A 57671-nucleotide genomic window follows, 5' to 3' on the forward strand; every position below is an offset into this window, starting at 1 on the left:
ACCACCGTGCTCGACAATTCCGCCTTCAAGAGCTGGGAACTCTACGACTATCCCGGCGACTACGACACCAAGGACAAGGGCACCCCCCTCTCGCGCCTGCGCATGGAGGCGGAAGAGGTGGACTATGCCGTCTCGCCGGGCGCCTCCACCTATGCCGGCTTCCTGCCGGGCGCGAAATTCACCATGTCGAAGCATGAGGTGGTCAGCGAGCAGGGCCGCAGCTATGCGCTGCGCACGGTCGAGCACAGCGCGCAGGACCTCTCCCATCTCGGCAACCAGAGCGGAAGCGTCTTCTATCGCAACCGCTTCACCGCCCTGCCCGCCGCGACCGCCTTCCGGCCACCGCGCATCACCCGCCGCCCCCTCATCCCCGGCCCGCAGACCGCTCTCGTGGTCGGGCCTTCGGGCGAGGAGATCTATTGCGACAAGTACGGCCGCATCCGTCTGCAGTTCTACTGGGACCGTCTCGGCAAGAAGGACGAGAACAGCTCCTGCTGGGTGCGCGTCGCCCAGTCCCTCGCCGGCTCGAGCTGGGGCACGCAGTTCACCCCCCGCATCGGCATGGAAGTGGTGGTCATCTTCCTGGAGGGCGATCCCGACCGGCCGCTGGTGGTGAGCGCCGTCTACAACGGCCAGAACATGCCGCCCTATACCCTGCCCGACAACAAGACGCAGAGCGGCATCAAGACCCGCTCCTCCCCGCAGGGCAGCGCCAGCACGTTCAACGAGCTGCGCTTCGAGGACAAGAAGGACAGCGAACTCGTCTACATGCACGCGCAGAAGGACTTCACGCGCGAGGTCACCAATGACGACACGCTGACCGTCTCCCACGACCAGACCATCACCATCAAGAACAACCGCACCGAGACGGTCCAGGAAGGCAACGAGAGCGTCACCATCTCCAAGGGCAATCGCACGCTCACGGTGTCCGAGGGCAACGACAGCCTGACCGTGACCAAGGGCAACCGGAGCGCCACCATCTCCGAGGGCAATGACACGCTGACGCTTGCGAAGGGAAACGTCACGACGACGCTGAACGGCGGCAATCACACGCTGAAGCTGGATTCCGGCAATGCGACGATGCAGTGCGACGGCGGCAGCATCACCCTGCAGGCGGCGCAGACGATCACGCTCAAGGTCGGCGGGAATTCCATCACCATCAGCCAGAGCGGCATCTCGCTGAGTGGCACGCAGATAACCATTTCCGGCAGTGCCAAGGTTCAGGTGAGCGGCTCCATGGTAAACGTCAGCGGCGATGGAACCGTCCAGGTGAAGGGCGGTCTTGTCACCATCAACTGAGAGGGGATCGATGGAGCTTGGCTTCCTTCCCAAGCTGCGTTTCTCGCTGGCGGAGCAGCTGTGCACCGTTCTGGAGCCGGGCGAAGAGGCGCGTGCGCTGCTGAAGCCGGGCATGAGCGCCGGGCAGTTCCTGTCGGCGCTCGCCGGTGCCGGGCTGTTCGTGGATGCCATCCGCTATCTTGCCGTCGCCCTGCCCCGTCGCGAGGCGGTGTGGTGGGCCTGCGCTTGCCGGCGCACCTTCCTGCCTGCCGAACTGCCCGTGGCCGAAGCGACTGCCTGGCAGGCGGCGGAAGCGTGGGTCTATGAGCCGTCGGAGCCGCTGCGCCGCGCCTGCTTCGCGCCCGGCGAGGCGCTGAAGTTCGAGACCGCGGGCGCCTATGCCGCCCTTGGCACCTTCTGGTCCGGCGGCAGCCTTGCGCCGCCCGAGGTCGCGCTCGTCATCCCGCCGGGCGACGGACTGACGGGGTCGGCCATCGCGGCCTCCGTCATTCTGTGCTGCGTGCCCGGCCCGGCGAAGCACACGGGCCAGCGCCAGCAGGCCGCCTTCGCCATCGGCATCGACATCGCCAACGGCGGCGTCGGCCTCACCGAAGCCCAGGGCCAGCCGGCATGAGCGCGGTGCTGCATCTCAAGCTCATGGTGCCCGGCGCCGTGCCGCCGGACCAGCGAGCCCGCAGCCTGTCGGACGGAACGCTCCGCATCGGGCGCGACGCGGACAATGACTGGGTGCTGGAGGACCAGTCGCGCCTGATCTCCCGCCATCACTGCACCATCACCGCACAGGCGGGCCTGTTCACCATCATCGACACATCGGGGAACGGCGTCTTCATCAACAATGCCGAGCGTGCCCTCGGGCGCGGCAATTCGGCGATCCTGAGCGAAGGCGACCTGCTGCACATCGGCGACCTGACGCTGGAAGTCTCGGTGGTGGCGCGCACGGACGAGGCGGATGCCTTCCGCGCCATCCTGCCGCCCCTCGGCATGCCGGCGGATCTCGGCATCGGCGCGCCCGAGACGCCGCAGCCGCCGCCTGTCCCGGTCTATCCGCCGGCCGTGTCCTCGGCGCCGCTTCTGGCACCGGCCCGCCGGACGGTCGGCTTCTCGCCCGAGGTGCCGCCGCCCCCCGTGCCGGACTTCAACACACCGCTCAACACCGGCTGGGCTCCAGCCCACACGCCGTTCGGCGACCTGCCTCAGCCGGAGATCAAGCCCCACGGCACGCCGCCGGATCACCTGCCGGTGGAGGAAGAAGCCCTGCCGGTCATCCGCATGGCGCCGCCCCAGATCCCCGACGACTGGTATCTGGACGGAACGACGAGCGAGCCCGCCGCCCCGCCACCCTCCCGGCAGCCGGTGGTGCCGCCCCTGGCGCCGCCGGCGTCGCCACCTGCCCTTCCCTCCGCCCCACCGCCGTTCCCGGATCTCTCGGCACCCGCCGCCCGCCCGGCGCCGACACCGACGGCCGGCGAGCGCCTCACGCTCTCCCTCATCGAGGCCCTGAGCGTGATCGAGAATGCCGCCTTGCCGCCGGGCCAAACCCGCATGCTGGCCGGACCGCCGGAGGGGGTGCTGGAGCGCCTGTTGCGGGAAGATCCCGAATGGGTGGGCCTGTCTCTCGTCAGCCTGTCCGCGGGCATCGCAGACAGGCTCGGCCCCGCCCAGCCGCCCGCTGCCCCTGCCGTGCCCCCGGGGACGCGCAACGCGATCATTCCCGAATTCCCCGACCTTGACCTGCCCGAGCGCGTCCCGAACCCGTTCCGCGCTCCCGGAGACGATCAGCCATGAGTTCCAACAGCAAAGTCGTCTGGTCGGAGGGCATGTTCCTCAGGGCACAGCACTTCCAGCAGCAGGACCGCTACACGGAACGGCTCGTGCGCCAGCGCGTGGACGGCATCGCGCCCTACGCCTGGGGGTTCCGCTCGCTGGAGATCGACCGCGGCCTGCTCGGCCTCGGCAAGTTCGCCCTCGCCTCGGCCGACGGCGTATTTCCCGACGGCACGCCCTTCCGCATTCCCGATGACGATGCCCATCCTCCGGCCATCGACCTGCCAGTGGGCCTGTCCGAAAGCACCGTCTATCTGTGCCTGCCCGTCACGCTGCGCGGCGCGCCCGAGTTCGACGTCTCCGAACAGTTCAATTCGACCGCCCGCTTCGCCTCGGAGGAGAGCGACGTGGTGGATGCCATCAGCGGCGCGCAGGGCGTCTCGCGCATCCGCACGGCCCGGCTGCGGCTGTCGCTCATGCTCGAGCATGAGGATCGCTCCGGCTACCAGTGCCTCGGCGTCGTGCGGATCCAGGAGGTGGTGGCCGACCGGAAGATCAATCTCGATACGGGCTACATCCCCCCGAGCCTGAGCTGCGCCGCCTCGCCCGTCCTCGGCGGGTTCCTCAACGAGGTCTCCGCCATGCTGCATCATCGCGGTTCGGCGCTCGCCCCAAGGCTCACCGGCTCGACGGCGCACGGCGTGGCGGAGGTGGCGGACTTCCTGATGCTCCAGCTCACCAACCGCATGGAGCCGCTGCTCGGGCATCTCGCCGGGCTGCCCCATCTCCATCCCGAGCGGCTCTACGCCACCTTCCTGGAACTGGCCGGCGAATTGTCCACCTTCACCGCGCCGGACAAGCGTCCGCGCGAGCTCCCCGCCTACCGCCACGACGATCTGGCCCTGACCTTCCTCGCCCTGATGTCGGAACTGCGCGCCCAGCTCAGCGCCGTGCTGGAGCAGGCGGCGGTGCAGATCCCGCTGCAGGACCGCAAGTATGGCATCCGCGTCGGCGTGATCGCCGACCGCACGCTCCTCACGGGCGCGGTGTTCGTGCTCATCTTCAAGGCGAGCCTGCCGGACGAGGCCGTGCGCCGGACGCTTCCGGCACTCATCAAGATCGGTCCGGTGGAGCAAATTCGAGAACTGGTTAACGTGCAGCTGCCGGGCATCCGCATTCAGCCCCTCGCAGTGGCGCCGCGCCAGATTCCGTACCGCTCGGGGGCAGTCTATTTCCAGCTGGAGTCGGACAATACCATGTGGTCGCAAATGGCCTCTTCGGGCGGCATTGCCGTACATCTGGCGGGTGATTTCCCGGATGCGGCGATGGAACTCTGGGCCATTCGGCGGTAGGTTACTCCCGTCTTAAAATGACGTCCGGATTGGTGAAAAAATGCCGATGCCGAGCGGAGGGTTGCAGTCGATCGCGTGCAAACGTCGGCACGCGCAATTGATCGAAGGGCAGCGCTCCGAAACGCGCATTCGGCATCGGTCACGCTAATCTGGAAGTCGGATCCGGCCGTCGAAACACATGACACGCTCGTGCAACTCAGGCGGATGATGCTTCCGTCCTGATCACTGGAAGGGAGCCATGGCCAGAGACACTGATCCACAATCGGACGCGGAGACGACCATCGTCGCTCCCGCCGCGCGGTGGCGTGCTCCGGCCAATGAGCAACCTGTGTCGCAGGTCGCTCCGGGCCGTGCGGCGCCAGTCGGCACCTTCCCCTTTCCCCGGCCGCCGGGCAGCGACGGCCGCCTGAAGCCCGTCGAGCGGGAGGCCCCGCGCAAGGGACCGGCCGCGCCGACCGTCCCGCCCCTGCCGACCGCGCGCACCGATGACCGCGCCCTCAAGGCGGCGCTTGAGGTCTATCAGGACAATCCGGGCCTTGCGCTCGCCGTTCCGATCTTCGAGTTGCTGGTGCGGGCGCAGTTGCAGCCCACCGGCGACGCGGACGAGTTCCACGACCACCTGCTCGATGAGCTCCAGACCTTCGAGACGCAGGCCATCTCGCGCGGCCTGTCGCAGCAGCACACGCGCCTGATCCTCTACGCGATCGCGGCCACGGCCGACGACTGCATCCTGAACACGCGCTGGGGCAACGAGAGCGACTGGGCGGCGAAGACGCTTGTCTCGGCGCTCTTCCAGGAAACCTGGGGCGGCGAGCGCTTCTTCGGCCTGCTCAACCAGATGATGGCGGCGCCGCACTCGGTCGTGCGCGAGATCGAATTCTACTATTTCTGCCTTCAGTTCGGCTTCGAGGGCAAATACCGCCTCGCTGCCAACGGCAGCGGGGAACTGACGCGGCTCAAGGACGACGTCTTCCAGTTCCTGCGCAGCGTGCGCGGCGGCGTGAAGCCGGAACTCTCGCCCAACTGGCGCGGCCTTTCCGCCGAGAACCAGGGCCCCGGCGATCTGCTGCCGCTGGTGTTCTACGGCGCCGGCATCGCGCTCTTCCTGCTGCTGCTGTTCATCGGCTATTCGCTGGTGCTGCGGCGCGAGGCGAACCTCGCCGTTCAGCAGGTGCAGAACCTCATGGCCGAGCCGGTGGTCATCCGCACGCCGCCGGTGGCGACGGCGGCCGCCGCCCCGGCACCTGCTCCCACGCCCGCCGCTCCGCCCGCGCCCAAGCCGCCGGCCGAGACGCCCCTTCAGGTCATCTCCGGCTTCCTGGAGCCCGAGCAGCAGGCCAAGCTCATCACCGTGTTCGGCCGTGGCAATTCAGTGGTCATCCAGACCCAGCAGGAGCTGTTCGCCTCCGCCAGCACGACCCTGCGCCCACCCTATCCTGAGGTGATCGCCAAGGTCGCGGCGGCGCTCGCCAAGTTCAAGGGGCCGGTCAACGTGCTGGGCTACACCGACAACGTGCCCATCCGCACCGCCACCTTCCCGGACAATCTCGCCCTCTCCACGGCCCGCGCCCGCGCGGTGGGACAGGCCCTCGCGGCGGGCCTCGGCGGCAACGCCCGCATCACGACGGTCGGCAAAGGCGACGCCGACCCCGTCGCGTCCAACGACACGCCGGACGGGCGGCAGAAAAACCGCCGCGTCGAAATCGTTCTCACGCCGCAATAGGCCCCGAGCCAAGCCCTGACGATGCAAATGACCCTCACCACATGGACATTCTGGCGCTGGGTGCTGCTGTTCGCCGCGGCGGCCGTCTTCGCGCTGCTGGTGTGGCTCCTCGGGCCGCGCCTGTCCTTTGACGGTGTCTCTCCCTTCGCGGGCGTCACGCCGCGCGTGATGACCACGCTCATCATCGTGCTGCTGGCCGGCCTCGTCGCGCTCTACTGGGCCCTCAATCAGCGCCATCCCGCCCCCGCCGGCGAGACGACAAAGCCCAGCGCCCCGAAAAAGGCCCTGCCGGCCCTCGAAGCGCCGACCGCCTCGCGGGCGCAGCGGGAGGCGATGGAACGTGGATTCCAGCTGGCGCTCGGCGTGCTGAAGCGCATCCGCACACCGGGCTTCTTCAACCGCAGCTACAAATATGAACTGCCCTGGTACGCCATCATCGGCGCCGAGCAGGCCGGCAAGAGTGCCCTCATCCGCGCGTCAGGCCTGCGCTTTCCGCTGAACGAGGCGCGCAACGGCCAGATCAACGGCGGCACCATCAGCCTGTCCTTCACGGATCAGGCGGTACTCATCGAGACCCGCGGGCCCATGGTCCCGCCCTCGGAGGAGAACACCTGGGGCCTGTTCGGCCTGCTGCTGAAGCGCTACCGCCGCCGCCAGCCCATCAACGGCATCGTGCTCGTGCTCTCGCTCAGCGACATGATGCGGGCGACCGACGCCGAGCGCTTTTCCCTCCATGCCGATCTGCGCGACCAGCTGGAGCGCTTCCAGGCCACCGTGAAGGCCCGCGTGCCGATCTACGTGGTCTTCACCAAGGCCGACATCATCCCCGGCTTCGACGAATTCTGCGCCGACCTCACCTCCGTCGAGCGGCAGGGCGTGTTCGGCGTGACGCTGCCGCTCTACGACGAGCGCGGCATCACCACGCGCGGCAAGCCGCTGCCCGCCACCTTCTCCGCCGAATTCGACAATTTCCTGCGCTGGCAGATGCCGCGCATGGCGAGCCAGGTCAGCCAGGGCTTCGGCGTCGGTCCGCGCTTCGACTGCTTCATGATGCTGCCGCATCTGGCCACGGTGAAGCCGCTGATCGCCGACCTCATCGAGGACGTGTTCAAGCCCACAACCTACGACCGCCCCCTGCTGCTGCGCGGCTTCTATTTCACCAGCACGCAGGCGACCTCGCCGCGCGACGCCAATGCGCTGCCGCCCGCCGGCACGCCGGACCCTGCCGCCACCCGCAAGACCGGCCTGTTCATCCACGATTTGTTCGACAAGGTGATCTTCAAGGAGGCGGGGCTCGTCGAGCATGACCCGACCGTGCGCCGCAACGAGAACGTGCTGCGCTGGGGCATCGCCACGGCGGGCATCACGCTCAGCCTCGCCCTCCTGTCCTGGATGACCATCAGCTTCGTGGCCAACCGTTACCTGATCGGGGAAGTTGAGCGGGCGACCGACCGCACCAAGACGGCCATCGCCGCCCTCGACGCCAATCCCACCGTCCAACCGAGCGCGGAGACGGACTTTGCATCGGTCCTGCCGGTGCTGAACAGCCTTGCGGGGCTGCCCACGGGGTGGGATGCCCGCCATCAGCATGTCGCCTGGCAGCTCGAAGGCGCACTCGGGCAAAAGCGCTACCTCGCCGAGGCCACGCGCCAGGAATATGTGGAAGGGCTCGAAGCCCTGCTCACGCCGCGCGTCATCATCGCCCTGCAGCGGGAAATTGCCGCCAACATGCGCAATCCCGATGCGCTCTATCAGGCGCTGAAGGTCTATCTCATGCTGGGCCACGCCGGCCCCATGGACCGCACCGTGGTCGTGACCTGGATGCACAACCTGCTCGCCAATATCTATCCGGGTCCCACGCAGGCGCCGCTGCGCAACGCGCTGCTCGAGCATGTGGAAAACATGCTTGAAGTCGGCGTGCCGCCCATCGAGCTGGAACAGGAGCTCATCAGCCAGGCCCGCGCCGTCCTCAACGCCTATCCGGCGGCCAATCAGGGCATGGCGATCCTGCAGAACCGCAGCGAGATCCGCGCCCTGCCCGTCTGGCGCGTCACCGACGTGGCCGGCCCCCTCGCCCCCTATGCGCTGGCGCGCCGCTCCGGGCGCCCGCTCAACGAGCCGATCGACGGCATGTACACATCGGCGGCCTTCTTTCCGGTGGTCATACCGGCCATCTCGGAGGTCGCCAGTTCCATCATCTCCGACGACTGGGTGCGCTTTCCCTCGACGCCCTCCGCTCCGGAGGCGGCCCGCATCTCGCAGCTCACGCGCGACATGACGGACCTCTATGTCAACGACTACATCTCCGTCTGGCAGAACATGGTGAGCGACGTGACGCTCGCCGGCTTCGACAACCTGCAGGCGGAACTCGCCGTGCTCCAGGCCGCCCTCGGCCCACCCTCGCCGCTGTCGAGCTATCTCCAGGCCGTGACCAAGGAAACGACCATCGAGCTGCCGGAAGCGGCTGGTGGCGCGGCCAAGGCCGTCGGCACTGCGGCAGCCGCCGTCGCCGGGCCGGCCGCGGGCGCCGTGAATGCGGTCCTGCAGTCGGGCAATGCGCGCATGAAGACCCTGGCCCAGTCCGTCACGTCCCGCTTCTCGGATCTCCACACCTTCGCCAGCGGAACCCCGAGCCCGCTCGACGAGGTGCTGCGCTCCATGAGCCAGTTGCGCGCCCTGCTCGGCCCCGCCGCCAGCATGGGCGGCGCGGACCCCGCGCAGATTACCGAGATGACCTCGGGCCCGCAGTTCGCGCAGATCCTCTCGCAACTGAAGCTGAACACGCTCACGGCGCCACCGGCATTGACGGATTCCATCGTCTCGCTGGTCCGCCAGACCTCGACCATCGCCAATGCCGGCGTGAAGGCGGATCTCGACAGCGCCTGGAAGACGCAGGTCCTGCCCTTCTGCCAGGCGGCCATCAACGGCAAGTTCCCGTTCTCCAACTCGCCGAACGACGTGACCCTGGCCGACTTCGCCCGCATGTTCGCCCCCGACGGGCTCATGGACCAGTTCTTCAACAAGCAGTTGAAGAACTTCGTGGACACGCTGAGTTCGCCGTGGCGCCCGCTGACCAATGTCGCGACCCACCCGGACATTTCGCCGGCCGGCCTCGCCGTGTTCGAGCAGGCGGCGAAGATCCGCGCCGTCTTCTTCCCCAACGGCGGCACGACCCCGGAAGTCAGCTTCTCCATCACGCCGACCGATCTCGACCCCGGTGCCATGCGGGTGAAGGTGGAGATCGACGGCCAGTCCTTCATCTACCAGTACGGCCCGACGGTGCCGACGGCGATGAAGTGGCCGGGCAATGTCGGTTCCGTGCGCGTGGAATTCGGCGTCGGCGGCGACAGCGGACCGGCGGCTGTGAGCTACACGGGCCCGTTCGCGCTGTTCCGCTTCCTGGCCGGACGGGGCGTGAACCGCATCAGCCCGACCCGCATCAATTTCGGCGTCACGCTCGGCCCCCGCTCCGCGAGCTTCGCGCTCGACGCGGCAAGCGTGAACAATCCCTTCCAGCGGCCGCCCTACGTGGGCTTCCGCTGCCCGACATCCCTTGTTCAGTAGGGGTTCCTTCCATGCTCCCGCACGACGCCGGACCGCCGGAGAGGTCGGGTCAAACATCGCCTTGGACAGGGACATCGGGTCCACTTAGGCTACCTCCGCGGTTTCCTCCTTTGGCTGCCCAGCGAAGGACAGCGAGAACAGCATGACGGTCGAACCGACTTTTGACGTTTCTGAAGTTCTTGCGCCGATCGGAGACCCGCCGGGTTGCGGAACCGATCCGCGCGCGGACATGTCCGGCAACTCGCCCTTCCTGCAGATGAAGGACGCGCGCGCCGACGCGCGCCGTAAGGAACGGGCGCTCGACGTGGACCCCGACGCACCGGGCGCGGAGGACGACTGGGGCTCGGCCGGCGAACTCGGCATGCAGATCTTGTCCGGCGTCGGCAAGGATCTGGAGGTGGCCGCCTGGGTCATCGAGGCGCTCGTGCGGCTCGACGGCTATCGCGGCCTTTATACCGGCTGCCTGCTGGCCGAAGGCCTCGTCCGCACCTTCTGGGACGGCATCTTTCCGCTGCCCGATGAGGACGGCAATGACGGGCGCCTCTCGCCCTTCGTGGCGCTCAACGGCGAGGATGGCGAGGGCCTTCTCATCCAGCCGCTGCGCAAGATCCCGCTGACGGCGGGCAGCGAGCATTTCTCCTACTGGCAGTACGAGCAGGCCCGCGAGATCGCGCAGATCGGCGATGCCGACCGGCGGGAGGCGCGCATCGCCGCCGGTGGGCTGAGCATGGACGCCTTCGACGAGGCCGTCGGCTCGACACCGCCGTCCTTCTTTGCGGATCTCATCGCCCAGATCGAGGCGGCGCTGGCCGCGCTGAACGCTCTGTCAGATGCCTTTTCCGAGCGCGTGGGCGTGGATGCCCCGCCGGCCGGGGCCATCCGCAACCTGCTCAACACCGTGCTCGACGACGTGCGCATCTTCGCGGCGTCCAAGCTCGAGCAGGCGAGCGCCAGCCAGCTCTCCGAGCAGGCCGGATCTGACGAGGCGGCCGGCGGCGGCGAGACGGCTGGCGACGGGGAAGGCGAAACGGGCGGAACGCCTGGCGCCCCCCGCGGGCCCGTGGCCAATCGCGAGCAGGCCCTGCGGCTGATCCTCGAGGCGGCCCGCTTCTTCCGGACCAACGAGCCGCATTCGCCGATCTCCTACACGCTGGAGGAGATCGTCCGGCGGGCGCGCCTGCCCATGGGCGCGCTCATCGAGGAACTCATCGTCGATCCGGAAGCCCGTCGTTACTTCTACCTTGCCGCAGGCTTGAGGCCGCCGGCAAATCCGGAGCCGCAAGAATAAGATAACCGACATGAATGTGTCGCAGGCCTGAAATACTTGATGATCCAGTCAACGGGGAAGTCTCATGCCCAGCATCCATGAAAAACTCAATCGCGTGCGCAAGCCGCGCGTCCACATCACCTATGATGTCGAGACCGAAGGCGCGGTCGTCGAGAAGGAGCTGCCCTTCGTCGTCGGCGTCATGGGCGATTTCTCCGGCGATCCGAGCGAGCCCCTGAAACCGCTCAACGAGCGCAAGTTCATCCAGATCGACCGGGACAATTTCGATCAGGTGCTGGCGCGCATGACGCCCGGGCTGAAGATGAAGGTGGACAACACCCTCGCGGACGACGGCAGCCAGCTCAGCGTCGATCTGAGCTTCAAGTCGCTGGAGGATTTCTCCCCGGCCGCCGTGGTCGATCGGGTCGAGCCCCTGCGCAAGCTGATGGACGTGCGCAGCCAGCTGCGCGACCTGCTCTCAAAGGCCGACCGGTCGGAGAACCTGGAAAGCCTCCTGGAGAAGATCCTGTCGAACGAGGAACAGCTGAAGGCCCTGAGCGAACAGCTCGGCGTCGGCGCCGAAAAGAAGGAGGGCTGAGATCATGGCCGAGACTCAGGAACAAGCCGCCGCCGGCGCAACGGAAACGCAGGAAGCCTCCTTCCTCGACCAGGCCATCGCGGCCACCAAGCAGACCGACCCGGACCGTACGGCTGAGCTTCTGCGCACGCTGACGCAGGAAGCGCTCGCCGGAACCGTCACTTATTCGAAGAACCTCACGCAGACGATCAACAACGCCATCGTTGCGATCGACGCGAAGATCTCGACGCAACTCAATGCAATCATGCACCATCCCGACTTCCAGAAGCTGGAAGGCACGTGGCGGGGCCTGAACTATCTGGTGATGAATTCGGAGACCGGCAGCAGCCTGAAGATCCGGGTCATCAACTGCACCAAGCGCGAGCTCTACAAGTCGCTCACCAAGGCGTCCGAGTTCGACCAGTCCACCATCTTCAAGAAGATCTACGAGAGCGAGTTCGGCAGCCCCGGCGGCGAGCCCTATGGCGCGCTCATCGGCGACTACGAGTTCGGCAACCATCCCGAGGACACCGAGCTGCTCTCGCTCATGTCCAACGTGGCGGCGGCGGCGTTCGCCCCCTTCGTCACGGCGGCGAGCCCGAAGATGTTCGGCTTCGACGATTTCACCGAGCTGTCCAAGCCGCGCGATCTCGAGAAGATCTTCGAGACGGTGGAATACGCCAAGTGGCGCTCGTTCCGGGAATCCGACGATTCCCGTTTCGTCACGCTCACCATGCCGCGCACCCTGGCCCGCCTGCCCTATGGCGCCAACACCAAGGTGGTGGAAGACTTCGACTATGAGGAAAGCCCCATCGTCGACGGCACCCCGCGCGGCATGAAGCACGAAGACTATTGCTGGATGAATTCGTCCTACGTGCTCGGCGCCCGCCTCACGGACGCCTTCGCCCAGCACGGCTGGTGCACCGCCATCCGCGGCGCCGAGGGCGGCGGCAAGGTGGAGAACCTGCCGAGCCACGTCTTCGTCTCCGACGACGGCGACAGCGACCAGCAGTGCCCGACCGAGATCGGCATCACCGACCGGCGCGAGGCGGAGCTCTCCAAGCTCGGCTTCCTGCCGCTGTGCCACTACAAGGGCACGGACTATGCGGTGTTCTTCGGCGCCCAGACGACGCAGAAGCCCAAGAAGTACGACCGCCCCGAGGCGACGGCGAATGCCGCCATCTCGGCGCGCCTGCCCTACATCATGGCCACCTCGCGCTTCGCGCACTACCTGAAGATCATGGGCCGCGACAAGGTCGGCTCCTTCATGGAAGCGAGCGACTGCGAGGCCTGGCTGAACCGCTGGATCATCAATTACGTCAACGGCAACCCGGATGCCGGCCAGGACATGAAGGCCAAGTATCCGCTCGCCGAGGCGAAGGTGGAGGTCCGCGAGATCCCCGGCAAACCGGGCTCGTACAACGCGGTCGCGTGGCTCCGCCCCTGGCTGCAGATGGAAGAGCTGACCACCTCGCTGCGCATGGTGGCCCGCATTCCGGCCACCTCGTAATCCGACTTCGCCGGCGCGGGGCCGCTCGCCCCGCGTCGGCACCGGTCACAAGGACGGGATGGACGGCCGACGTCCGCCCGTCCTTTTGCCTGTGGAGGGGCACCGGCCGCGCATGGTGCGGCCGACGTCCACCGACTGGCCTCGTTTGAACCGCACGGGATGACGCCTTGTCCTTGACGCCCGAAACCTCCGGCCTGCCGACACCACCGGTGACGCCGGCTGAGGCGTCGGCCCCAAGCGATGCCCCGCCCTCGCTCCGGCCGCTGCGCCGGCTCGCGGCGGACATGGCCTGCAAGCGCCTGCCTTCGGGCCGTCTCGACGCCTTCCTGAAGCCCGGACTGGATCTCGTGGCCGCCCTGCGCGAGTGGTTCGGCACGGACATCGCCCATTTCACCGATCCGCAGTCCCTGATCGGAGCGCTGGAACGCGACATCGCGTTCCTCGATGACATGCTCACCCGGCAACTCAACGCCATCCTCCATCATCGCGCGTTCCAGCGCCTGGAGTCCGGCTGGCGGGGGATCGCCTATCTCACCCAGTGCGCCGCCCACTCGGAAAAGGTCATCATCCGGGTGCTGAACGTTTCCTGGTCGGAGCTTGCCAGCGATTTCGAACGGGCGCCGGATTTCGACCAGAGCCATCTATTCGAGAAGATCTACAGCCAGGAATTCGGCATGCCGGGCGGCACACCCTACGGCGTGCTGCTCTGCGACTATGAGGTGCGCCATCGCCCCACCACCGAAAGCCCGGTGGATGACGTGGCGACCCTGTCCGGCCTCGCCAGCGTCGCCGCCGCGGCCTTCGCCCCGGCCATCCTCGCAGCCTCGCCCCGCCTGCTGGGGCTCGAGCACTTTCGCGCACTGGACCATGTCTCGACGCTGTCGGGCCTCTATCGCGGCGCCGAATACACCCGCTTCAATCGCCTGCGCAGCATCGACGACGCCCGCTTCCTCGGGCTCGTCCTGCCGCGCATCCTGATGCGCGAACCCCACACCTTCGACGGCGTCGCCGGCATCGGCTTCCGCTATCGCGAGGACCGGCACGGCCTGCGCCACGACGAAATGTGCTGGGGCAGCGCCATCTATGCCTTCGGCGAAGTGGTCATCCGCGCCTTCGAGCAGCACGGCTGGTTCGCCGACATCTGCGGCGGTCGCCGCGACGCGCTCGACCACGGGATCGTCGAGCATCTGAGCGCCCCGAGTGTAGAGACGGATTCTCCCGGCACGGTGGAGCGCTTCGCCTCGGAACTGGTGATCCCGACCCAGATCGAGCAGGACCTCTGGGAATTGGGCCTCATCAGCCTCAACGTCTGCAAGGACACTTCACGGCTCGTTTTCTACACGAGTTCCTCGCTCCAGAACGTGCCGGACTATCGCGCCTCGGCCGCCGCCGCCAACGCGCGCATCTCCGCCATGCTGCGCTACATTCTCTGCGTCTCGCGCTTCGCCCATTACGTCAAGGTGCGCGTCCGCGACCGTATCGGCAGCTATGAGACCGCCGAAGCCTGCGAGCGCGATCTCCAGACCTGGCTGCTCAGCTATTGCCTGGGCAATGACGACGCGAGCCCCGAGATGAAGGCGCGCTACCCCTTGCGGGAGGCGAGCGCCGAGGTGCGCGCCGTGCCCGGCCGGCCGGGCGCCTTTGCCTGCGTCCTGCAACTGCGTCCGCATTTCCAGCTCGACCAGATCTTCACCACCTTCAAGCTCGTCACCGACCTCGCCCTTCACGTGCAGCGGCCCGTCAACTGACCTTTCCGGGGGAAACCACCATGCAGGACACGCCACTTCATCTGTTCCAGGAAGGCAAGCTGACGGACGCCATCGCCGCCATGAACCAGCAGGTGAAGGAAAAGCCGCTGGACATCGCGCTGCGCAGCCAGCTGGCGGAGCTTCTGTGTGTGGCGGGCGACCTCGACCGGGCCGAGCGCCAGTTCGAGGCCATCGCCCAGCAGGACCCGAAGACCGCCCTGCAGGTGGGGAGCCTGCGCCAACTCCTGCGGTCGAGCCAGGCCCGCCGCCAGGTGTTCCTGGAAGGCCGGGCGCCGGACGTCCTCGAGGAGCCGCCGGCCCATGTGGCGCTGCGCCTCGAGGCCCTCATGCACCTGCGGGAAGGGCGTACGGCGGAGGCCGGGGCGAGCCTTGCCAAGGCGGAAGAGCTGCGTCCCCCGCTCGCCGGCCGCCACAACGACATCGGGTTCGTGGATTTCCGCGATCTCGACGATCTTCTCGGCGGCATCCTCGAAGTGATGACCACCACGGGCAAATATTTCTGGGTGCCCATGGAAAGGGTGGAGACACTGGAATTCGAGGCGCCACGCCGGATGCTGGACAGTGCCTGGCGCATGGCGCAGATCAGCGTGCGCGGCGGGCCTCAGGGCGAGGTGGCGATCCCCTCCACCTATCCCGCCACGGGGGAGGCTCCCTCCGATGCGGTCCGTCTCGGCCGTGAGACCGACTGGACCGAGGTGGCGCCCGACTGCGTCCGCGGCTCGGGCCTGCGCACCTTCCTCGTGGGCGAGGAGAGCCTTACCATTCTCCAGTTGGGACGACTGGAGTTCGACGTCCAATGAGCCCTCCGGCCAGTGTGACGCTGTCTGTTCTGGATCGCCTGCGCGGGGGCGAGGGTCCCCGCGTCGCGCGCATCCGCGACGGCATCCGGCAGGACCTGCAGGATCTGCTTAACACGCCGAACCGTGTGATCGGCTGGTCGCAGGCGCTGGATCAGCTCGACACGTCCATCCTGAACTACGGGATCATGGATCTGTGCACCGCCAATCTCTCCACCGAACAGCAGCGGGCCGCCGTGGTGGAGGAGATCGGCCGCATGATCCGGCTCTACGAGCCGCGCCTCTCGGACATGCGCATCCATGCGCTGGCCAATGCCGATCCCTCCGACCGCTCGCTCCGCCTGCGGATCGAGGCCCGCATCTATGTGGAGAACGAGGTTGAGCCCATCATCTTCAACACGGTCGTCGATCCGGTGCTGAACGCCATTTCGCTATCGAGCGCCACATCGTGAGCGATCATCTCCTTCCGTACTACAATCGCGAGCTTCTCTATCTGCGCCGCATGGCGCAGGAATTTGCCGCCCGTCACCCCAAGATCGCCGGCAACCTGCGCATGAGCGGGGACGGCATCGACGATCCCCACGTCGCCCGTCTCGCCGAAGGCGTCGCCTTCCTCAATGCCCGCATCGCCCACAAGCTGGACGACGAGTTCCCCGAACTCGTCAACACGATGCTGGACATCCTCTATCCGAACTATCTGGCGCCCATTCCTTCCATGGCGACGGTGCAGTTCAAGCCCAAGCCCGAGGTGACCACCCCGCAGACCATCCCCGTGGACACGGAACTGGATTCCGAGCCCGTGGATTCGGAAACCTGCCGCTTCCGCACCCGCTATCCGGTCACCCTCTGGCCGGTCACGGTCGCCGATGCCAGCCTCAAGGGGCGTCCCATCTTGGCCCCCAGCGGCCCACGCACGGCCGGCGCCTTCTCTTGCCTGCGGCTCACCCTGCGCTGCTCGGCGCCCGATACGACCTTCTCGGACCTGCAGCCGGATCACCTGCGCTTCTTCCTGCGCGGACAGCCCTCGCACGTCTATGCGCTGCACGAGATGCTGTTCAACAACGCCGTCGCCGTGGCTCTGGCGGATTCGGCGAGCGATCCCAATCCCGTGCTGCTGCCGCCGACTGCCATTCGCCCGGTGGGCTTCGGGCCCGACGAGGTGATCCTGCCCTATCCGGCGCAGTCGCAGCCCGCATACCGGACCCTCACCGAATTCTTCGTCTTCCCGGACAAGTTCCTGTATTTCGACGTCGATCTCAGCACCAAGGTGCTGGGGAACGCCGGGGCGGAGCTTTCCGTCTTCATCTATTTCAACAAGAGCGATCTGGCGCTGGAGCGCAGCATTTCCAAGGAGTTCTTCGCCCTTGGCTGCACCCCCATCGTCAATCTGTTCCGCCAGCGCAGCGAGCCGGTGATCGTCGGGCACAATCGCCTCGAATACCGTGTCATCGCCGATGCCCGCCGCCCGGAGGCGCTGGAGATCCACTCCCTGAACTCCGTCGTCGCCACCGACGCGGAGGGGCGCCGCAAGACCATCTCGCCCTTCTACGCCCGCCGTCCCAAGGGCGACGAGACACACGCCGGCTACTGGGCCATGGCGCGTCGCAAGTCGGAGGGGCGGCTGTCTGGCACCGAGGTCTTCCTCTCCTTCTCCGAAATCGATCCGGCCTTCGCCAGCACCGACATCGTGGTCTCGGCCGAGACGCTCTGCCTCAACCGCGACCTGCCGGCCCGCCTGCCCTATGGCGGCGGGCATCCCAAGCTGACCCCCGTCCAGGCGGCCGCGGCCATCGGCGAGGTCAACTGCATCTCGCCCCTCACGCACACCATCCGCGTGCCGGAGGGCGAGTCCCGCAACTGGCGCCTCATCTCGCACCTGCTGCTGAACCACCTCTCGCTCGTCGGCGCGGGCGGGCTTGAGGCCCTGCAGGAAATCCTGATGCTCTACGACTTCCGTGGCTCGCCGGAGACACGGCTCATGATCGAAGGCATCACCGACCTGTCCGCGCGGCGCGGCACCGCGCGGGCACCCCGCCGGCCCGGCGATGCCGCCTGGGGCGATGCGATCTGCCAGGGCATCGACCTCACCGTCGAATTCAATCCGGCCAATTTCAGCGGCAGCAGCCTGTTCCTGTTCGCCATGGTGCTCGACCAGTTCTTCGGGCTGCACGCATCGATCAATTCATTCACCCGCCTCACGGCCACCGTGAAGGGACAACCGGGAATTCTCCGCACATGGCCGGCGCGCGCAGGCTTCCGTCCTCTCCTGTGATCGACGCGCTGCTGCGCGCGCCCCACAGCTTCGACCTCGCGCAGGCGGTGCGCGTGGTGGATGCGCTGTTCAATCTGCCCCATGCCGAGGGCGAGGGCAGCGAGGAGACCGCGACCAGCGACGCATGGGAAGCGCCGGGCCTCTGGGATGGGGGCAGCATACGCTTCATCAGCGACACAAGCCTGCGCTATCCCGTAGCCGCCATCACCCGCGCATCCCAGCGGGAGCCGGGCGACCCGCTGGAACTCACCGTCTCCACCATCGGCCTGATCGGGCCCCTCGGCGTGCTGCCCTATGCCTATACGGCGCACGCCAACGAAGGCATGCGCGAACGCAATGAGGGCGTGCGCGCCTTCCTCGACATGTTCAACCACCGCGCGGTGTCCCTCTTCTGCCGCGCCAGCGCCAAGTACCGGATCGCGCTCGCCCACGAGGGCGCGAACCACGACCTGCGGGACGTGTTCACGCTGAGCCTGCGGGGCCTCACCGGGCTCGGCTCGCCGCAGCTTGAGAACCGCCTCGCCATTCCCGACGATCTCGTGCTGCACAATGCCGGCCTGTTCTCCGGCCAGACCCGGCCGCTGGCGGCGCTGGAAGCGCTGCTGAGCCGCGAACTCGGGCAGAGCGTGCGCGTGGAGCCTTTCACCGGCGGGTGGGTGGAGGTTCCGGCGGCCGAACAGACCCGTCTCGGCGGCGCCAGCGCACTCGAGGGGCAGCACGCCCATCTCGATTCCAGCGCCATGGTCGGCGCCCGCGCCTGGGTGGCCCAGCACCATTTCCGCATCCATGTGGGCCCCACGGACGAAGCCGAACTTGTCTCCCTGCTGCCGGGCACGCCGCGGGCGGCGCTGATCCGCGATCTCGTCCAGCTCTTCTGCGGCCTCGAATTCAGCTTCGACCTCAACGTCATGATCAAGGCCGCGAGCGTTCCGGCGGCGCGGCTGTGCCAGGGCGAGGACGATCCGGGCGGAGCCCGGCTGGGCCAGCTCGCCTGGGTGCTCAGCGCCCCGAGCCCCATCGACCGCAATGACGCCATCTTCCCCTTGAGCGCGCTGGACTGACGCCGCGCCTCGTTCCTCATCCGACCTGCAAGGAAACGTCATGACCGACTGGGCTTCCGGCTACGTGGCCGACATCGAATACCTGCCGGGTCTTTATGTGGAGCAGGCGCCGAACCATCTGATGCTCGGCGCGCTGGTGAATGGCTTCGAGCCCCCCTTCGTGTCCGGCCCCTTCACCTATTGCGAACTCGGCTGCGGCCAGGGCGTCACGGCGCTCGTCATCGCCGCCGCCAATCCGCAGGCCGAAATCATCGCCACCGACTTCAACCCGGCGCAGATCGCCCGCGCCCGCGCCATGGCGAAGGCCGCCGGCCTGTCCAACATCACCTTCCTCGAGCTCAGCTTCGCGGAAATGCTCGGCCGCTCGGACCTGCCCGAGTTCGACATGGTGACGCTGCACGGCGTCTGGTCCTGGATCGCACCGGAGGACCGGCACAACATCACCCGCTTCATGCGCGAGCGGGTCAAGCCGGGCGGCATGGTCTCGGTGACCTACAACGCCATGCCAGGCTGGACGGCGCTGCTGCCCATGCAGCGCCTCCTGCTGGAACATTCCCGCCTCGGCCGCGAGCGCAGCGATGTGCAGGTCATGAAGGGGCTTGAGTGGATCGAGCGCCTTCAGGCGGCGGGCTCCGGCGTACTCGGCAATGCCGCCCTGCTGGACCAGTTGCGCAAGGGCAGCGACAAGTCCGGCGCGCCCAACCGGGCCGTCTATCTCGCCCATGAATATCTCAATGCCAACTGGCACCCGCAGTATCACATGGACACGGCGGCGGAACTGGCCGAGGCCAAGCTCGGCTTCATCGGCTCGGCCTCGCTCATCGACAATTTCCCCGACCTCGCGCTCAAGCCGGAGCAGCGGCAGTTGTTGGAGGAGGTTCCGGCCGGGCCGCTGCGCGAGACGCTGAAGGACTATCTGGTGAGCCGGCCGTTCCGCCGCGATCTTTATGCCCGCGGCCCGCGCCGGATTGCGGACGGCCAGCGCGACGCCCATCTGCGCACCTTCGGCCTCGCCCTCACCATTCCGCCCCACGAGGCACGCACGGAGCTCGATGTTCCCGCTGGCAAGGCGCAGCTCCCTGACCGTTTCTACAAGCCGCTGTTTGCGGCGTTGGCGGAGCGGCCCCGCAGTCTCGACGATCTGGTGGCCCTGCCGGAACTGAAGGACCAGCCGGGCGCACCATCCATGGTGGAGATCGCCGGCGTGCTGGTCGGCTCCGGGCAGGCCATCGCCATTCCCCCGCAGCAGCTTCCGCGCAACGACGCGGCGGTGCGCCTCAACCGCCTGCTGGCGCAGGAAGTGGCCGAGCAGCGGGCAGCGACCGCCGCCATCGCCACGCCGCTCACGGGCTCCGGTCTCAACCTCACCACCATGGAGGGGGCGGTGTTCCACGCCCTCGCCACGGGCATCACGCCGGAGCATGGCGCGCTCACCGACACCATCGTGAACCGCCTCGCCGCCAGCGGTACGCCGCTCGCCCGTGACGGCAACGTGATCACCAGCCCCGAAGGTCAGAGGGAGATCGTGGGAGAAAGCGCGGACTGGTGCCTGCGCATCCGCGTGCCCCTGTGGGAGGCCCTTGGCGCCCTCTGAGCCCCGCCCAACCCGGTATCAACACAGGTCCGCACCAGTCCTCCGACGCCGTGCGCTTCCGAAATTGCAAGGGCTTGCGGTGTAACGCGTGTTGCACCGCAAGATTGACACCCGGCACGCGGCCTCCCAGACTGGTCTTATTCCAAGGGGGGCCCCGCGAGGGGGCTGAGATATCGTCTTCCGGTCCGGCCGTAATGGTCCCCGGCGCCACGATGACCCTTCGAACCTGATCCGGGTCATGCCGGCGAAGGGATCGGAATCAGCCTGGCGCCACGTGCGGTCCCGTTGGGACGTTTCTCAGGCAAACCTGCTCCTGAAGCTCATCCCGGGTCTCATTTGAAGCGCGAGCTTGAAGGAGATCCGTATGCTCGACGAAGCCTCCACCTCAGCCCTCAAGGTGACGACGGGGCCCCTTCCCCATTCCCGCAAGGTCTTCATTCCGGCCGAGAATCCGGCTGTGAAAGTCGCCATGCGCGAGATCGGCCTGTCCGATCCAAGCGAGCGGCCGGTGCGCGTCTATGACACCTCCGGCCCCTATACGGACCCCGACGCCATCATCGATCTCACCAAGGGCCTGCCCGAACTGCGCCGCCAGTGGGTGCTTGATCGCGGCGACGTCGAAGAGGTGGAAGGTCGTGCCCAGAAGCCGGAGGACGACGGCCTGAAGCCCGGCCAGGTGAGCCACCTGCCCGCCTTCGACCGCACCGGCCGCAAGCCGCTGCGCGCGAAGGCCGGCAGGCGCCCGACCCAGATGGCTTACGCCAAGGCCGGCATCGTGACGCCGGAAATGGAATATGTGGCGGCGCGTGAGAATCTCGCCCGCGCCAATGGCGGCGCCCACCCCAAGCACCAGGCCATGGGCCTTGGCGCGGCGATTCCCGCCGACATCACGGGCGAGTTCGTGCGGCAGGAAGTGGCGCGCGGGCGGGCCATCATCCCGTCCAACATCAACCATCTCGAGACCGAGCCCATGGCCATCGGTCGCAACTTCCTCGTGAAGATCAACGCCAACATCGGCAATTCGGCGGTGACCTCGGGCGTTGCGGAAGAGGTGGACAAGCTGGTGTGGGCCATCCGCTGGGGGGGCGACACGGTGATGGACCTCTCCACCGGCAAGAACATCCACACCATACGCGAATGGATCATCCGCAACGCGCCGGTGCCGATCGGCACGGTGCCGATCTATCAGGCGCTGGAGAAGGTCAACGGCGTGGTTGAGGACCTCAACTGGGAGATCTTCCGCGACACGGTGATCGAGCAGGCCGAGCAGGGCGTGGACTACATCACCGTCCACGCGGGCGTGCGCCTCCCCTATATCCCGCTCACCGCAAACCGCGTCACAGGCATCGTCTCGCGCGGCGGCTCGATCATGGCCAAGTGGTGCCTCGCCCACCACAAGGAGAGCTTCCTCTACGAGCATTTCGAGGAGCTGTGCGAGATCCTCGCCCAGTATGACGTCGCCTTCTCGCTGGGCGATGGCCTGCGCCCCGGCTCGATTGCCGACGCCAATGACACCGCCCAGTTCGCCGAGCTGGAGACGCTGGGTGAACTCACCGAGATCGCCTGGAAGCACGACGTGCAGGTGATGATCGAGGGGCCGGGCCACGTGCCCATGCACCTCATCCGCGAGAATGTGGAGAAGCAGCTCAAGCTCTGCCACGAGGCGCCCTTCTATACGCTTGGCCCGCTCGTGACCGACATCTCCCCCGGCTACGATCACATTTCCTCGGCCATCGGCGCGGCGATGATCGGCTGGTTCGGCACCGCCATGCTCTGCTACGTGACACCGAAGGAGCATCTCGGCCTTCCGGATCGCGACGACGTGAAGGCCGGCGTGATCTCCTACAAGATCGCCGCCCATGCGGCCGACCTTGCCAAGGGCCATCCCGCCGCGCGCATCCGGGACGATGCACTGTCTCGTGCGCGCTTCTCCTTCCGCTGGCGCGACCAGTTCGCGCTCTCCCTCGATCCGGAGACGGCGGAGGCCTATCACGACGAGACCCTGCCGGCGGAAGGCGCGAAGGTGGCGCACTTCTGCTCCATGTGCGGGCCGAAATTCTGCTCCATGAAGATCAGCCAGGAGCTGAAGATCGAGGCCGGCGACATCGCCCAGAGCGGCATGGCTGAGATGGCCGAGAAGTTCCGCGCAAGCGGCGGCGAGATCTACCAGCCCGCCCCGGAGGTGGCTGCGCCGCCCTCCGCCTGACGACATGCGCCGCGCCATGGCCCCCATGGCGCGGCGTTTCTTTTGGGGCGCACAAGGGTGTGGATGACCGGACCGAAGGTTCGCAGAAAGACCCCGGAGCCCCCTTGCAATGCGCAAAACCGCAAAGTAGGTTCCGCGCCTACTTCGACGCGACGCGCGAAGGGTCTTGCAGCTGTAGCTCAGTTGGTTAGAGCGCCGGTCTGTGGAACCGGAGGTCGGTGGTTCGAGCCCACCCAGCTGTACCATTCAATCCACGACAATCTGACTGCGCCGGACGACGGCGCGCCAAGGAATCGACCGCCCCGCGGACGAGGCGGCCGGTCGGCGATCAGAGCGCCTCGGGCTTCTTGATCTCGATCTCGACGAAGGCGATCGGGTGCGGCGAGCCGTTCATCACGTCGTGGGTGATGCCTTCCTTGCGACCATAGGACTGGCCAGCCTTCAACGGATTGTCGATGACGTCCGTGCCGTTGTGGACGCGCAGGATGCCGTCCGTGAGCATCACCACGAAATAGGGCCAGTCGTGCCGGTGCCAACCGGTGACGGCGCCAGGCGCGAAATCCCAGCGGGTGATGCGGATGGCATCGTCATCCTGCTGGACGGTGGGGACGGCGGGAATGGTGCAAGCAAAGGCCACGAAACGCACTCCGGAAGACAGAAGGTGGCGCCCGATTCTCTTTTGTGCGGGCGCGGTCTGTAGTTTCCGGCAAATGCGAGGGCCTGCCAATGGCTCAAGCGCGGCTTTGAACCCGGCGAGGGATCAGGCCCTCGCCGGGATACCGATCAGGACTAGCCGATCAGGACACGCCGATCAGGGCTTGGCCGCGACGACGATGATCTCGACCTTGAACTGCGGAGCGGCCAGCTTGCCTTCGCTGGTGGCGCGGGCCGGCGGATTGTCCTTGTCCACCCACTGGTCCCACACGCTGTTCATCTCGGCGAAGTCCTTGATGTCCGCGAGCCAGATGGTGGCGGAGAGGATGTTCGCCTTGCTGCTACCGGCGCGCTCCAGAAGAGCGTCGATGGAGGCCAGAACCTTCTTGGTCTGGGTGGCCACGTCCGGGCCCTCTTCCACCTGGCCGGCGAGATAGATGGTGTTGCCGTGGATCACGGCCTCGCTCATGCGCGGGCCCTTGTCGAGGCGGACGATGCTCATAATCGCTTTCCTGCTGATGGCCCGCGATCGGCGCGGGCGGACGGAGGCGCGGCCGAGGCCGCACGGCGCATATAGCATCCCCCGCCCCCGTGCGCGCCCCTGGCCGATTGAGGTCGGAGCTTTTCCATAGAGCGGTTCAGGCGGCGCGAGTGCCGAAGTCGAAGAGCTTCATATAGGCCGCGCTGTCCTCCGGACCGATGCCGGCGGCCACCATCATCCGGTGCAGGTCGGTGACGAGGCCGGTGAGCGGCATGGGCGTGCGCAGCGCCATGGCATAGCGCTGCACCGCCTCCAGATCCTTCAGCATATTGTCGATCCGGCCCGTGGGGGTCAGATCGAAGGCGGCCATCTTGCCCATGAACTCCTGGAGGATGCGCGAATCGGCGCGTCCGCCGGCCAGCGCCTGCGGAATGCGGGCGGCATCCACGCCGCCATCGAGCGCGAGACGGGTCGCCTCCGCCACCGCGAGGAAATTGCAGGCACACAGCACCTGATTGATGAGCTTGGTGGTCTGCCCAGCGCCGCAAGGCCCCATGTGGGTCATATTCGCCGCCACATCGGCCAGCACCGCCTTGGCCCGCTCCACGACCTCAGGGCTGCCGCCCATCATGAGCGTGAGCCGCCCCGCAAGGGCGGCCGGCGCGCCGCCCGACAAGGGCGCATCCACATAGGCCATGCCGGTCTCCCGCTCCAGCCGCGCGGCGAGCGTGGCGGTCGCCTTGGGGTCGATGCTCGACATGTCGATGAAGAGTTGGCCAGGCTTTGCCGCCGCGGCGATGCCATCGGCCCCGAACAGCACCGCCTCGACGATCTCCGCCGTGTTGAGGCTGGTGATGATGACGTCGCTCGCCTGCGTCAGCGCCGCGACGCTTTCCATGGCGATCGCCCCACGCGCCACCAGCGGCGCCAGCTTCTGCGGATCCATGTCGCGCAGATGCACGGTGCGGCCGCGCTCCAGGAAGCGCGTCGCGATGGCGCTGCCCATGACGCCGACGCCGATGATGCCGATGGTCTCGCTCAACTGGACTTCCTCCCATTCTTGCGGCGCTTGCGCGCCGGCGCGGTGGTCTCGCGCTCGATCAGCCGGAAGCCGACATCGATACGCTCGGGCACCGCCGCCGCGCCGCTGTCGTCGTGAAGGAGCCGCATCAGCAATTCGCCCGTCGCCGTGCCGATGGCCCGTGCGTCGATCCCCATAGTGCTCAGCATGGGCACGCACTGGCGGCCGAAGTCGAAATCGCCGAAGCCGAGCAGCGACAGGTCGTCGGGCACGCGGATGCCGCGCCGCTGGCACTCCATCAGCGCGCCCCAGGCGGAAATGTCGGAGACGGCAAACAGCGCCTCCACATCCGGCGCCCGCTCCAGCATGGCGGCGAACGACTGGCGGCCGTGATCGAAGGCGACCGGCACATCACCGAAGTGCAGCACCAGTTCGTCCGACAGGCCCGCCTCGCGTAGAGCGGCGGCAAAGCCCTTCATGCGGTCCTCACCGCGAAAATCCCGCGCCTCGCCGCCCCTGCCGGGGCCGAGGGCGCCGATGCGACGATGGCCGAGGGAGATGAGATGATGCGCCGCCGCCCGGCCCACCTCGTAATTTGAAAAGCCCACCGCATGATCGATGGGCTGACCGGGATTGTCCCATATCTCCACCACCGGCACGCCCGCCCGCAGCAGCATCTGGGAAGCGGTCTTCGTGTGCACGGAACTGGCCACCACAACCGCGTCCGGCCGGCGGGGAAGCATGGCCCGCAACAGACGCTCCTCCTCGTCCAGCCGGTACATTGTGTAGCCGATGAGCAATTGATAATCAGCCGGTCGCAGCACCTCCGTCAGAGCATGCGCGGTGTCGGCGAAATTGACGTTGGTCAGGGTCGGCAGGATCGCCGCCACCACGTTGGTGCGGCGGGAAGACAGGCTTCCCGCCACCCGGTCGGGCACATAGCCCAGTTGCTCCACCGCCGCCAGAACGCGCGAGCGCGTCTCCCGCGACACGGTCTCGGGGTCGGCCAGGACCCGCGAGACGGTCATCGTGGAGACGCCCGCGAGACGCGAGACGTCCCGCATGGTGGGCTTGCGCGTGAGCGGCGGCATGATCGCCTCAGGACCCCGCCTGACGCTTGTAGACGATGTGATAGAAGCGGCCGGTGAACATCTTCACGATGTCCTCGGTCACCGCGCGGGCCTGCGTGCGGATCGGCGAAGCGAGAGCCTCGTCGATGGCCTCCAGCGAGGGATAGTCGATCTCCTGCATCATCGCCACCGGCGGCGCGTCGGGATCATGGCGCACGGCGCGCAGCACGCGCACGGCCTCAGCGTGGGGCATCTGCTTCCAGAGCGGCAGCAGGCGCTCCTCCACCGCCTTGAAGAACTCGTCCTCGCGGCCGGGCGTGATCTGGCCCTCGAAGATGGCGCAGCGGGTATACATGAGCGTTTCCTTTGTTCGTTATGCGCGCGGTCAGAAGGTGAGATGGACCTTGATCGCCCGGTTGCGGTCGGCGGCCATGGCGAAGGCGGCGTCGGCATCGCTCATGGGCATCTGGGCCGAGAGGATGGGCGACACGTCGATAAGGCCGCGCGCCAGATAGTCCACGGCGGTCTTGAACTCGGTGTGGAAGCGGAAGGCGCCGACGAAGTCGATCTCGCGAGCCATCAGCATGTTGGCCGGCACGGGAATGGTGCCGGGCGGCATCATGCCCACCTGGATGACGCGACCGCCCGGCCGCACCACCTTGAACAGCGACGCGAGCGCCTGCGGCGAGCCAGTCGCCTCGAGCGCGATGTCGAAATAGCCCTTGTCCGCCTCATAGCGGGTGAGCTTCTCCGGATCGGTGCCGACGCAGATGGTCTCGTCCACCCCCGCTTCACGGGCGATGGCGAGCGGCGCCTCCACGAGGTCCGTGATGGCGATCTCGGCCGCGCCCATGCGGCGCATGACGAGGGCCGAGAGGATGCCGATGGGCCCTGCCCCGGCGATCAGGACCTTGCGCCCTGCGATCTCGCCGCCGCGCCGGCAGGCGTGGACGGAAACGGCCAGCGGCTCGGCGCAGGCGGCCACCCGCATGGACATGCTGTCCGGCACCTTCACGCACTGGTCAGCGCGCGCGATGAAGGTCTCGCTGAAGGCGCCCTGCACGTGCGGATAGATGGCTGCGCTGCCGAAGAAGCGCATGTTGCGGCAGAGGTTGGAGCGCCCCATGCGGCAATAGTCGCAGGTGAGGCATGGCCGGCTCGGGTCCACGGCCACGCGGTCGCCCGGCTTAAGCGTCTCGACGCACGGTCCGACCGCCGCCACCTCGCCGGACACCTCGTGGCCCAGCACGAGCGGCTGGCGCACGTCGAAATCCCCGACGCGGCCCTTGAAATAATAGGAGAGGTCCGAGCCGCAGATGCCGCCGGCGGCGAAGCGCAGGCGCACCTCGTCGTCAGCGAGCGGACGCTCATCAATCTCCTCGACCCTCAGATCCTTGGCGGCATGAAGCACGGCGGCGCGCATGATCACTCCCCGGTGCGAGGCCCGCATTCGAGGGGCCTCTTGTTTTGTTACCGATAACATGCTCTATCTGGAGCACAAGCAAAAAAGCAGGCCGCCGGATGCTCCAGGGCACGAGCGGGCAGCACCTAGGGAGACAAGATGTCGATCCAGTTGTTCGACCTCACCGGCCGTCTGGCGCTCGTCACCGGCTCCAGCCAAGGCATCGGCTACTCGCTGGCCCTTGGCCTCGGAAAGGCCGGCGCGCGCGTGGTGCTGAACGGCCGCGACGCCGAAAAGCTAGCCGACGCCCAGGCACGCCTCGCTGATCAGGGTGTCGCCGCCGAGGTGGCCGCCTTCGATGTTACCGATCACATTGCAGTGCAGCGTGGCGTCGATGAGATCGAGGCGAACACCGGCGCCATCGACATTCTGGTGAACAATGCCGGCATCCAGCGCCGCGCCCCGCTTGAGGACTATCCCGTCGAGACGTGGCACGAGCTGATGCGCACCAATCTCGACAGCGTATTCTACGTGGGACAGGCGGTCGCCCGGCACATGATCCGCCGCAAGCGCGGCAAGATCATCAACATTGCCAGCCTCCAGAGCGAGGCGGCGCGCTATTCCATCGCCCCCTACACCGCCTCCAAGGGCGCGGTGAAGAACCTCACCAAGGGCATGTGCACGGACTGGGCGCGCCACGGCCTCCAGATCAACGCCATCGGGCCGGGCTACTTCGCCACGCCGCTCAATCAGGCGCTGATCGAGAACCCCGAATTCGACGCGTGGCTCAAGAACCGCACGCCAGCCGGTCGCTGGGGCAATGTGGAGGAGCTGCAGGGCGCCTGCATCTTCCTCGCCTCCGAGGCGGCGAGCTTCGTCAACGGACAGGTCCTTTACGTGGACGGCGGCGTCCTCGCGACCCTCTGATCCCGGACAACGGGCCGCGCGCGAACGGCGGCGCCGCCCGGATCATCAACAATCACGCCGTTCCGCGGGCACGCCAATCCGCGTCTTCAAAGCCTCTGACGGGCGCAGCCGCATCCCGGCTGCCCGACACCCTCACAGGACTGCTCAAAGGGAGGAAACCATGAGCCTGAAATCCCTCACGCGGGGCCTTCTGGTCGCCGCCGGCATCGGCCTCGCCGGTCTTGCCAGCGCCGCCAGCGCGAGCGCCACGACGCTCAACGAAATCGTCCAGCGCGGCACAGTGCGCATCGGCGTGCTGATCGGCGGCCCGCCCATGGGCATGGTGGACGACAAGGGCAACCCCACCGGCTACGACTATGATGTCGCCGTGCTGATCGCCAAATATCTCGGCGTGAAGGCGGAATATGTGGCGCTGACGCCGCCAGCCCGTATTCCCGCGCTCCAGACCGGCCGCGTGGACTTCCTCATCGCCACGCTGAACCCGACGCCCGAGCGCGCCCGCTCGGTCATGTTCACGATGCCCTACAACGCCTTCAACATGGTGGTCGTGACCAAGGGCGCGAAGGTGGAAAGCCTCGATGCCCTGAAGGGCAAGAAGGTCGGCGCCACCCGCGGCACGCCGCAGGAGGCCGCGCTGCGCCGCGCCGGCGGCATCAACGTCACCATCTTCGAGGACGATTCCATCACCACCCAGGCCCTGCTCTCGGGCCAGGTTGAAGCTGCGGCCCTGCCGGAGACGCTGGTGCTCTCGGTGGCGAAGCAGAACCCGGATGCCAAGCTCGAGATCGGCTTCAGCATCTATGCGCAGGGCAATTCCATGGCCGTGCGCCCCGGCGACTTCGAGATCCTCCAGTGGCTCAACAACACCATCTACTTCATGAAGAAGAACGATGAGCTGGATACGCTCTACCGCAAGTGGACGGACACGCCCCTGCCCCCGCTGGAGACCTTCTGAGCGCCTGCGGCCGGGCGCGGCCTCCCCGCCCGGCCGCCTTTTTGATCGCTTGGGGCGCCATCCCGGCGGATTGAATCAATCCGGTCAGTGAATCGCCCTCCAGACTCAAGAAGAGAACGCGTGATCCGATCAGACTGCGATGCAATCTGATCGGCGCGGGCTCTGGCCATCGACCGCCCACAGGGCGCGGACTTCAGGGTCGCGCCTGATCCCTCAAAGGGGGTGATCGTGAATTATCAGTTCCAGTTCGGGGTCATCGCCAATTACCGCGATGAACTCCTCAGCGGGCTTTTGCTCACAATCCAGCTGTCCGTCAGCTCGATCGTGCTCGGCCTCGCCCTCGGCATCATGCTGGCCTCCGTCCGCGCCATGTACGGCGGGCTGATCGGACGCATCATCAAGCTCTATGTGGAAGTGGTGCGCAACACGCCCTTCCTGGTGCAGCTCTTCATCATCTTCTTCGGCCTGCCGGTGCTGGGCGTGCGGGTGGACGCCACCGCAGCGGCGCTCATCGGCATGACAATCAATCTCGGCGCCTACACCACCGAGATCATCCGCGCCGGCATCGATGCCGTCCACCGCTCGCAGGTGGAGGCGGGGCAGTCGCTGGGCATGACCACCTACCAGATCTACCGACACATCATCATCCCGCCGGCGATCGCCAAGGTGTATCCGGCGCTGTGCAGCCAGTTCATCCTGATGACGCTCGCCTCGAGCGTCTGCTCGGCCATCTCCGCCGAGGAACTGTCCTCGGTCACCGCGCAGATCGAGAGCCAGTCCTACCGGAGCTTCGAGGTCTATGTGATCGCGACGCTGATCTATCTGGCGCTATCCATGGTCCTGCGAGGCATCTTTGCCCTCGTCGGCTGGTACCTGTTCAAGCGCCGGCCGAAACTGAAGCTGGCTCCGGCCGTGGAAGGAGCCTGAGCCATGCTTGTCCGCTCCTTCGGTCTCAACGACTTCATCTTCCTGCTGGAGAGCCTGCGCTGGACGCTGGTGCTCACGGTCATCGCGCTGACGCTGGGCGGCATCGCCGGCCTGTTCATCGCGCTCGCCCGCGTGTCACCGCTGATGCCGCTACGCTTCGCCACGGCCACCTACATCCAGATCATCCAGGGCTCTCCGGTCCTGATGATCCTCTTCCTGTCCTATTACGGACTGAGCCTCATCGGATTCCAGCTGCCCGCCCTCGTTGCCGCCAGCATCTCCATGAGCATCTATGTGAGTGGCTATCTCGGCGACATCTGGCGCGGCTGCATAGAGGCGGTGCCGAAGCCCCAATGGGAAGCGTCCGAATGCCTCGGCATGACGCGCGTACAGCAGTTCCGGCACATCATCCTGCCGCAGGCCCTGCGCATCGCGCTGCCGCCCACCACCGGCTTTGCGGTGCAGGTGGTGAAGAACACCTCCATCACCTCCATCATCGGCTTCGTGGAACTCTCCCGCGCCGGCCAGCTCATCAACAACTCGACGTTCCAGCCCTTCCGCGTCTTCCTGACGGTTGCGGCCATCTATTTCGTCATCTGCTACCCCCTGTCCCGCCTGTCGGGCTGGCTCGAGAGGAAGTTAAATGTCGGAAGTTCTCATTGAGAACGTGCACAAGAGCTTCGGCGCGGTCGAGGTTCTGAAGGGCGTCTCTCTCACCGTCGAACGCGGCCAGGTGGTCGCCCTCATCGGCCGCTCGGGCTCCGGCAAGAGCACGCTCCTGCGCTGCATCAACGGGCTGGAAACCATCCAGTCCGGCCGCATCGAGATCGCCGGCGAAGAGGTGACGCAGGACAAGGAGAAGCTCCGCCACCTGCGCACGGAAGTCGGCATCGTGTTCCAGAGCTACAACCTCTTCCCGCATCTCTCCGTGGGCGAGAACATCATGCTCGCCCCGAAGATCGTGAAGAAGGTCGCCGCCAAGGAGGCCCACGACACCGCCCGCGAGGTGCTGCAACTGGTCGGCCTGTCGGAGAAGTTCGACGCCTATCCGGACCAGCTCTCCGGCGGACAGCAGCAGCGCGTCGCCATCGCCCGCTCACTCGCCATGCATCCCAAGCTGATGCTGTTCGACGAGGTGACCTCGGCGCTCGATCCCGAGCTCACCGAAGAGGTGCTGAACGTGATGGAGCGCCTCGCGCGCAACGGCATGACCATGATCCTCGTGACCCACGAGATGGGCTTTGCCAAGCGCGTCGCGAACACCACGGTGTTCATGCACAAGGGCCGCATCTGGGAGGAAGGCCCCTCCCAGGAGCTGTTCGCCAATCCCCAGACGCCAGAACTGCGCCAGTTCGTGAAGGCGGACGTGAAGTGAGCCGAGACCTCTCCATGAAGCCCGACCTGCTCCAGCTCTGCCCGCTGATGCCGTCCCTCGAGGCGGATCTGGCGGAGCGCTTCACGGTGCACCGCCTGCACGAGGCGGCGGATGCCGAGGCCTTTCTCGCCACCCACGGCGCGGCCATCAAGGCGGTCGCCACCGGCGGCCACATCGGCCTGCCGCCGGCGGTGAGCGCGCGGCTGCCGGCCCTTGAGATTGTCGCCATCAATGGGGTCGGCTTCGACAAGGTGGACCTCGCCGATGCCAGGCGCCGGGGCTATCGCGTCGCCAACACGCCCGACGTGCTCACGGAGGATGTGGCGGACCTTGCCATCGGCCTCACCATCTCCGCGCTGCGCCAGCTGGTGCGGGGCGATGGGCATGTGCGTGCCGGTGAGTGGCCGAAGGGCGACCTGCCGCTCGGCCGCAAGATGTCGCGCAAGAAGTTCGGCATCGTCGGCCTCGGCCGCATCGGCCGGGCCATCGCCAGGCGCCTTGAGGCTTTTGACGGCGAGATCGGCTATGCCTCCCGCAGCAGGCAGGATGTGCCCTATCGGGCGTTCGAGAGCCCGGCGGCGCTCGCCGCCTGGTGCGATGTGCTCATCATCGCCGCCGCCGCCTCGGCGGAGACGCGCCATCTCATCAACGGGCCGGTTCTGGAGGCCCTCGGGCCGAAGGGCGTGCTGGTGAACGTGGCGCGCGGCTCTCTGGTGGACGAGAAGGCCCTGCTCCACGCCGTCCAGCACGGCCAAATCGCCGGGGCCGCGCTCGACGTGTTCGAGAACGAGCCTCACGTTCCGGAAGGCTTCCACGGCCTGCCGAACGTGGTTCTGACGCCGCACATGGCGAGCGCCACCCACGAGACGCGGGCGGACATGGCCGCCCTCGTGATTGCCAATCTCGACGCCCATTTCGCCGGGCGCGAGTTGCCGACGCCAGTGGTGTGAAACAACGGGGCGCGCACGGCCGCGCCCCGTTTCCGTCTCAGGGCAGGGTGACGATCTCGACCCAGTTCGGGTTCTTGCCCAGTTCCTGCCGGCCGATGGCTTTCAGGGCCCCGGTCTCGGGATTAATGGCATAGATGGTGGCCGCGTTGGACTTCTGGCCCGCCGCGATCAGATAACGCCCCAGCGGATCAATGGCGAAGCCGCGCGGCTGGGCCTCGGTGGCGAAACTGCCCACTCGGGTCAGCGCACCGGTCTGGCCATTCACTGCATAGGCGGCGATGGTGTTGGACGTGCGCTCCGAGGCATAGAGCCAGGCGCCGTCGGGGGTGAGCTTGATTTCGGCCGTCGCCGGCGCGCCGCCCTTGAAATCCGGCGGCACGGCGCTCACCGTGCCGATGAGGGTCAAAGCCCCCTTCTCTGCATCATAGCGATAGCTGCTGACGGTGCCGTCCAGCTCGTTCGTGCCGAAGACGAATCTGCCATCGGGACTGAAGACGAAATGGCGCGGCCCGGCGCCCTTCGCCGTCTCCACCTTGTCCGGCGTGCCGGGGGTGACCCGCCCCGTCGCGGGATCGAAGGCGAACTGAAGAATCTGGTCGCTGCCGAGATTGCTCGCCAGCAAACGGGTGTTGGAGGGCGCCACCCGGATGGCGTGGGCATTCTTGCCGGTCAGCACCACCTCCACTGGCGGTTCCATCACGCTCCCGTCCGCCGCAATAGGATTGATGGCGATCTTGTTGCCCACATAGGACGCGCTCAGCAGATAGCGGCCCGTGAGATCGGTCGAGAGATAGGCCATGTTGTCCGGGAGCCGCACGGTCGCCTGCTCGGTCAGCTTGCCGGTTGCCCCATCCACCCGGAAGGTCGTGACGGAAAAGGGCTCGTTGCGCAGCGAGGCGTAAAGGTGCCGCCGGTCCGGCGAGAGCGTGAGTGGCATCACCGTGCCGGAGGTGGGCGTGGTGGCAACAGGCGTCAGGGCACCCGTGCGTTCATCCAGCGACAGGACGGAAATCTCGCGGCTGTCCGCGTTGGAAATATAGACGAACGTGCCGGCCATCGCTCCCTGCCCGGTTCCCAGAACCGTTGCCAGCATAAGTCCCGCCGCAAATGTCTTCGACGCCATATGTGTCCTCCCTGCTGTAATCGGGCAAGCGCCCGCGTTCTCCGCTCTGCGGCGGAGTGAACGTCCGGTCGAAAATGAAAACGGCGGCCGAGCGGCCGCCGTGACGTCAGGTGATGGGCGCCGGGTTGAACAGCGTCAGCGCATTGAAGAGCCCCCACTTGTCGGACCAGGGCTTCACCTTGCCGCTGGCCACGTCGAGCATGAGGCGGAAAAGATCCCAGCCCACTTCCTCGATGGTGGCTTCGCCCGTGGCGATGCGGCCGGCATCGAGGTCGATGAGGTCGTGCCAGCGGCGGGCAAGGTCCGTACGCGTCGCGACCTTGATCACCGGCGCGGCGGAAAGGCCATAGGGCGTGCCCCGGCCCGTGGAGAAGACCTGAAGCGTCATGCCGGAGGCCAGCTGAAGCGTGCCGCAGACGAAATCGCTGGCCGGCGTCGCGGCGAAGATGAGCCCCTTCTGCTTCACCTTCTCGCCGGGGGCCAGAACGCCCGCGATGGCGCTGGAGCCTGACTTGGCGACGGAGCCGAGCGCCTTCTCCACCACATTGGCGAGGCCGCCCTTCTTGTTGCCGGGAGAGGGGTTGGCGCTGCGGTCGGCGCCGCCCTTCTCCAGATAGTCGTCATACCAGGCCATCTCGCGGATCAGCGCGTCGGCCACCTCGGGCGTGGAAGCGCGCGGCGTGAGCAGATGGATGGCGTCGCGCACCTCGGTGACTTCCGAGAACATGACGGTCGCCCCGGCCCGCACCAGCAGGTCGGCGGCATAGCCGAGCGCGGGATTGGCGGTGACACCGGAGAAAGCGTCCGAGCCGCCGCACTGGAGGCCCACCACCAGTTCGGACGCGGGCACGGTCTCGCGCGTGCGGCGGTTCAGCACCTCAAGCCGCGCCTCGGCCATCTCCAATATGGCGCCGATCATGGCATCGAAGCCGTGGAAGGCCTCATCCTGCAGGCGGACGATGCCCTCCTTGCCCTCGGGCAGCAGGCGCTCCGGCTGGAGCTTCTCGCAGCCCAGCGAGACGATCATCACCTCGCCACCGAAGTTCGGATGTGTGGCGAGGCTCTGGAGGGTGCGGATGGGCACCACCGACTGCGGGGCACCGATGGCGACGCCGCAGCCATAGGCGTGCGTCACCGCCACCACGTCATCCACATTGGGATAGCGCGGCAGCAGATCCTCACGGATGCGCTTGATGGCGAAATCCAGCGTTCCGGCCACGCACTGCACGCTGGTGGAAATGGCGAGGATGTTCTTGGTGCCCACCGATCCGTCCGGATTGCGGTAGCCCTCGAACGTATAGCCTTCCAGCGGCGGCAGCGAGGCGGGAATGCGGGTGGCCTTTTCCAGCGCGGAAAGGTCCGGCGGAACGGGCATGGCAACGCGCGATTCCTCCACCCACGCCCCGCGCGGGATGTCGCCAACGGCACGCCCGATAACCTCGCCATAGCGAAGGATGGGCGCGCCATCGGCAATATCGGTCAGGGCCACCTTGTGGCCCTGAGGCACGAATTCCACGAGGCGCGTGCCATCGGGCAGATCGGTGCCGGGCTTGAGGCCGAAGCTGTTGACCACAATGGCGACATTGTCGCTCTCGTGGACCTTGATGGTGCGCGGGGTCTCGACCCCGGCCGGGCCCTGGTACGTCATCTGTGTCCTCCCGTCTGGCACGCGCCTGTTCTTGTTATTGGCGCGGCGCCGCTCAGCCCGCGTTGGTGTAGGCGGTCTTCACAGTTGTGTAGAATTCGGCCGCGTAGCGTCCCTGCTCACGGGCGCCATAGCTGGAGCCCTTCCGGCCACCGAACGGCACGTGATAATCCACGCCGGCCGTGGGGGTGTTCACCATCACCATGCCGGCCTCGCTGTTGCGCTTGAAGTGGCTGGCATATTTGAGGCTTGTGGTGACGATGCCGGACGACAGGCCGAACGGCGTGTCATTGGCCACCGCGAGCGCCTCGTCATAGTCCTTCACGCGGATGGTGCAGGCGACGGGGCCGAAGATCTCCTCGCGGGCAATGCGCATGGCATTGGTGGTCTCGGTGAAGAAGGCCGGCTGGAGATAGAAGCCCGGCGTCGCGCGATTGAGCCGCTCGCCGCCCCAATGGAGTTTGGCGCCCTCGGAGCGGCCGATCTCGATGTAATTCAGATCCTGCTCCAGCTGCTTCTCGTCCACCACCGGGCCGATATGCGTGCCGGCTTCCAGTGCGTTGTCCACCTTTAGAGCCTTCAGGCGCTCGGTCACCGCATCCACGAAGGCATCATGAATGCCCTCCTGCACGATGAAGCGGGACGAGGCCGTGCAACGCTGGCCAGTGGAGAAGAAGGCGCCGTTCACCGCGCATTCCGCCGCCACCGCAAGGTCGGCGTCGTCCAGCACCACGAGCGGGTTCTTGCCGCCCATCTCCAGTTGGAACTTCTTCATGGGGTCGTTGAGGACGCAGGCCTGCGCCACCTTGCGGCCCGTCTCCACCGAGCCGGTGAAGGTGATGGCGTTCACCTTCGGGCTTTCGAGGAAAGCCTGACCGACCACGGAGCCGCGCCCCATGACCAGATTGAACACACCCGCCGGCAGGCCGGCGCGGGAGATGATCTCGGACAGGGCATAGGCCGAGCCGGGCACGAGATCGGCCGGCTTGAACACCACCGCATTGCCATAGGCGAGCGCCGGCGCGATCTTCCAGGCCGGAATGGCGATCGGGAAGTTCCACGGCGCGATGATGCCGACGACGCCCACGGCCTCGCGGGTGATCTCCACATCAAGGCCCGGACGCACGGAGGCGAGCTTCTCGCCGGCAAGGCGCAGGGCCTCGGCGGCGAAGAACAGGAAGATCTGGCCCGCGCGAGCGGCCTCGCCGATGCCTTCCGGCAGGGTCTTGCCCTCCTCGCGGGAGAGCAGGCGGCCCAGTTCCTCACGGCGGGCGAGGATTTCGTCTCCCACCTTCTTCAGCACGTCGTGCCGCTCCTGCGGCGTGGAGCGCGCCCAGCGGGGCGCGGCGGCGGCGGCAGCGGCAATGGCCTGCTCCGCATCGGCCCGCGAGCCCTGCGTGTAATGGCCTACAACGTCATTGGTGTCGGAGGGGTTGATGTTCTTCGTCTCCGAAGCCCCCGACACCCACGCCCCGGCGATATAGTTCAACGCAATTTCACTCATGGTCGCATCCCGCCTGGATCATTTGAATACGAACGATTTACTCCGCGGCGGCGCGCGAGATAAGCCCCCCGTTGGGCAGGGCAGCCACAAGCGCGGCGAGTTCGTCGATCTCGGCGGGGGTGAGATCGGTCAGCGGCGGGCGCACCGGGCCGCTGTCGCGGCCGATCACCTTCATGCCGGCCTTGATGATGGAGACCGGATAGCCCTTCTTGCGATTGCGGATGGCGAGCAGCGGCAGGATGAAATCCTTCAGGCCGGCAGCCACCGCATCACGGTCGCGGCGGCGCACCGCGGCATAGAAGGCGGTGGAGAATTCCGGCACGAAATTGAACACCGCCGAGGAATAGGTGGTGACGCCCATTTCCAGATAGGGCAGCGCGAAGGTCTCGGCCGTGGGCAGGCCTCCCACGTAGGTGAAGCGGTCGCCGATCTTGGACTGGATGCGCACCATCAGTTCGATGTCGCCAATGCCGTCCTTGTAGCCGACGAGGTTGGGGCAGCGCTCGGCGAGGCGGGCAAGGCTGTCCTCGGTCAGTACCGCATTGTCACGATTGTAAACGATGACGCCGAGCTTGGTGGCGGCGCAGACCGCCTCCACATGGGCCATCAGGCCGTCCTGCTCGGAATTGACCAGATAGGGCGGCAGCAGCAGCAGGCCGTCGGCCCCCGCGCGCTCGGCGGCAACGGCGAGATCCTTGGCGATGGCCGTCCCATAGCCGGCACCGGCGAGCACGGGCACACGGCCGCGCGTCTCGTTCACCGCGACGGTGACGACCTTTTCCACCTCGGCCGGCGTCAGCGAGAAGAATTCGCCGGTGCCGCCCGCCGCGAACAGACCGGCGACCTTGTACCCGCACAGCCAGTCCATATTCTGCCGGTACTGCGCTTCGTTGAACGAATAGTCAGCGGCATGGAAAGGCGTCACCGGAAAGGACAGGAGGCCGGAGCCCAGGGTCTGCGCCATTTCGCGGGGGGTCATCTTGGTCATCTCATGTCCTCGCCTGGGAGAGCGGCGCTTGTCTCGGGCCGCTGAAACCAGCATCAGTGGTACTGCCGGATCGATGCCAAGTCAGACCAAATACGGCATGGATCGATGCGTTTTTGGGATCAGTTACGACCGCGCGCCACTCTCCGGCAGGCCGCGGGCGATGTCGCGCAGGATGGGCAGGAGCGGATTGGCATTGTCGCGCCGCCAGCCCAGGAAGAGCTCCACTGGTCGCGGGGCGCGCGCCGCAACGGGGCGCAGCATCACGCCCGTCGCATGGAGGTTCCGCGCCGCCTCCGGCACAAGCGCGAGACCCAGCCCGGAGCGGACGAGGGCGAGGATGGAATGCACCTGCGTCAGATGCTGCACGGGTCGCGGCAGGAAGCCGGCGCCGGAGAACAGCTCCGCCACCAGATCGTGGAAATAGCGGGCCTGATAGGGATCGTACATGATCAGCGGCACCTCGATGAAATCATCGAGCGTCAGGGTGTCCTTCGCGGCCAGCGGATGGGCCTCCGGCACCGCCGCCAGCAACTGCTCGGAGGCGACGCGGAAGAAGCCCATGCCCGCCGCCGGCACCGGCGGGCGCAGCAGCGCGGCGTCGATCTCGCCCGCCCCCAGCGCCTCAAGCTGTTCGCCGCTCACCATCTCCTTCAGCGCCAGATCGACATCCGGCAGTTGCGTGCGGCAGGCGGCGACGAGGTCGGGCAGGAAGGAATAGGCCGAGGCGGCTGTGAAGCCGATGCGGATGGAGCCCGCCTTGCCGGCAGCCACGCGCTTGGCAACCAGCGCCGCGTTGCCGGCGAGCTTCAGCAGATGGCGTGCCTCGGGCAGGAAGCTGCGGCCGGCGGGAGTGAGTTGCACGGAACGGCTGGTGCGCTCGAACAGCGCCACGTCGAGGATGCGCTCCAGGATCTGCACCTGACGGCTCAGCGGCGGCTGCGTCATGTTCAGGCGCTCGGCGGCGCGGCCGAAGTGAAGTTCCTCCGCCACCGCGACAAAGCAGCGGATCTGGTTGAGATCGAACATGACGCTCCTGTCCCGGCCGGTTCTCGCTGGCGGTCTGAGGACATGACGATGCCGCGCGGCTGGCTGGCCCAGCGACGCGGCATCTCAGGCCTGACCGGCCAGTCTTGGTCGCAGGACCGCCCGTGTGCAAGCAGCACCGCCAGCCTTGCGATCAGGCGTCTTTCAGTTCGACGCGCTTGATCTCGCCCACCATGACCAGATAGGCCGCCATGGCGATGAAGGCATTGATGCCCACGAACAGCAGCGCGCCGTTGAAGGAGCCGGTGCCCTGCACGATGTAGCCGATGACGATCGGCGTGGTGATGCCGGCCATGTTGCCGAAGGTGTTGAACAGGCCCCCTGAGAGGCCGCCGATCTGCTTCGGCGAGGTGTCCGAGACCACCGCCCAGCCCAGCGCGCCGATGCCCTTGCCGAAGAAGGCCAGCGCCATCAGGCCCACCACGAAGGCTTCCGTCTGCACGTAATTGCAGCCGATGATGGTCATGGACAGCAGCATGCCTCCGATGATCGGAATCTTGCGGGCCAGCGTCAGCGAGCCGGTACGCCGCAGGATGGCGTCCGAGATCACGCCGCCCAGCACGCCGCCGATGAAGCCGCAGAGCGCCGGAAGGGAGGCCACCATACCCGCCTTGAGGATGGTCATCCCCCGCTCCTTCACCAGATAGATGGGGAACCAGGTGAGGAAGAAGTAGGTGATGACGTTGATGCAGTACTGAGCGAGATAGATCCCGAGCAGCATCCGGTTGGAGAGGAGCTGCTTGATATAGCCCCAAGCCGGCGCGCCCTTGTCCTTGGGCGACGCGCCTATTTCCATCAGGGCGCCGCCCTCGCGGATGTGGTTCAGCTCGGCCTCGTTGATGCCGGGATGATCCTTCGGGCCGTGAATGACCTTCGCCCAGACGACCACGAAGGCGATACCGATCACGCCCATGAACATGAAGGCATAGCGCCAGCCGAATTCCTGCGTCACCCAGGCGGTGAGCGGGGCAAACAGCACGGGCGCGAAATACTGTGCCGAATTGAAGATGGCGGAGGCCTTGCCACGCTCGGCTGTGGGGAACCAGGCGGCGACGATCCGGGCGTTGCCGGGGAAGGACGGAGCCTCCGCAATGCCCACCATGAAGCGGAAGGCAAAGAGCGCGATGATCGCCCCGCCGGCGCCGAAGAAGCCGACCCAGCCCTGCATGAAGGTGAAGAGAGACCAGAAGAAGATACCCGCCGCATAGACCCATTTGGTGCCGTAGCGATCGAGCAGCCAGCCGCCGGGGATCTGTGCGGCGACATAGGACCAGCTGAAGGCGGAGAGGATGTAGCCCATGGCCACCGGGTCGATGGCATACTCCTTGGCGAGGGGCGCCCCGGCGATGGAAATGATGGCGCGGTCGGCATAATTGAGCACGGTAACCGCGAAAATGACGAAGACGATCCAGTAGCGCGCGCGGCTGCGGGCCTGCGCGGCATAAGCGGTCGAGATGGCCACGGCCTGTCTCCCTGGGCTGGCGTTTGCTCCCGCCCCGTAGACCGGGGCGCATTGTTGTTGGCGCGGACGCGAGCGCGCGCGGACGTGCCCCGTGAAGGCGTATCAAGCTGTGGGGAACCCGTTGGCGGGACGCCCCTTTCCGACGCTCGCGACCTGAAGCGGCGATCTGGCATTTCCTCCGGCCGTCGACGGCTGGGGCCGTTCTTGACCGTGCGGCACAGGGGCCGTGACGCCACACGATACGCACTCTCCCATACCGGTCAGCGCCGCATTCGGCATGGATCATTCCATTTTTTGGATTGATAAACGGCGTGGTCGCGGCAACACCGCCACGCGTGGACGGCTTCGCCCACCTTCGCCCCGAACGAGACGACACGCAGCGGCCCGCGGCGTTCCTAAGGGCCGCGGCACGTGACGGCGGCCCTCCATCCGTCTACATGCAGGGATGGCACCGCGTGCGTTTGGTGTGCGGCTGCGGACACCTGCACCGGCGCAGGACCAAAAGAGAGGGCCCCGTCCCAGATGTCGTCACCGAACGTCCAGCAGGGGAGCTTCCTGGCCCTCATCGTCCTCGTCTCGGTGGCCTTCGCCTGGCTGCTCCTGCCCTTCTATGGCGCGCTGCTCTGGGCGGTGATCCTCGCCATCCTCTTCAATCCCCTGAACCGCTGGCTGACCCGCCTGCTCGGCGGCCGCGCGAATCTCGCAGCGGCGCTGAGCGTGCTGGCCTGCATCTGCATCGTGGTGATACCCGGCTCGATGATCCTCGCCTCCCTCGCCCGCGAGGCGAGCGAACTGTACCAGCAGGTCTCCAGCCGCCAGTTCAATCCGACCGAGATCACCGCCCGGGCGCATGATCTGCTGCCGGACTTCGTGAAGGACCTTCTCCCGCCCTTCACCGGGGACACCTTCAAGGAGATCGAGAGCCGCCTCGCTTCCTTCCTCGGGCAGGCGTCGCAGGTGATCGCCTCCAGCGCCGTGAGCGTCGGGCAAGGCACGGCGCAGCTCTTCGTCAGCCTCGGCGTCATGGTCTATGTGCTGTTCTTCCTGTTCCGGGACGGCGCCTCTCTGGCCCTCGCGATCCGCCGCACCAGCCCGCTGAGCCCCCACCACACGGAGAGCCTGTTCGCCAAATTCTCCGACGTGCTGAAGGCGACGGTGAAGGGCAACGTCATCATCGCTCTGGTGCAGGGCCTGATCGGCGGCCTTGCCTTCTGGGGCCTCGGCATTGGCGCGCCTCTGCTCTGGGGCGTGTCCATGGCCGTGCTCTCGCTGGTGCCGGCGGTGGGCGCGGCGCTCGTGTGGGGTCCCACGGCGGCCTACCTCATGCTGTCCGGGCAGTATCTGAAGGGCGCGATCCTGCTGGGCATCGGCATCTTCGTCATCAGCATGATCGACAACCTGTTGCGCCCGCCGCTCGTCGGCAAAGGCACGCGCCTGCCGGACTACATGGTGCTGGTCTCGACGCTGGGTGGCATTTCGCTGTTTGGCGTCAACGGTTTCGTCATCGGGCCGCTGATCGCGGCGATGTTCGTCGCCATCTGGTCCCTGTTCAAGGATGACCGTGCCGCCGGCTGCTGAGCGTGTTCCGGCCCGGAGGCATCTCCGGACCGGAATGGGCTGCATCACGGCTTGAGCCGCAAGACCCCTCGGATCTGGCTCAGCGCCCCTTTTCCTTCCGCCAGGCAACGAAGTCCGTCTTCGTCTGTTCCTCTGTGGCCGGATAGAGGCCGAGGATGGTGCGCCCTTCGAGCACCTTCTCGGTCACGAAATCCTCGAATGCGGTCATTTCGGTGGCCTCGTCCGCCAGTTCGTCGGCCAGATGGGCCGGCAGGACGATCACGCCCTCCCCGTCCCCGACGATGATGTCGCCGGGAAAGACCGGCGCATCGCCGCAGCCGATGGGTACGTTGATGTCGATGGCCTGATGGACGGTCAGGTTGGTCGGCGCCGCCGGCCTCTGGTGATAGGACGGGATGTCGAGGGCCGCGATCTCCGGACTGTCGCGGAAGCCGCCGTCGGTGACGATCCCGGCAACGCCGCGCTTCATCAGCCGGGCCACGAGGATGGACCCTGCGGAGGCTGCGCGGGCATCCTTGCGGCTGTCCACCACGAACACCGCTCCCGGCGGGCATTCCTCCACCGCCTTGCGCTGGGGATGCGCCCGATCGAGGAACACGGTGATGGGGTTCAGATCCTCACGCGCCGGCATGTAGCGTAGCGTGAAGGCCGGCCCCACCATGTTCTCCCCCCTGAAGCCGAGTGGGTGCACGTTCTGGATGAACTGGTTGCGGAAACCGCGCTTGAACAGGGCCGTGGCGAGGGTCGCGGTGCTGACGTGCTTCAGCTTCTCGCGGGTGGCGTCGGACAGCATCGGGCAAACTCCGGATTGTCGGGAAGTCAGAAGATGGCGGGCTCGGGCACCGGCGCGCCGAAGTCGGTGCGCAGGAAATCGAAATCGCAGCCCTGGTCGGCCTGGCCGATGTGGCGGGAGAACATCCAGCCATAGCCGCGCTCGTAGCGCGGCGCGGGCGGCGGCGTCTCGACCCGGCGGCGCTCCAGCTCGGCGTCGGACACCTCCAGGCGAATGCTGCGGTTGGGCACGTCCACGGTAATGATGTCGCCGGTGCGGACGAGCCCCAGCGGGCCGCCGATGTAGGATTCGGGAGAGACGTGCAGGATGCAGGCGCCATAGGAGGTGCCGCTCATGCGCGCGTCCGAGATGCGGACCATGTCGCGCACGCCCTGCTTCACCAGCTTCTTCGGGATGGGCAGCATGCCCCATTCCGGCATGCCCGGCCCGCCCAAGGGACCGGCATTGCGCAGCACCAGAACCGTGTCCGGCGTCACGTCGAGATCGTCCCGGTCGATATTGGACCGCAGCGCCGGATAGTCGTCGAAAACGAGCGCGGGACCGGAATGGGTGAGGAGATGGGGAGCGGCGGCGGAGGGCTTCATCACGCAGCCGTTGGGCGCGAGATTGCCCTTCAGCAGCGCTAGCGCGCCTTCAGCATAGATGGGATTGTCCAGCGGGCGGATCACATCGTCATTGTAGACCTCTGCTCCCTCCAGCGACTGCGCCCAGGTCTGCCCGGAGACGTTGATGAGCGACAGGTCGAGATGGGGCGTGAGCCGGGTCAGCAGGCCGAGGAGGCCTCCGGCATAATAGAAATCCTCCATCAGATAGCGCTCGCCGCTCGGCCGGATGTTGGCGATCACCGGCACCTTGCGGCTCGCCGCGTCGAAGTCCTCAAGCCCGATGGCATGGCCGGCGCGACGGGCCATGGCGATGATGTGGATCACCGCATTGGTGGAGCATCCCATGGCCATGGCGACGTTGATGGCATTGCGGAACGCGCCCTCGGTCTGGATCTTGTCGGGGGTGAGATCCTCCCACACCATCTCGACGATCCGCCGGCCGGCGGCCGCGCACATGCGGATGTGGTTGGCATCCGCCGCCGGGATGGAGGAGGCGCCCGGCAGTGTCATGCCGATCACATCGGCGAGCGCCGTCATGGTAGCCGCCGTGCCCATGGTCATGCACACGCCATAGGAGCGGGCGATGCCCACTTCCATCTCGGCCCAGTCCCTGTCGGAGATGTTGCCGGCGCGGCGCTCGTCCCAATATTTGAAGGCATCCGAACCCGAGCCCAGCACCTTGCCGTGCCAGTTGCCCCGCAGCATGGGTCCGGCCGGCACATAGATGGCCGGAACGCCCGCGCTGGTGGCGCCCAGCAGCAGGCCGGGCGTGGTCTTGTCGCAACCGCCCATCAGCACCGCGCCGTCCACGGGATGGGAACGGATGAGTTCCTCCGTCTCCATGGCGAGGAAGTTGCGGTAGAGCATCGTGGTCGGCTTCACCTTGCTCTCGGAGAGCGAGATGGCCGGCAGTTCCACCGGAAAGCCGCCCGCCTGAAGAATGCCCCGCTTCACATCCTCCACGCGCTGCTTGAAATGGGCGTGGCACTGGTTGAGATCGGACCAGGTGTTGATGATCGCGATGACCGGCTTGCCGCGATACTCCTCCGCCGCATAACCCATCTGGCTCATGCGCGAGCGATGGCCGAAGGAGCGGAAGTCGTCGGGCTCGAAATAGCGGGCGCTGCGCAGTTGCTCGGGTGTCTTGGTCATGGAAGGGGCTCGGTCGTGGGAGGCGCGGGTCAGTGCTGGAGGCCCCATTTCAGGACCGTTCGGCGCTCGATGGTGCGGAAGATCACGTTCTCGACCACGAGACCTATCAGGATGACCGTGAGGAGGCCGGCGAAGACCGCCGGGATTTCAAGGAGATTGCGGTTCTCGAAGATGAACCACCCGAGCCCGCCCTGCCCCGATGAGACGCCGAACACCAGTTCCGCCGCCACGAGCGTGCGCCAGGCGAAGGCCCAGCCGATCTTCAGGCCCGTGAGGATGGAGGGGAACGCTGCCGGGATCAGGATCTTGCGGATATAGGCGAAGCCCTTCAGGCCGTAGTTGCGCCCCACCATGCGCAGCGTCTGCGACACCGCCCGGAAGCCCGAGTGGGTGTTGAGCGCCACCGGCCACAGCACCGAATGCACAAGGATGAAGACAAGACTGCCATTGCCGAGGCCGAACCAGATGAGCGCCAGCGGCAGCAGCGCGATGGCTGGCAGCGGGCTCAGCATGGCTGTGACGGTCTCGAGGAAGTCCGAGCCGATGCGCGTGTTGATAGCGACAATGGTGAGGATGCCCGCCAGCAAAACCCCGACCGCATAGCCCATCAGCAGCACCTGAAGCGACGCCCAGGCGCGGGCGGGCAGCACGCCGCTGCGGACATTCTCGGCGAGCGCCTGCAAGGTTTCCGTCAGGCTCGGAAACAGCAGCGGATTGTCGAGATAGACACCATAGGCCTGCCACACCGCCGCCAGCACGACGATGATCAGCGCCTTGCGCACGGCGCCGATGTCCCACGCCGCCTCAAGCACGCCGATGCGGCGTTCCACCTCCGCGCCGGCCGCACCGGCCGGCGGACGCAGGATGATGCGGGCGGAAGGCGATGACGGGCTCTGGATCGACATGTCGGCCTCCCGTTCAGTGATCCGCCGCGCCGGCATCGGCGAAGAGGAGATCGTGGATCTCGCGCTCCAGCCGGCCCGCGCTGCCGTCCGTGGGCGACACCGTGTCCACATCCACCACCTCAGCCTTCACCCGGCCGGGATGGGGCGAAAGCAGGAGGATGCGGTTGCCGATCTTGATCGCCTCGGCGATGGAATGGGTGACGAACATCACCGTGAAGCGCGTCTCCTCCCAGAGCTGGATCAGTTCGTCCTGGCAGGTGCGCCGGGTGAGGGCGTCGAGCGCGGCAAAGGGCTCGTCCATCAGGAGGATGTCCGGCTCCATGGCCATGCCGCGGGCGATGGCGACGCGCTGCTTCATGCCGCCGGACAGCATGTGCGGATAGCTGTCGATGGCGCGGGTGAGGTTCACCTTCTCGATGTAATGCCGCGCCTTCTCCTCGGCCTCCTTGCGGGACAGCCGGCGGGCATCGCGCAGCGGAAAGACCACATTCTCCAGCACCGTCTTCCATGGCAGGAGCTGATCGAACTCCTGGAACACCATCATGCGGTCCGGCCCCGGCTCGGTGACCTGCCGGCCCTTGATGGTGATGGTCCCCTCGCTCGGCCGGATATAGCCGCCCACCGCCTTGAGCAGGGTGGACTTGCCGCAGCCCGAGGGGCCGAGAAGCACGAAGCGGTCGGAGGTGTTCACCTCAAACGACACGCGCTCGGTGGCGGTGATGACCACGCCGGGCGTCTTGTAGCGCAGCGTCACGGAAGAGACGTTGAGCAAGGGCTCGGACATGGCACGATCCTGCGCTGTCACGGCCGCCACAGGAGAGGCGGCAGCCACCGCCGGGGCCATGACGGGCCCGCCGGCGGCGAACTCAATTGCCGGGGAGGTCATGGGCCACCGGCAGATAATAGTCCTTCCACGAGGCCGGCAGCGTCTTGATGGCGCCGGTCCGGTTCAGATGGGCGGCGAACTTCATCGTGCCCTGCGGGTAGATGTTCCATTCCATCATGCCCGGCTGCTTCAGCACTTCGAGCAGTTCCGCCGTCGACGTCTTGTCGCCCGTCACCTCGCGATAGATCTCCACCGCCTCGGCAGGGTTCTTCTCGATGAAGGTCTTGGCTTCTTCCGCCGCATTGCGCAGGGCCTGGATGATCTTTGGATTGGCCTCCGCAAAGGTCGTCATGGTCATGAACTGACCCTGGCTCAGGGGCGAGCCGATGATGTCGGCGGAGGTCGCCACCACGTGCGCTTCGGGGATCTGCTGCAGTTCGTAGGTCTGGAAGGGCGGCGCGGCGAAGTGGTTTTTCACTTCATGTCCGGCATTCTTCATGGCGACGAATGCATCGGGATGGCCGAGTTGGACGGTCATGGGATCGAAATGGTTCCACTTGTCCGGCCCATAGAGCTGGCTTGCCGCCATCTGGAGAAGGATGGCTTGCGTCGAGACGCGCACGGTGGGCACGGCGATCTTGTCGCCGGCCTGGAGATCCTTGAGGCTCTTGATGCGCGGATCGCGGCTGATGAGCTGGAGCGGCTGGGCGGAACTCGCCACGATGCCCTTCACCTTGCCGCGCGTCTTGTCCCACAGCACCAGAAGCGGCCCGGTGCCGGTGTTGATGATGTCCACCCCGCCGGAAAGCAGCGCATCCTGCTGCGCTCCGCCGTTGGAGAACGACATCCATTTGGCGGTAACGTTCGGTACGCCAAGCTTCTCGGCGTGCTTCTCGATCAGCTTCTGCTTTTCGATGACGTGCGTCGGCATATAGAGAATGCCCGGCTGCCGGCTGAGCGAGACTTCGGTCTTCGCCTGCGCCACGGCCGGCCAGCACGGGGCCGTGGCAAGGCCGGCGGCCAGCGCAAGTGTCTGCCTGCGGGTGATCATCCGCATCCCTCCCCTTTGCGGCCGCTCCGGCCGTCATGTCAGGGATGCGCGTCTCTGCGGATCTCGGTCCGCCGCCGCGTCCCTGCCCCTCCGCTCGGCCATGCGATGGCCTGCGAACTGGGTTTGGCGTTTCCTTCCGGGCTTGGCGCCCCGCGCGGCGTTGACGCCGTCTGCACCTCCGACTGAAGCACTAATGCATTAGTTGGTCAAGCGAGGACGAGAGTGATATGAAGGCAGACGAGACGAGGAGCGATTGAATGTCGGTTGCGGAGGTGAGCGTGCTGTCGCGGGATGCGGCCAAGCGGGGGGCGGCCCATGTCCTCGACGTGCTGCGGCAGGACATCCTCTCGCTCGCGCTGGCACCCGGCGCCGTCCTGTCCCGGCAAGACTTGCAGGAGCGCTTCCGCCTTTCCTCCACGCCCATCCGTGATGCGCTCATGAAGCTGCAGGAGGAAGGGCTGGTGGATGTCTTCCCCCAACACGCGACCGTGGTGAGCCCCATCGATGTGGAGCAGGCACGGCAGGCCCAGTTCCTGCGCCGCTCCATCGAGCTGGAACTGGTCCGCAGCCTCGCCCTCGCCCCAGCGCCCGCGCTGGTGGAGCGGCTCCGGAGCCTCATCCGGCAGCAGAGCGTGTTCGCCGACCTCGGGGAATATGAGCAGTTCTCGGCCGCCGATCAGGCCTTCCACCGCACCATGTATGAGGCGGAAGATGTGATCGACCTCTGGCATCTGGTGCGCCGGCGTAGCGGGCATATCGACCGCCTGCGGCGCCTGCATCTGCCCAAGGCCGGCAAGATCCGCGAAATCCTCGCCGCCCACACCGCCATCACCGATGCGGTCGCCGCGGGCGATGCCCCGGCGGCGCAGGAGGCGCTTCGGGACCACCTCTCCCGCTCGCTGGATTTCGTCGAGCAGTTGCGCCAGTCACACCCGGAATACTTTTCCGGCACGGACGGCCGCCCGGCGCGCTAAACGGCCGCCACCTCCACGAGGCAGCTCATGGCGTTCGGCCCCTGGGTGAGGCTGGACGTGCCCACATCGCGCGTCAGCACATTGACCGTGCCGGCCCGCTCCGGCGCGTCGGGGGCCGAGGGATCGGGGTCGAACCAGGCGCCCGTCGCCATCACCACGACGCCGCGATGCACGCCTTCGTCGAGCACCAGACCCGCCAGCAGCGCACCCCGGTCGTTGAACACGCGCACCGTCCGCCCGGCCACGCAGCCGCGCGCCGCCGCGTCGTCCGGATGCATGAGGAGCGCTTCGCGCCCATCCACCTTGTTGCCCTGAGGCAAGGGCGCGAAATCGAGCTGGCTGTGCAGCCTGTCCGAGGGCTGCACCGTTACGAGATGCAGCGGATGGCGCTTCGCTCCGACACTGCCCAGCCACTCGCCCGGCGCCCGCCAGACCGGATGGGGCGGACAGTCGGGAAGCGCGAAGCCGGCGATGGCGGAGCTGTAAAGCTCGATCCGGCCAGAGGGGGTCGCCAGCGGATGGGCCTGCGGATCGGCGCGGAAATCGGCGAACAGCACAAAATCCTGCGCCGGCCGGGGCAGTTCGAAGCTGCCGTCCTGCCAGAAGGTCTCGAAATCGGGAAAGGTGATGCCCGCTTTCGCATTGGCCGCCGCGCAGTCGGTATAGATGCGCTCGATCCAGCCCTGCTCGTCGAGGCCGCCCGTGAAGGCCGCGCCGTGCCCCAGCCGTTCGGCGAGATCGGCAAAGATGTCGAAATCCGAGCGGGCGGCATGAAGCGGCGCGATCGCCTGATGCATGGCGATGACATAGCGGTCGCGGGACGAGCCACCGATGTCGTTGCGCTCCAGCGTGGTGGTCACCGGCAGCACGATATCGGCGCGCCGGGCGGTCGGCGTCCACCAGATTTCGTTGACGATGATGGTTTCGGGCTTCTGCCAAGCACGAGAGAAGCGGTTGAGATCCTGATGGTGATGGAAGGGATTGCCGCCCGCCCAATGAATGAGCCGCACGTCCGGATAAGTCTCCGTGCGTCCGTTGAAGGGATAGGGCGTGCCGGGGGCCTCCAGCATTTCGGTGATGCGGGCCGCGGGAATGGCCCGCTTCAGAGGATTGGCACCAACCGCCATCTCCGGGCCGGGCGTCGCGGGCCTCGGATTGCCGACGCCATTCATGGAGCCATGGCCGAAGCCGAAGCCACCTCCGGGCAGGCCCACCTGCCCCAGCACGCTGGCGAGTGCGATGGCCAGCCAATAGGGCTGTTCGCCATTCTCCGCCCGCTGCACGGCGAAGGAGCAGGTGATGTAGCTGCGCACGCCTACGAGGCGCGCCGCGATCTGACGGATGCGCTCGGCCGGCACGCCGCAGATGTCCTGCGCCCATTCCGGCGTCTTCGGCACACCGTCGCTCTCCCCGCGCACGTAAGCGGCGAGCGGCTCGAAGCCCACCGTGTGGGTGGCGAGGAAGGCGAGGTCCGCAACCTCGAGGAGGAGGACTTCCGACAGCAGAGCCAACAGGAAGGCCGCATCCGTGGTGGGACGGATGGGGACCCATTCCGCGTTCAGGAAGTCCGGGCAGTCGCCGCGCGTGGGCGAAACATTGATGACCGGGATGCCGGCCTTCGCGAGTTCGCGCAGCCAGTGCTCCTGCGTATGCTCGGCCGCACCGCCCGAGGCCATCTGCCCGTTCTTCAGCGCCAGCCCGCCGAAGGCGAGAAAGAGCTGGCAATGCTTGAGGATGCTCGGCCAGGAGGTGGCACGGCCGGTCAGCGGCTGGTAGGTGCCGATGATGTGGGGCAAAAGGAATTGCGCCGTACCCCAGCTGTAATTGCCCACCTGATCGATGGCCCCGCCGCCGGAAAAATAGAAGCGCCGCACCAGCGAGCGGGCATGATGCAGCCGGCCGGCGGACGACCAGCCGTAGGAGCCGGCGAACAGCGCGTCGCGCCCATGCTCCACCTCCACCCGGCTTATCTCGCGAGCGGCGAGATCGAGGGCCGTCTCCCAGGAGACCTCCACCATGGGCTCGTGCCCACGGCCCTCCCCTCCCGCCGCGGCGCCGTGCTTCAGGAAGCTCTCGCGCACCATAGGCTTCTGGATGCGCCGTTCCGAATAGACAGAGGGCACGATGCTGCCCAGCAAAGGCGAGGGCGCGGGGTCCGCGGCGAAGGGCTCGCACCCCACCAGCCGCCCTTCCTCCACCAGCGCGGTGAAGGCGCCCCAGTGGGCGAGGTGGGGCTTGCGCTGGACGACCATGTGACGCCTCTTCCGAAATCCGACGCCGGCCCATGACAGGGCGGCGACACGCTATTGACAGGGTGCAGGATGCGGGTCAGATTTCAAACAATTATTTGAAAAGCAGCAGCACAGAGCTGAATTCACGGCTCCGTCTGCTTGCTCGACGGCCCATTTCTTCCCGAAGCGCAGGCGGGCAGCAGGCCCGCAGAGGCACGAGGCCACCCATGCAGAAGATCACCGGTTCCTTCGTCGCGATCGTGACGCCCTTCAACAAGGACGGCTCGGTGGATTTCGTCGCCTTCCGCGAGCTTCTGAAGTTCCAGGAAGACAACGGCACCGCCGCCATCCTCATCATGGGCTCCACGGGCGAGACCTCGATGCTCTCGGCCGAGGAGAAGAAGAAGGTCATCGTCGAGACCGCCAAGATGAAGACGGCGAAGATGCCCCTCTTCTACGGCTGCACCGGCAACAATACCGAAACCACCATCGAGAACGTGCGCTTCGCCAAGGACAATGGCGCGGACGGCGCCATTCTCGCGGCCCCCGCTTATATCTGCGCACCGGAAGCGGACATCGAGGGCTATTTCCTCGACGTGGCGGATGCCACCGACCTGCCGCTCGGCATCTATAACAACCCGCCGCGGGTGAAGAGCGACCTCCACTGGGACAACCTGCTGCGCATCTTCAAGCACCCCAACTATGTGATCCATAAGGAATCCACCACCCGCGTCGGCCAGGTGGCGCAGGTGCTCGCCGCCCGTCCGGACGTCTCGGTGATGTGCTGCGACAGCCCGAACCTCGGCCTTGTGGTGCCCACCATGAGCCTCGGCGGCCATGGCACGGCCAACATGACCGGCAACATCGCTCCGGCCGAACTCGTCGCCATTTCCCGCCCGTGGAACGGCGATGAGGGCGCTGCGGCGTTCAAGGACGCCTATCTCGGCCTCCTGCCCATGCTCCACTACACCTATTCGGCCATCAATCCGGTGGCGGTGAAGTCGCTCATGAAGGCCGTCGGCCTGCCGGTGGGCGACCTGCGCAAGCCGCTGCGCGGCCTCGAGGGCGAGGCGCTGGCCAAGGGCGTGCGCATCGTTCAGGAGCTGGAGCTGGATCGCAAGTACGGCTTCAAGATCGCGCCGCTCTCCGCCGTCGCGGCCTGAGCCATGGATCTCGGCATCTCGGGCCGGCGGGCGCTGGTCAGCGGCGGCAGTCGCGGCATGGGCCGCGCCGTCGCCGAAGTCCTCGCCCGTGACGGCGCAAAAGTCACCATCGCCGCCCGCACGCGGGCGACGCTGGAACAGGCGGCGGCGGAGCTTTCCGCCGCCAGCAGCGCCCCGGTCGATTTCGTGGTGGCCGACCTGATGACGGACGAGGGCCGGCAAGCGGCGCTGGCCGCCTGCCCCGAGCCGGACATCCTCATCAACAACGGCGATGGCGAGCCCCCCGGCGACTATCGGGATTATTCCCGCGCCGACTGGATCCGCGCCCTCGACCGCATGATGCTCTCGCCCATCGAGATGATGCGCCTCACAGTGGACGGGATGATCGCGCGCGGCTTCGGCCGGGTGGTCAATATCGTCTCGCGCAGCGTGAAGACGCCGCAACTGGAAATGGCGCTCTCCAACGGCGCCCGCTCTGGGCTCGTGGGCTTCGTCGCCGGCCTGTCGCGGCAGACGGTGAAGCACAACGTCACCATCAACAACATCCTGCCCGGCATCATCGCCTCGGATGCACAGCGTCATCATGTCCAGAGCCTCGTCGAGATGACAGGGCGTCCGTTCGATGACATCTGGGCGGAACGCGCGGGCCAGAATCCGGCGGGCCGCTATGGCGAGCCTTCCGAAGTCGGGGCGCTTGCCGGCTTCCTCTGCTCGGCACAGGCCGGCTTCATTACCGGCCAGAGCATCCTGATCGATGGCGGGCAATATCCCGGCACGTACTGAGGTTTCCACGGCCAGCCGCGCGCTGGCCGTGCGACCCTCCCGGCACCGACCTGTGACGCCCCGGACCGTGGATTTCAAACGCCTGTTTGCAAAAGCGCTTGCAATCCACCCGCGATTTTGTCCATGTTGAGTTAGAAGATTGAATTATTCAACAAATGGCGGACGTGAAATGCGCCGCCGCACAATAGCAGGCTGAACGCCGGGGCCATGCCCCTGCCGCACGGCCGCAGGAAGCGCCCGGGATGCCTCCGCCGGGGGATTTCGGATCGCAGCGAGCAACCGGAGCGGAGCCAACGGCATGGCCACAGCCACCCGCGCACAACCGAACGGACTGGCGCGCTTCTTCGCCCGCCGCCTGCTGCAGGCCGTGCCCGTTCTCTTGGGCATCGTCATCTTCAGCTTCGTCATCCTGCATCTCGCCCCTGGAGATGCCGTCGACGTCATGGCCGGCGAAGCCGGAACGGGCGATGCCGCGTACATGGCCGAACTCCGTGCCAAATACGGGCTCGACCAGCCTCTCCCGGTCCAGTTGCTGCGTTATGGCACGCAGATCCTGCAACTGGATCTCGGATATTCGATCCGTAACAACAGCCCGGTGCGCGATCTCATCCTCCAGCGCCTCGGGCCCACCCTGCTCCTGATGAGCGTCAGCATCGTCGCTTCGGTGGCCATGGGCGTATTGTTCGGCGCCATCGCCGCGATCCGCCGCAACACGCTCCTTGATGATCTGATCTCGCTCGTCGCCTTGCTCGCCTACGCTATGCCGATCTTCTGGATCGGGCTCATGCTCATCATCCTCTTCTCCGTGACGTTGGGTGTGCTGCCCTCGGGCGGCTTCATGGATGTGGCGCGACAGGACGTGGGGCCCCTCGCCCGCGCGGTCGACATCGGCCGACACCTCGTGCTGCCCGCCCTCACGCTCTCGCTCTTCTACTTCGCCATCTACACGCGCCTTATGCGCGCCTCGATGCTGGAGGTGATGGGGCTCGACTACATCCGCACGGCACGCGCCAAGGGCCTTGGCGCCGCCAAGGTGACGATCCGCCACGTGGTGCGCAACGCGCTGCTGCCCATCGTCACCATGCTGGGGATGCAGATGGCCTCCCTGCTGGGCGGCGCGGTGGTGGTGGAGACAGTATTCAACTGGCCGGGCATCGGCCGCCTCACCTATGACGCCGTGTTCCAGCGCGACTATGCGCTGCTCATCGGCATCCTGCTTATGAGCTCGGCTCTGGTGATCTTCATCAACATGCTGGTGGATCTCGCCTATTCCTGGCTGGACCCGAGGATCAAGGCGCGATGAACCGACTTCTCGATTTCTGGCGCCTGTTCCGACGCAAGCGCACGGCCGTGCTCGGCCTCGTCATCTTCCTCGGCATCGTCGCCGCCGCGCTGCTTGCGCCGGTGCTCTATCCGGAAGACCCGGCCGACATGGTGGCCCCGCCGCTGCTGTGGCCCGGCGAGGATATGGCCTATCCGCTCGGCAGCGACCCCCTTGGCCGCGACATCGCCGCAGGTCTCATGCACGGTGCCCGTAGCGCCCTCATGATCGGCGGGATTTCGACCCTTGTGGCGCTCGCCATCGGCATCACGGTGGGCGCCCTGTCCGGCTATTACGGCGGCTGGGTGAACGACACCCTCATGCGCATCACCGAGATGTTCCAGACCATGCCGCAGTTCATCCTGGCGGTGGTTCTGGTGGCCATCGTGGGGCCGGCGCTCTCCTCCATCATCATCGCGCTGGCTCTGGTCTCATGGCCGCCGGTGGCGCGGCTGGTGCGGGCGGAGGTGATGAGCCTGCGCGAGCGGGAATTCGTTCAGTCCTGCTACGCCATCGGCATGAGCGAGCGGTCCATCATCTTCGGGCAGATCCTGCCCAACTGCCTCACGCCCATCATCGTCACCGCCTCCATCATGGTGGCCACTGCCATTCTCACCGAGGCGGGCCTGTCCTTCCTCGGCCTTGGCGATCCCAACGTGGTCACCTGGGGGGCCATGATCGGTGCCGGGCGCGAAAGCCTGCGCTCGGCCTGGTATCTGGTCGCTGAGCCCGGCTTTGCCATCATCCTCGTGGTGCTGGCCCTCAATCTCGTGGGCGAGGGGCTCAATGACGCCCTGAACCCCAAGCTGAAGCTGCGCTGATGTCCGGCGCGCCATCCTCCTCCCCCGCCGCCCGCCCCGTTCTGGAGGTGCGCGGCCTCACCACCCGCCTCCTCTCCCGCGCCGGCGAAGTGACGGTCGTGGATGCTCTCGACCTCACCGTCCATGCGGGCGAAACGCTCGCCATCGTGGGCGAAAGCGGTTCGGGCAAGTCCATGACCGCCCTCTCGCTGATGCGCCTCCTGCCCGATGGCGTCGCGCGCAACGGCGGCGGAACCGCCCTGCTGGACGGGCGCGACCTCCTCGCCCTGCCCGAGCGCGAGATGCGCCGGCTGCGCGGGGCGGACATTGCCATGATCTTCCAGGAGCCCATGACCTCGCTCAATCCGGTCATGCGTATCGGCCGGCAGTTGGAGGAGGTGTTCGAGGAGCACCGGCCGGACCTCGACCGGGCCGGGCGCCGGGCCCATGCGGCCGAGCTGCTGCGCAAGGTGCGCATTCCCGATCCCGAGCGGGTGCTGGACAACCTGCCCCATCACCTCTCGGGCGGCATGCGCCAGCGGGTGATGATCGCCATGGCGCTCGCCTGCGATCCCAAGTTGCTGATCGCCGACGAGCCCACCACGGCCCTCGATGCCACAGTGCAGGCGCAGATCCTCGACCTGCTGCGCACATTGCAGGCGGAGCTCGGCCTCGCCATCATCCTCATCACCCACAATCTCGGCGTGGTGGCGGAGAATGCGCACCGGGTGCTGGTCATGTATGCCGGCCGCAAGGTGGAGGAGGCCCCGGTGGCGGAGCTGTTCCGCGCGCCGCGCCATCCCTATACGCGCGGCCTGCTGCGGGCCCTGCCCAACCCGGAGGCGGAGGGGGAAGGCGCGCGGGTGCCGCTGATGGAAATCCCCGGCATCGTTCCCGCCCTGTCGGCCCTGCCGCGCGGCTGCGCCTTCGGCCCGCGCTGCCCGATCATCGGACCGGCCTGCGAGGAGGCCCGGCCCGCCCTGCGGGTGCTGGGCGGCACCGCTGTCGCCTGTTTCCGCGCCGAGGAGGCCATCCCATGAGCAGCCATGGCACGCCCCTCCTCGACGTCCAGAACCTGGTGAAGCACCATGGCGACGTGCGCGCCGTGGATGGCGTCAGCTTCTCCATCGCTGCTGGCGAGACGGTCGGCCTCGTGGGCGAATCCGGCTGCGGCAAGTCCACGCTCGGCCGCACCCTCATGGGCCTTGCCCCGGCCACCTCCGGCACGGTGCGGCTCGATGGCGAGGTGATCTCGGGTCTGCCCTATGCGCAGTTGCGCCCGCTGCGGCGGCGCATGCAGATGGTTTTTCAGGACCCCTACGCCTCGCTCAATCCGCGTAAGCGCGTGGCGGACATCATCGCGGAACCGCTGCAGGTGCACGGCATCGGGACCGCGCAGGACCGGCGCGCCAAGGTGCAGGAACTGATGGCGCGCGTGGGCCTGCCGGTGGATGCGGGCGGACGCTTCCCGCACGAATTCTCCGGCGGCCAGCGCCAGCGCATCGGCATCGCTCGCGCGCTCGCCCTTAATCCCGCGCTCATCGTTGCCGACGAGCCGGTCTCCGCACTCGACGTGTCGGTGCAGGCGCAGGTCATCAACCTGATGGTGCGCCTCCAGAAGGAGATGGGGCTCTCCTATCTCTTCATCTCGCACGATCTGGCGGTGGTGCATTACATCGCCGACCGCATCCTCGTGATGTATCTGGGCAAGATCGTCGAGGTGGCGGACCGGGCGCGGGTGTGGAAGCAGCCGCTCCATCCCTATACGGCGGGCCTTCTCGCCGCCCATCCGGCGCCAGACCCCGCCGGCGCCCACCGGCCGCGCGTGCGCATCACCGGCGACATGCCGAGCCCCACCAACCCGCCCTCGGGCTGCCGCTTCCACACCCGCTGCCCGTTCGTGGAAAGCCGCTGCACCGCCGAGGAGCCCGTGCTCCGCGCCCTCCCCGATGGCCGTCAGGTGGCCTGCCACCGCGTAGAGGTGACCGGTGCAGGCGAGGCCCGTTCCCCGTCCGAGATTCTCTCCCTTGAACCCATCACGGCGCCTGCGCCCGTCTGAACGAGACCCGTCATGACCTCAGAGCTTGATCGCCTGCCCTTCGGTCCCATCTCCCGCCGCCTGTTCCTTGGCGGCGCGGGCGCTGCCGCCGCAACTGTGTTCATCGGCCAGAACGGCAAGGCCTTTGCCGCCGAGACCGGGCAGAAGGGCGGCACGCTCACCATGGCGGTGTGGCCGGACCCGACCGCGCTGGTGTGCGCCTTCACGTCTTCCGATCAGGTGGTGCTCTCCTCCGCCAAGATGACCGAGGGGCTCGTGGCCTATGGCTACGACTTCCTGCCCCGCCCGCGCCTTGCCACCGCGTGGGAACCGTCCGCCGACGGTCTGTCCATCAAGTTCACGCTCCGCCAGGGCGTGAAGTGGCATGACGGGACGGACTTCACCTCCGCCGACGTCGCCTTTTCCTTCCTCAACCTGCTGAAGCCCAACCATCCGCGCGGGCGCGGCACCTTCGCCAATCTCACCGCCGTGGACACGCCGGACGCCCACACCGCCATCCTGCGCTTCTCCAAGCCCTCGCCGGTGGTCATGAACGCGCTGTCGGGCATGGAAAGCCCCATCCTGCCCAAGCACATCTATGAGAATGGGGACCCGCTGCGGAACCCGGCCAACAACGCGCCCATCGGCACCGGCCCGTTCAAATTCGTGGAATGGAAGCGCGGCAGCCACATCATCCTGGAGCGCTTCGACGGCTATTGGGCGCAGGAGCGGCCCTATCTCGACCGCATCGTGATGCGCATCATCAACGATGCCGGGGCCCGCGCGGCAGCGCTGGAGACGGGAGAGATCCTGCTCGCCGGCCCCAATCCCGTGCCCTACAGCGAGTTGGCGCGCTTCCGTGCCAATCCAAAGTTCGACGTCGAGACGCGCGGGGAGGAGCTGCTCCAGCACGCGCAGGCCATCGAGGTGAACCTGCGCAACCCCATCCTCGCCAAGGTGGAGGTGCGCCAGGCCATCCTTCAGGCGGTCAACCGCGAGGCCATGGCCCGCGCGGTCTGGTATCAGAGCGGCCGTCCCGCCACGAGCCCGATCCCCTATCAGGCCGGCGACCTCAGGCTCGCCAATCCGCCCGCCTATCCCTTCGACGTCAAGAAGGCGGAAGCCCTGCTCGATGCCGCCGGCTATCCGCGCGGCGCGGACAAGATGC

At 66.9% G+C, this 57671-nt stretch carries 49 protein-coding genes, 1 tRNA gene and 1 riboswitch (2 of these 51 only partly in view); of the genes, 32 read left to right on the forward strand and 18 right to left on the reverse strand.

Annotated features, from left to right (window positions below):
* From tssI to DFO45_RS07340, 17 genes are all read left to right on the forward strand, one after another.
* Positions 1-1299, forward strand: partial view of a type VI secretion system tip protein VgrG gene (tssI, locus tag DFO45_RS07260; RefSeq protein WP_012171116.1) — the 3' portion only. The gene continues 744 nt to the left of window position 1, outside the view; 1299 of the gene's 2043 nt are visible here — the last part of the coding sequence; the start codon falls outside the window, past its left edge; the stop codon is at positions 1297-1299.
* Positions 1300-1309: 10 nt separating this feature from the next.
* A complete protein-coding gene (locus tag DFO45_RS07265; protein WP_133864328.1) occupies positions 1310-1912 on the forward strand; it encodes a hypothetical protein in 603 nt (200 codons plus the stop codon).
* Complete coding sequence (locus DFO45_RS07270) at positions 1909-3084, forward strand: FHA domain-containing protein (RefSeq protein ID WP_133864329.1); 1176 nt, start codon at positions 1909-1911, stop codon at positions 3082-3084. The genes DFO45_RS07265 and DFO45_RS07270 overlap by 4 nt, the downstream gene beginning before the upstream one ends.
* Positions 3081-4415 (forward strand): type VI secretion system baseplate subunit TssK, encoded by a 1335-nt coding sequence (tssK, locus tag DFO45_RS07275; protein WP_133864330.1) that lies wholly within the window; start codon positions 3081-3083, stop codon positions 4413-4415. The genes DFO45_RS07270 and tssK overlap by 4 nt, the downstream gene beginning before the upstream one ends.
* A gap of 238 nt (positions 4416-4653) precedes the next feature.
* On the forward strand, positions 4654-6138 hold the full coding sequence (tssL, locus tag DFO45_RS07280) for a type VI secretion system protein TssL, long form (RefSeq protein ID WP_012171120.1): 1485 nt from the start codon (positions 4654-4656) through the stop codon (positions 6136-6138).
* A 27-nt stretch (positions 6139-6165) separates the two neighbouring features.
* A complete protein-coding gene (tssM, locus tag DFO45_RS07285; RefSeq protein WP_166657069.1) occupies positions 6166-9702 on the forward strand; it encodes a type VI secretion system membrane subunit TssM in 3537 nt (1178 codons plus the stop codon).
* Positions 9703-9844: 142 nt separating this feature from the next.
* Complete coding sequence (tssA, locus tag DFO45_RS07290; RefSeq protein WP_133864332.1) at positions 9845-10990, forward strand: type VI secretion system protein TssA; 1146 nt, start codon at positions 9845-9847, stop codon at positions 10988-10990.
* A gap of 64 nt (positions 10991-11054) precedes the next feature.
* The gene (tssB, locus tag DFO45_RS07295; protein ID WP_012171123.1) at positions 11055-11567 is read left to right on the forward strand and encodes a type VI secretion system contractile sheath small subunit; all 513 of its coding nucleotides are present in this window, start codon (positions 11055-11057) and stop codon (positions 11565-11567) included.
* A gap of 4 nt (positions 11568-11571) precedes the next feature.
* Positions 11572-13056, forward strand: a complete 1485-nt coding sequence (gene tssC / locus DFO45_RS07300) for a type VI secretion system contractile sheath large subunit (RefSeq protein WP_133864333.1) — start codon at positions 11572-11574, stop codon at positions 13054-13056.
* Between the two features lie 167 nt (positions 13057-13223).
* Entirely contained in the window at positions 13224-14804 is a 1581-nt protein-coding gene (tssC, locus tag DFO45_RS07305; protein ID WP_208299751.1) for a type VI secretion system contractile sheath large subunit, read from the forward strand.
* A gap of 20 nt (positions 14805-14824) precedes the next feature.
* A complete protein-coding gene (locus DFO45_RS07310) occupies positions 14825-15625 on the forward strand; it encodes a type VI secretion system accessory protein TagJ (protein WP_133864334.1) in 801 nt (266 codons plus the stop codon).
* The gene (tssE, locus tag DFO45_RS07315; RefSeq protein WP_133864335.1) at positions 15622-16074 is read left to right on the forward strand and encodes a type VI secretion system baseplate subunit TssE; all 453 of its coding nucleotides are present in this window, start codon (positions 15622-15624) and stop codon (positions 16072-16074) included. Before DFO45_RS07310 ends, tssE begins: the two co-directional genes overlap by 4 nt.
* Positions 16071-17894 (forward strand): type VI secretion system baseplate subunit TssF, encoded by a 1824-nt coding sequence (gene tssF / locus DFO45_RS07320; protein WP_133864336.1) that lies wholly within the window; start codon positions 16071-16073, stop codon positions 17892-17894. Before tssE ends, tssF begins: the two co-directional genes overlap by 4 nt.
* Positions 17858-18955, forward strand: coding sequence for a type VI secretion system baseplate subunit TssG (tssG, locus tag DFO45_RS07325; protein WP_133864337.1), 1098 nt, complete (start codon positions 17858-17860; stop codon positions 18953-18955). The genes tssF and tssG overlap by 37 nt, the downstream gene beginning before the upstream one ends.
* A 40-nt stretch (positions 18956-18995) precedes the next feature.
* The gene (locus DFO45_RS07330) at positions 18996-20549 is read left to right on the forward strand and encodes a class I SAM-dependent methyltransferase (RefSeq protein ID WP_133864338.1); all 1554 of its coding nucleotides are present in this window, start codon (positions 18996-18998) and stop codon (positions 20547-20549) included.
* Between the two features lie 135 nt (positions 20550-20684).
* Positions 20685-20820, forward strand: a riboswitch (TPP riboswitch).
* 93 nt (positions 20821-20913) lie between these two features.
* Positions 20914-22755, forward strand: a complete 1842-nt coding sequence (gene thiC, locus DFO45_RS07335) for a phosphomethylpyrimidine synthase ThiC (RefSeq protein WP_133864339.1) — start codon at positions 20914-20916, stop codon at positions 22753-22755.
* Positions 22756-22923: 168 nt separating this feature from the next.
* Positions 22924-23000, forward strand: a tRNA-His gene (locus tag DFO45_RS07340).
* 83 nt (positions 23001-23083) lie between these two features.
* Here DFO45_RS07340 and DFO45_RS07345 read toward each other — a convergent pair.
* The 6 genes from DFO45_RS07345 to DFO45_RS07370 form a co-directional block, all read right to left on the reverse strand.
* On the reverse strand, positions 23084-23392 hold the full coding sequence (locus DFO45_RS07345) for a cupin domain-containing protein (RefSeq protein ID WP_133864340.1): 309 nt from the start codon (positions 23390-23392) through the stop codon (positions 23084-23086).
* A gap of 174 nt (positions 23393-23566) precedes the next feature.
* Positions 23567-23911, reverse strand: a complete 345-nt coding sequence (locus tag DFO45_RS07350; protein WP_043879344.1) for a RidA family protein — start codon at positions 23909-23911, stop codon at positions 23567-23569.
* Between the two features lie 136 nt (positions 23912-24047).
* Positions 24048-24932, reverse strand: a complete 885-nt coding sequence (locus tag DFO45_RS07355) for an NAD(P)-dependent oxidoreductase (RefSeq protein WP_133864341.1) — start codon at positions 24930-24932, stop codon at positions 24048-24050.
* Complete coding sequence (locus tag DFO45_RS07360) at positions 24929-25975, reverse strand: LacI family DNA-binding transcriptional regulator (protein ID WP_133864435.1); 1047 nt, start codon at positions 25973-25975, stop codon at positions 24929-24931. The genes DFO45_RS07355 and DFO45_RS07360 overlap by 4 nt, the downstream gene beginning before the upstream one ends.
* Positions 25976-26009: 34 nt before the next feature.
* Positions 26010-26336, reverse strand: a complete 327-nt coding sequence (locus DFO45_RS07365) for an ethyl tert-butyl ether degradation protein (protein ID WP_012171136.1) — start codon at positions 26334-26336, stop codon at positions 26010-26012.
* A 30-nt stretch (positions 26337-26366) separates the two neighbouring features.
* Positions 26367-27404: an L-idonate 5-dehydrogenase gene (locus tag DFO45_RS07370; RefSeq protein WP_133864342.1), complete on the reverse strand. Its 1038-nt coding sequence runs from the start codon at positions 27402-27404 to the stop codon at positions 26367-26369.
* Positions 27405-27542: 138 nt separating this feature from the next.
* On the opposite strand from DFO45_RS07370, the gene DFO45_RS07375 reads away from it, so the two are divergent.
* From DFO45_RS07375 to DFO45_RS07400, 6 genes are all read left to right on the forward strand, one after another.
* Complete coding sequence (locus tag DFO45_RS07375) at positions 27543-28310, forward strand: SDR family oxidoreductase (protein WP_133864343.1); 768 nt, start codon at positions 27543-27545, stop codon at positions 28308-28310.
* A 160-nt stretch (positions 28311-28470) separates the two neighbouring features.
* Positions 28471-29265: a transporter substrate-binding domain-containing protein gene (locus tag DFO45_RS07380; RefSeq protein WP_133864344.1), complete on the forward strand. Its 795-nt coding sequence runs from the start codon at positions 28471-28473 to the stop codon at positions 29263-29265.
* Positions 29266-29493: 228 nt separating this feature from the next.
* Positions 29494-30192 (forward strand): amino acid ABC transporter permease, encoded by a 699-nt coding sequence (locus tag DFO45_RS07385; protein WP_043880311.1) that lies wholly within the window; start codon positions 29494-29496, stop codon positions 30190-30192.
* A gap of 3 nt (positions 30193-30195) precedes the next feature.
* Entirely contained in the window at positions 30196-30855 is a 660-nt protein-coding gene (locus tag DFO45_RS07390; RefSeq protein WP_133864345.1) for an amino acid ABC transporter permease, read from the forward strand.
* Complete coding sequence (locus DFO45_RS07395; protein ID WP_043879345.1) at positions 30836-31567, forward strand: amino acid ABC transporter ATP-binding protein; 732 nt, start codon at positions 30836-30838, stop codon at positions 31565-31567. Before DFO45_RS07390 ends, DFO45_RS07395 begins: the two co-directional genes overlap by 20 nt.
* 14 nt (positions 31568-31581) lie before the next feature.
* Entirely contained in the window at positions 31582-32517 is a 936-nt protein-coding gene (locus DFO45_RS07400; protein WP_133864436.1) for a 2-hydroxyacid dehydrogenase, read from the forward strand.
* 37 nt (positions 32518-32554) lie between these two features.
* On the opposite strand, the gene DFO45_RS07405 is transcribed toward DFO45_RS07400, so the two are convergent.
* The 6 genes from DFO45_RS07405 to DFO45_RS07430 form a co-directional block, all read right to left on the reverse strand.
* A complete protein-coding gene (locus tag DFO45_RS07405; protein ID WP_208299752.1) occupies positions 32555-33640 on the reverse strand; it encodes a beta-propeller fold lactonase family protein in 1086 nt (361 codons plus the stop codon).
* A 106-nt stretch (positions 33641-33746) separates the two neighbouring features.
* Positions 33747-35288, reverse strand: coding sequence for a galactarate dehydratase (garD, locus tag DFO45_RS07410; RefSeq protein ID WP_133864346.1), 1542 nt, complete (start codon positions 35286-35288; stop codon positions 33747-33749).
* Positions 35289-35340: 52 nt separating this feature from the next.
* Positions 35341-36789, reverse strand: coding sequence for an aldehyde dehydrogenase family protein (locus tag DFO45_RS07415; protein ID WP_133864347.1), 1449 nt, complete (start codon positions 36787-36789; stop codon positions 35341-35343).
* 37 nt (positions 36790-36826) lie between these two features.
* Positions 36827-37777 carry a 5-dehydro-4-deoxyglucarate dehydratase gene (gene kdgD, locus DFO45_RS07420; protein WP_133864348.1) on the reverse strand — a complete coding sequence of 317 codons (951 nt, stop codon included), beginning with the start codon at positions 37775-37777 and terminating at the stop codon, positions 36827-36829.
* Positions 37778-37900: 123 nt separating this feature from the next.
* Positions 37901-38803 (reverse strand): LysR substrate-binding domain-containing protein, encoded by a 903-nt coding sequence (locus tag DFO45_RS07425; RefSeq protein WP_012171163.1) that lies wholly within the window; start codon positions 38801-38803, stop codon positions 37901-37903.
* 151 nt (positions 38804-38954) lie between these two features.
* Positions 38955-40283 carry an MFS transporter gene (locus DFO45_RS07430; protein WP_133864349.1) on the reverse strand — a complete coding sequence of 443 codons (1329 nt, stop codon included), beginning with the start codon at positions 40281-40283 and terminating at the stop codon, positions 38955-38957.
* 522 nt (positions 40284-40805) lie between these two features.
* On the opposite strand from DFO45_RS07430, the gene DFO45_RS07435 reads away from it, so the two are divergent.
* Positions 40806-41861: an AI-2E family transporter gene (locus tag DFO45_RS07435; protein ID WP_043879357.1), complete on the forward strand. Its 1056-nt coding sequence runs from the start codon at positions 40806-40808 to the stop codon at positions 41859-41861.
* 79 nt (positions 41862-41940) lie between these two features.
* On the opposite strand, the gene DFO45_RS07440 is transcribed toward DFO45_RS07435, so the two are convergent.
* The 5 genes from DFO45_RS07440 to DFO45_RS07460 all read right to left on the reverse strand — a co-directional run bounded on the left by DFO45_RS07440 (position 41941) and on the right by DFO45_RS07460 (position 47193).
* Positions 41941-42654 carry a ribonuclease activity regulator RraA gene (locus tag DFO45_RS07440; RefSeq protein WP_133864350.1) on the reverse strand — a complete coding sequence of 238 codons (714 nt, stop codon included), beginning with the start codon at positions 42652-42654 and terminating at the stop codon, positions 41941-41943.
* A 26-nt stretch (positions 42655-42680) separates the two neighbouring features.
* Positions 42681-44411 carry an L-arabinonate dehydratase gene (gene araD, locus DFO45_RS07445; protein WP_133864351.1) on the reverse strand — a complete coding sequence of 577 codons (1731 nt, stop codon included), beginning with the start codon at positions 44409-44411 and terminating at the stop codon, positions 42681-42683.
* A 29-nt stretch (positions 44412-44440) separates the two neighbouring features.
* Positions 44441-45316, reverse strand: coding sequence for an ABC transporter permease (locus DFO45_RS07450; RefSeq protein WP_133864352.1), 876 nt, complete (start codon positions 45314-45316; stop codon positions 44441-44443).
* 13 nt (positions 45317-45329) lie between these two features.
* Positions 45330-46100: an ABC transporter ATP-binding protein gene (locus DFO45_RS07455; protein ID WP_133864353.1), complete on the reverse strand. Its 771-nt coding sequence runs from the start codon at positions 46098-46100 to the stop codon at positions 45330-45332.
* 82 nt (positions 46101-46182) lie between these two features.
* Positions 46183-47193 (reverse strand): ABC transporter substrate-binding protein, encoded by a 1011-nt coding sequence (locus DFO45_RS07460; RefSeq protein WP_133864354.1) that lies wholly within the window; start codon positions 47191-47193, stop codon positions 46183-46185.
* Positions 47194-47450: 257 nt separating this feature from the next.
* Between DFO45_RS07460 and DFO45_RS07465 the strand changes: the two genes are divergently transcribed.
* Entirely contained in the window at positions 47451-48167 is a 717-nt protein-coding gene (locus DFO45_RS07465; protein ID WP_133864355.1) for a GntR family transcriptional regulator, read from the forward strand.
* Here DFO45_RS07465 and DFO45_RS07470 read toward each other — a convergent pair.
* Positions 48164-50419: a molybdopterin-dependent oxidoreductase gene (locus DFO45_RS07470; RefSeq protein WP_133864356.1), complete on the reverse strand. Its 2256-nt coding sequence runs from the start codon at positions 50417-50419 to the stop codon at positions 48164-48166. The two genes, DFO45_RS07465 and DFO45_RS07470, sit on opposite strands and share 4 nt — an antisense overlap.
* A 206-nt stretch (positions 50420-50625) precedes the next feature.
* On the opposite strand from DFO45_RS07470, the gene DFO45_RS07475 reads away from it, so the two are divergent.
* From DFO45_RS07475 to DFO45_RS07505, 7 genes are all read left to right on the forward strand, one after another.
* Entirely contained in the window at positions 50626-51561 is a 936-nt protein-coding gene (locus tag DFO45_RS07475; protein WP_133864357.1) for a 4-hydroxy-tetrahydrodipicolinate synthase, read from the forward strand.
* A gap of 3 nt (positions 51562-51564) precedes the next feature.
* Complete coding sequence (locus tag DFO45_RS07480) at positions 51565-52344, forward strand: SDR family oxidoreductase (RefSeq protein ID WP_133864358.1); 780 nt, start codon at positions 51565-51567, stop codon at positions 52342-52344.
* A 298-nt stretch (positions 52345-52642) separates the two neighbouring features.
* Positions 52643-53647 carry an ABC transporter permease gene (locus DFO45_RS07485; protein WP_012171175.1) on the forward strand — a complete coding sequence of 335 codons (1005 nt, stop codon included), beginning with the start codon at positions 52643-52645 and terminating at the stop codon, positions 53645-53647.
* Positions 53644-54486: an ABC transporter permease gene (locus DFO45_RS07490; protein ID WP_133864359.1), complete on the forward strand. Its 843-nt coding sequence runs from the start codon at positions 53644-53646 to the stop codon at positions 54484-54486. Before DFO45_RS07485 ends, DFO45_RS07490 begins: the two co-directional genes overlap by 4 nt.
* Positions 54486-55505: an ABC transporter ATP-binding protein gene (locus DFO45_RS07495; RefSeq protein ID WP_133864360.1), complete on the forward strand. Its 1020-nt coding sequence runs from the start codon at positions 54486-54488 to the stop codon at positions 55503-55505. Before DFO45_RS07490 ends, DFO45_RS07495 begins: the two co-directional genes overlap by 1 nt.
* Positions 55502-56524, forward strand: a complete 1023-nt coding sequence (locus DFO45_RS07500; RefSeq protein ID WP_133864361.1) for a dipeptide ABC transporter ATP-binding protein — start codon at positions 55502-55504, stop codon at positions 56522-56524. Before DFO45_RS07495 ends, DFO45_RS07500 begins: the two co-directional genes overlap by 4 nt.
* Positions 56525-56536: 12 nt before the next feature.
* Positions 56537-57671 carry the 5' portion of an ABC transporter substrate-binding protein gene (locus DFO45_RS07505; RefSeq protein WP_133864362.1) on the forward strand. 500 nt of this gene lie beyond the right edge of the window, so 1135 of the gene's 1635 nt are visible here — the first part of the coding sequence; its start codon is at positions 56537-56539; the stop codon falls past the right edge of the window.

The sequence above is a fragment of the Azorhizobium sp. AG788 genome (assembly GCF_004364705.1).
Taxonomy (GTDB): Bacteria; Pseudomonadota; Alphaproteobacteria; order Rhizobiales; family Xanthobacteraceae; genus Azorhizobium; species Azorhizobium caulinodans.

Coding starts and splice junctions, on each gene's coding strand:
- DFO45_RS07265 (WP_133864328.1), top strand. CDS start 1,310: ATGGAGCTTGGCTTCCTTCCCAAGCTGCGTTTCTCGCTGGCGGAGCAG.
- DFO45_RS07270 (WP_133864329.1), top strand. CDS start 1,909: ATGAGCGCGGTGCTGCATCTCAAGCTCATGGTGCCCGGCGCCGTGCCG.
- tssK (WP_133864330.1), top strand. CDS start 3,081: ATGAGTTCCAACAGCAAAGTCGTCTGGTCGGAGGGCATGTTCCTCAGG.
- tssL (WP_012171120.1), top strand. CDS start 4,654: ATGGCCAGAGACACTGATCCACAATCGGACGCGGAGACGACCATCGTC.
- tssM (WP_166657069.1), top strand. CDS start 6,166: ATGACCCTCACCACATGGACATTCTGGCGCTGGGTGCTGCTGTTCGCC.
- tssA (WP_133864332.1), top strand. CDS start 9,845: ATGACGGTCGAACCGACTTTTGACGTTTCTGAAGTTCTTGCGCCGATC.
- tssB (WP_012171123.1), top strand. CDS start 11,055: ATGCCCAGCATCCATGAAAAACTCAATCGCGTGCGCAAGCCGCGCGTC.
- tssC (WP_133864333.1), top strand. CDS start 11,572: ATGGCCGAGACTCAGGAACAAGCCGCCGCCGGCGCAACGGAAACGCAG.
- DFO45_RS07310 (WP_133864334.1), top strand. CDS start 14,825: ATGCAGGACACGCCACTTCATCTGTTCCAGGAAGGCAAGCTGACGGAC.
- tssE (WP_133864335.1), top strand. CDS start 15,622: ATGAGCCCTCCGGCCAGTGTGACGCTGTCTGTTCTGGATCGCCTGCGC.
- tssG (WP_133864337.1), top strand. CDS start 17,858: ATGGCCGGCGCGCGCAGGCTTCCGTCCTCTCCTGTGATCGACGCGCTG.
- DFO45_RS07330 (WP_133864338.1), top strand. CDS start 18,996: ATGACCGACTGGGCTTCCGGCTACGTGGCCGACATCGAATACCTGCCG.
- thiC (WP_133864339.1), top strand. CDS start 20,914: ATGCTCGACGAAGCCTCCACCTCAGCCCTCAAGGTGACGACGGGGCCC.
- DFO45_RS07350 (WP_043879344.1), bottom strand. CDS start 23,911: ATGAGCATCGTCCGCCTCGACAAGGGCCCGCGCATGAGCGAGGCCGTG.
- DFO45_RS07360 (WP_133864435.1), bottom strand. CDS start 25,975: ATGCGGGACGTCTCGCGTCTCGCGGGCGTCTCCACGATGACCGTCTCG.
- DFO45_RS07365 (WP_012171136.1), bottom strand. CDS start 26,336: ATGTATACCCGCTGCGCCATCTTCGAGGGCCAGATCACGCCCGGCCGC.
- DFO45_RS07370 (WP_133864342.1), bottom strand. CDS start 27,404: ATGCGCGCCGCCGTGCTTCATGCCGCCAAGGATCTGAGGGTCGAGGAG.
- DFO45_RS07375 (WP_133864343.1), top strand. CDS start 27,543: ATGTCGATCCAGTTGTTCGACCTCACCGGCCGTCTGGCGCTCGTCACC.
- DFO45_RS07380 (WP_133864344.1), top strand. CDS start 28,471: ATGAGCCTGAAATCCCTCACGCGGGGCCTTCTGGTCGCCGCCGGCATC.
- DFO45_RS07390 (WP_133864345.1), top strand. CDS start 30,196: ATGCTTGTCCGCTCCTTCGGTCTCAACGACTTCATCTTCCTGCTGGAG.
- DFO45_RS07395 (WP_043879345.1), top strand. CDS start 30,836: ATGTCGGAAGTTCTCATTGAGAACGTGCACAAGAGCTTCGGCGCGGTC.
- DFO45_RS07400 (WP_133864436.1), top strand. CDS start 31,582: ATGAAGCCCGACCTGCTCCAGCTCTGCCCGCTGATGCCGTCCCTCGAG.
- DFO45_RS07405 (WP_208299752.1), bottom strand. CDS start 33,640: ATGGCGTCGAAGACATTTGCGGCGGGACTTATGCTGGCAACGGTTCTG.
- garD (WP_133864346.1), bottom strand. CDS start 35,288: ATGACGTACCAGGGCCCGGCCGGGGTCGAGACCCCGCGCACCATCAAG.
- DFO45_RS07415 (WP_133864347.1), bottom strand. CDS start 36,789: ATGAGTGAAATTGCGTTGAACTATATCGCCGGGGCGTGGGTGTCGGGG.
- kdgD (WP_133864348.1), bottom strand. CDS start 37,777: ATGACCAAGATGACCCCCCGCGAAATGGCGCAGACCCTGGGCTCCGGC.
- DFO45_RS07425 (WP_012171163.1), bottom strand. CDS start 38,803: ATGTTCGATCTCAACCAGATCCGCTGCTTTGTCGCGGTGGCGGAGGAA.
- DFO45_RS07435 (WP_043879357.1), top strand. CDS start 40,806: ATGTCGTCACCGAACGTCCAGCAGGGGAGCTTCCTGGCCCTCATCGTC.
- DFO45_RS07440 (WP_133864350.1), bottom strand. CDS start 42,654: ATGCTGTCCGACGCCACCCGCGAGAAGCTGAAGCACGTCAGCACCGCG.
- araD (WP_133864351.1), bottom strand. CDS start 44,411: ATGACCAAGACACCCGAGCAACTGCGCAGCGCCCGCTATTTCGAGCCC.
- DFO45_RS07450 (WP_133864352.1), bottom strand. CDS start 45,316: ATGTCGATCCAGAGCCCGTCATCGCCTTCCGCCCGCATCATCCTGCGT.
- DFO45_RS07455 (WP_133864353.1), bottom strand. CDS start 46,100: ATGTCCGAGCCCTTGCTCAACGTCTCTTCCGTGACGCTGCGCTACAAG.
- DFO45_RS07460 (WP_133864354.1), bottom strand. CDS start 47,193: ATGATCACCCGCAGGCAGACACTTGCGCTGGCCGCCGGCCTTGCCACG.
- DFO45_RS07465 (WP_133864355.1), top strand. CDS start 47,451: ATGTCGGTTGCGGAGGTGAGCGTGCTGTCGCGGGATGCGGCCAAGCGG.
- DFO45_RS07470 (WP_133864356.1), bottom strand. CDS start 50,419: ATGGTCGTCCAGCGCAAGCCCCACCTCGCCCACTGGGGCGCCTTCACC.
- DFO45_RS07475 (WP_133864357.1), top strand. CDS start 50,626: ATGCAGAAGATCACCGGTTCCTTCGTCGCGATCGTGACGCCCTTCAAC.
- DFO45_RS07480 (WP_133864358.1), top strand. CDS start 51,565: ATGGATCTCGGCATCTCGGGCCGGCGGGCGCTGGTCAGCGGCGGCAGT.
- DFO45_RS07485 (WP_012171175.1), top strand. CDS start 52,643: ATGGCCACAGCCACCCGCGCACAACCGAACGGACTGGCGCGCTTCTTC.
- DFO45_RS07490 (WP_133864359.1), top strand. CDS start 53,644: ATGAACCGACTTCTCGATTTCTGGCGCCTGTTCCGACGCAAGCGCACG.
- DFO45_RS07495 (WP_133864360.1), top strand. CDS start 54,486: ATGTCCGGCGCGCCATCCTCCTCCCCCGCCGCCCGCCCCGTTCTGGAG.
- DFO45_RS07500 (WP_133864361.1), top strand. CDS start 55,502: ATGAGCAGCCATGGCACGCCCCTCCTCGACGTCCAGAACCTGGTGAAG.